At 63.5% G+C, this 57,671-nt stretch carries 51 protein-coding genes, 2 tRNA genes, 1 other RNA gene and 1 pseudogene (1 of these 55 cut by a window edge); 24 read left to right on the forward strand and 31 right to left on the reverse strand.

Annotation, left to right across the window (positions count from 1 at the left end):
- Positions 1-177, reverse strand: the 5' end (the start) of a protein-coding gene (locus QTH91_RS14295; protein ID WP_286660778.1) for a ZIP family metal transporter. 729 nt of this gene lie to the left of the window's left edge; 177 of the gene's 906 nt are visible here — the first part of the coding sequence; its start codon is at positions 175-177; its stop codon lies beyond the left edge, outside the window.
- Positions 178-310: 133 nt separating this feature from the next.
- Here QTH91_RS14295 and moaA point away from each other — a divergent pair, with 133 nt between their 5' ends.
- Entirely contained in the window at positions 311-1,456 is a 1,146-nt protein-coding gene (gene moaA / locus QTH91_RS14300) for a GTP 3',8-cyclase MoaA (protein ID WP_286660779.1), read from the forward strand.
- Positions 1,453-2,721, forward strand: coding sequence for a molybdopterin molybdotransferase MoeA (gene moeA, locus QTH91_RS14305; RefSeq protein WP_286660780.1), 1,269 nt, complete (start codon positions 1,453-1,455; stop codon positions 2,719-2,721). Before moaA ends, moeA begins: the two co-directional genes overlap by 4 nt.
- A 14-nt stretch (positions 2,722-2,735) precedes the next feature.
- Here the strand turns inward: moeA and rnhA are convergent, their stop codons facing one another.
- The gene (gene rnhA, locus QTH91_RS14310; protein ID WP_390368836.1) at positions 2,736-3,170 is read right to left on the reverse strand and encodes a ribonuclease HI; all 435 of its coding nucleotides are present in this window, start codon (positions 3,168-3,170) and stop codon (positions 2,736-2,738) included.
- 11 nt (positions 3,171-3,181) lie between these two features.
- On the reverse strand, positions 3,182-3,976 hold the full coding sequence (locus tag QTH91_RS14315) for a class I SAM-dependent methyltransferase (protein WP_286660782.1): 795 nt from the start codon (positions 3,974-3,976) through the stop codon (positions 3,182-3,184).
- Between QTH91_RS14315 and gloB the strand changes: the two genes are divergently transcribed.
- Together gloB and QTH91_RS14325 are read left to right on the forward strand one after the other, a co-directional pair.
- Positions 3,975-4,760 (forward strand): hydroxyacylglutathione hydrolase, encoded by a 786-nt coding sequence (gene gloB / locus QTH91_RS14320; protein WP_286660783.1) that lies wholly within the window; start codon positions 3,975-3,977, stop codon positions 4,758-4,760. The genes QTH91_RS14315 and gloB overlap by 2 nt on opposite strands.
- Complete coding sequence (locus tag QTH91_RS14325) at positions 4,757-6,223, forward strand: transglycosylase SLT domain-containing protein (RefSeq protein ID WP_286660784.1); 1,467 nt, start codon at positions 4,757-4,759, stop codon at positions 6,221-6,223. The genes gloB and QTH91_RS14325 overlap by 4 nt, the downstream gene beginning before the upstream one ends.
- A gap of 41 nt (positions 6,224-6,264) precedes the next feature.
- On the opposite strand, the gene QTH91_RS14330 is transcribed toward QTH91_RS14325, so the two are convergent.
- The 7 genes from QTH91_RS14330 to dnaX all read right to left on the reverse strand — a co-directional run bounded on the left by QTH91_RS14330 (position 6,265) and on the right by dnaX (position 12,697).
- A complete protein-coding gene (locus QTH91_RS14330; protein WP_390368808.1) occupies positions 6,265-7,095 on the reverse strand; it encodes an ABC transporter permease in 831 nt (276 codons plus the stop codon).
- A gap of 1 nt (position 7,096) precedes the next feature.
- Entirely contained in the window at positions 7,097-7,912 is an 816-nt protein-coding gene (locus QTH91_RS14335; protein ID WP_286660785.1) for an ABC transporter ATP-binding protein, read from the reverse strand.
- 83 nt (positions 7,913-7,995) lie between these two features.
- Entirely contained in the window at positions 7,996-9,030 is a 1,035-nt protein-coding gene (locus QTH91_RS14340; RefSeq protein WP_286660786.1) for an ABC transporter substrate-binding protein, read from the reverse strand.
- A gap of 177 nt (positions 9,031-9,207) precedes the next feature.
- Complete coding sequence (locus QTH91_RS14345) at positions 9,208-9,600, reverse strand: MAPEG family protein (RefSeq protein ID WP_286660787.1); 393 nt, start codon at positions 9,598-9,600, stop codon at positions 9,208-9,210.
- Between the two features lie 28 nt (positions 9,601-9,628).
- Positions 9,629-10,219, reverse strand: coding sequence for a recombination mediator RecR (recR, locus tag QTH91_RS14350; protein ID WP_286660788.1), 591 nt, complete (start codon positions 10,217-10,219; stop codon positions 9,629-9,631).
- A gap of 40 nt (positions 10,220-10,259) precedes the next feature.
- Positions 10,260-10,592: a YbaB/EbfC family nucleoid-associated protein gene (locus QTH91_RS14355; RefSeq protein ID WP_286660789.1), complete on the reverse strand. Its 333-nt coding sequence runs from the start codon at positions 10,590-10,592 to the stop codon at positions 10,260-10,262.
- A 62-nt stretch (positions 10,593-10,654) separates the two neighbouring features.
- Positions 10,655-12,697: a DNA polymerase III subunit gamma/tau gene (gene dnaX, locus QTH91_RS14360; protein ID WP_286660790.1), complete on the reverse strand. Its 2,043-nt coding sequence runs from the start codon at positions 12,695-12,697 to the stop codon at positions 10,655-10,657.
- Positions 12,698-12,778: 81 nt separating this feature from the next.
- Here dnaX and ffs point away from each other — a divergent pair.
- An RNA gene (gene ffs, locus QTH91_RS14365) (signal recognition particle sRNA small type) lies at positions 12,779-12,875 on the forward strand.
- Positions 12,876-12,908: 33 nt separating this feature from the next.
- On the opposite strand, the pseudogene QTH91_RS14370 reads toward ffs, so the two are convergent.
- Positions 12,909-14,150: pseudogene (locus tag QTH91_RS14370) on the reverse strand (TIGR03862 family flavoprotein); the annotation flags it as partial.
- Positions 14,151-14,330: 180 nt separating this feature from the next.
- Here QTH91_RS14370 and trxA point away from each other — a divergent pair.
- Positions 14,331-14,663 carry a thioredoxin TrxA gene (trxA, locus tag QTH91_RS14375; RefSeq protein ID WP_286660791.1) on the forward strand — a complete coding sequence of 111 codons (333 nt, stop codon included), beginning with the start codon at positions 14,331-14,333 and terminating at the stop codon, positions 14,661-14,663.
- A 198-nt stretch (positions 14,664-14,861) separates the two neighbouring features.
- Entirely contained in the window at positions 14,862-16,127 is a 1,266-nt protein-coding gene (rho, locus tag QTH91_RS14380; protein ID WP_286660792.1) for a transcription termination factor Rho, read from the forward strand.
- 114 nt (positions 16,128-16,241) lie between these two features.
- On the opposite strand, the gene QTH91_RS14385 is transcribed toward rho, so the two are convergent.
- Positions 16,242-17,324 carry an oxidoreductase gene (locus tag QTH91_RS14385; RefSeq protein ID WP_286660793.1) on the reverse strand — a complete coding sequence of 361 codons (1,083 nt, stop codon included), beginning with the start codon at positions 17,322-17,324 and terminating at the stop codon, positions 16,242-16,244.
- Positions 17,325-17,469: 145 nt separating this feature from the next.
- On the opposite strand from QTH91_RS14385, the gene QTH91_RS14390 reads away from it, so the two are divergent.
- From QTH91_RS14390 to QTH91_RS14400, 3 genes are all read left to right on the forward strand, one after another.
- Entirely contained in the window at positions 17,470-17,724 is a 255-nt protein-coding gene (locus tag QTH91_RS14390) for a type B 50S ribosomal protein L31 (protein ID WP_286660794.1), read from the forward strand.
- Positions 17,725-17,800: 76 nt separating this feature from the next.
- A complete protein-coding gene (locus tag QTH91_RS14395; RefSeq protein WP_286660795.1) occupies positions 17,801-19,570 on the forward strand; it encodes a glycosyltransferase family protein in 1,770 nt (589 codons plus the stop codon).
- Positions 19,567-20,958, forward strand: a complete 1,392-nt coding sequence (locus QTH91_RS14400; protein WP_286660796.1) for an MATE family efflux transporter — start codon at positions 19,567-19,569, stop codon at positions 20,956-20,958. Before QTH91_RS14395 ends, QTH91_RS14400 begins: the two co-directional genes overlap by 4 nt.
- On the opposite strand, the gene phoR is transcribed toward QTH91_RS14400, so the two are convergent.
- The 7 genes from phoR to pstS form a co-directional block, all read right to left on the reverse strand.
- On the reverse strand, positions 20,955-22,295 hold the full coding sequence (phoR, locus tag QTH91_RS14405; protein ID WP_286660797.1) for a phosphate regulon sensor histidine kinase PhoR: 1,341 nt from the start codon (positions 22,293-22,295) through the stop codon (positions 20,955-20,957). The genes QTH91_RS14400 and phoR overlap by 4 nt on opposite strands.
- Positions 22,296-22,413: 118 nt before the next feature.
- On the reverse strand, positions 22,414-23,106 hold the full coding sequence (gene phoB / locus QTH91_RS14410) for a phosphate regulon transcriptional regulator PhoB (RefSeq protein ID WP_286660798.1): 693 nt from the start codon (positions 23,104-23,106) through the stop codon (positions 22,414-22,416).
- The gene (gene phoU / locus QTH91_RS14415; protein WP_286660799.1) at positions 23,103-23,804 is read right to left on the reverse strand and encodes a phosphate signaling complex protein PhoU; all 702 of its coding nucleotides are present in this window, start codon (positions 23,802-23,804) and stop codon (positions 23,103-23,105) included. Before phoU ends, phoB begins: the two co-directional genes overlap by 4 nt.
- A 28-nt stretch (positions 23,805-23,832) precedes the next feature.
- Entirely contained in the window at positions 23,833-24,612 is a 780-nt protein-coding gene (gene pstB / locus QTH91_RS14420) for a phosphate ABC transporter ATP-binding protein PstB (RefSeq protein ID WP_286660800.1), read from the reverse strand.
- An 11-nt stretch (positions 24,613-24,623) separates the two neighbouring features.
- On the reverse strand, positions 24,624-25,517 hold the full coding sequence (gene pstA / locus QTH91_RS14425; RefSeq protein ID WP_286660801.1) for a phosphate ABC transporter permease PstA: 894 nt from the start codon (positions 25,515-25,517) through the stop codon (positions 24,624-24,626).
- Positions 25,514-26,548, reverse strand: coding sequence for a phosphate ABC transporter permease PstC (pstC, locus tag QTH91_RS14430; RefSeq protein WP_390368820.1), 1,035 nt, complete (start codon positions 26,546-26,548; stop codon positions 25,514-25,516). Before pstC ends, pstA begins: the two co-directional genes overlap by 4 nt.
- A 75-nt stretch (positions 26,549-26,623) precedes the next feature.
- On the reverse strand, positions 26,624-27,658 hold the full coding sequence (pstS, locus tag QTH91_RS14435; RefSeq protein WP_390368822.1) for a phosphate ABC transporter substrate-binding protein PstS: 1,035 nt from the start codon (positions 27,656-27,658) through the stop codon (positions 26,624-26,626).
- A gap of 213 nt (positions 27,659-27,871) precedes the next feature.
- Here pstS and ppx point away from each other — a divergent pair, with 213 nt between their 5' ends.
- On the forward strand, positions 27,872-29,392 hold the full coding sequence (gene ppx, locus QTH91_RS14440) for an exopolyphosphatase (protein ID WP_286660802.1): 1,521 nt from the start codon (positions 27,872-27,874) through the stop codon (positions 29,390-29,392).
- A 1-nt stretch (position 29,393) separates the two neighbouring features.
- Here ppx and QTH91_RS14445 read toward each other — a convergent pair whose 3' ends face one another.
- The 3 genes from QTH91_RS14445 to QTH91_RS14455 form a co-directional block, all read right to left on the reverse strand.
- Positions 29,394-29,855, reverse strand: a complete 462-nt coding sequence (locus QTH91_RS14445) for a SixA phosphatase family protein (RefSeq protein WP_286660803.1) — start codon at positions 29,853-29,855, stop codon at positions 29,394-29,396.
- 25 nt (positions 29,856-29,880) lie between these two features.
- Positions 29,881-32,019, reverse strand: a complete 2,139-nt coding sequence (ppk1, locus tag QTH91_RS14450; RefSeq protein ID WP_286660804.1) for a polyphosphate kinase 1 — start codon at positions 32,017-32,019, stop codon at positions 29,881-29,883.
- Positions 32,020-32,139: 120 nt separating this feature from the next.
- Positions 32,140-33,003 carry a GNAT family N-acetyltransferase gene (locus QTH91_RS14455; protein WP_286660805.1) on the reverse strand — a complete coding sequence of 288 codons (864 nt, stop codon included), beginning with the start codon at positions 33,001-33,003 and terminating at the stop codon, positions 32,140-32,142.
- Positions 33,004-33,190: 187 nt separating this feature from the next.
- On the opposite strand from QTH91_RS14455, the gene QTH91_RS14460 reads away from it, so the two are divergent.
- Positions 33,191-33,895, forward strand: coding sequence for a glutathione S-transferase family protein (locus QTH91_RS14460; protein WP_286660806.1), 705 nt, complete (start codon positions 33,191-33,193; stop codon positions 33,893-33,895).
- A 34-nt stretch (positions 33,896-33,929) separates the two neighbouring features.
- Positions 33,930-34,006: transfer RNA gene (locus tag QTH91_RS14465), tRNA-Pro, on the forward strand.
- Positions 34,007-34,084: 78 nt separating this feature from the next.
- Here the strand turns inward: QTH91_RS14465 and QTH91_RS14470 are convergent.
- Both QTH91_RS14470 and QTH91_RS14475 read right to left on the reverse strand, forming a co-directional pair.
- Positions 34,085-35,887, reverse strand: a complete 1,803-nt coding sequence (locus QTH91_RS14470) for a DUF6798 domain-containing protein (protein WP_286660807.1) — start codon at positions 35,885-35,887, stop codon at positions 34,085-34,087.
- 127 nt (positions 35,888-36,014) lie between these two features.
- Entirely contained in the window at positions 36,015-36,467 is a 453-nt protein-coding gene (locus QTH91_RS14475) for a DUF1810 domain-containing protein (RefSeq protein ID WP_286660808.1), read from the reverse strand.
- Between the two features lie 74 nt (positions 36,468-36,541).
- Between QTH91_RS14475 and QTH91_RS14480 the strand changes: the two genes are divergently transcribed.
- The 9 genes from QTH91_RS14480 to QTH91_RS14520 all read left to right on the forward strand — a co-directional run bounded on the left by QTH91_RS14480 (position 36,542) and on the right by QTH91_RS14520 (position 44,983).
- Positions 36,542-36,618: transfer RNA gene (locus tag QTH91_RS14480), tRNA-Arg, on the forward strand.
- A 145-nt stretch (positions 36,619-36,763) separates the two neighbouring features.
- A complete protein-coding gene (locus tag QTH91_RS14485) occupies positions 36,764-37,933 on the forward strand; it encodes a tyrosine-type recombinase/integrase (RefSeq protein ID WP_286660809.1) in 1,170 nt (389 codons plus the stop codon).
- Positions 37,934-38,075: 142 nt separating this feature from the next.
- The gene (locus QTH91_RS14490) at positions 38,076-39,479 is read left to right on the forward strand and encodes a hypothetical protein (RefSeq protein WP_286660810.1); all 1,404 of its coding nucleotides are present in this window, start codon (positions 38,076-38,078) and stop codon (positions 39,477-39,479) included.
- Positions 39,480-39,524: 45 nt separating this feature from the next.
- Positions 39,525-39,854 (forward strand): hypothetical protein, encoded by a 330-nt coding sequence (locus tag QTH91_RS14495; RefSeq protein WP_286660811.1) that lies wholly within the window; start codon positions 39,525-39,527, stop codon positions 39,852-39,854.
- Between the two features lie 189 nt (positions 39,855-40,043).
- Complete coding sequence (locus QTH91_RS14500) at positions 40,044-40,268, forward strand: hypothetical protein (protein WP_286660812.1); 225 nt, start codon at positions 40,044-40,046, stop codon at positions 40,266-40,268.
- A gap of 548 nt (positions 40,269-40,816) precedes the next feature.
- Positions 40,817-41,392 carry an HNH endonuclease gene (locus tag QTH91_RS14505; RefSeq protein WP_286660813.1) on the forward strand — a complete coding sequence of 192 codons (576 nt, stop codon included), beginning with the start codon at positions 40,817-40,819 and terminating at the stop codon, positions 41,390-41,392.
- A gap of 495 nt (positions 41,393-41,887) precedes the next feature.
- A complete protein-coding gene (locus tag QTH91_RS14510; RefSeq protein WP_286660814.1) occupies positions 41,888-43,924 on the forward strand; it encodes a DnaJ domain-containing protein in 2,037 nt (678 codons plus the stop codon).
- Between the two features lie 158 nt (positions 43,925-44,082).
- On the forward strand, positions 44,083-44,544 hold the full coding sequence (locus QTH91_RS14515; RefSeq protein WP_286660815.1) for a hypothetical protein: 462 nt from the start codon (positions 44,083-44,085) through the stop codon (positions 44,542-44,544).
- Positions 44,531-44,983, forward strand: coding sequence for a hypothetical protein (locus QTH91_RS14520; protein ID WP_286660816.1), 453 nt, complete (start codon positions 44,531-44,533; stop codon positions 44,981-44,983). Before QTH91_RS14515 ends, QTH91_RS14520 begins: the two co-directional genes overlap by 14 nt.
- A gap of 331 nt (positions 44,984-45,314) precedes the next feature.
- Here the strand turns inward: QTH91_RS14520 and QTH91_RS14525 are convergent, their stop codons facing one another.
- Positions 45,315-47,276, reverse strand: a complete 1,962-nt coding sequence (locus tag QTH91_RS14525; protein WP_286660817.1) for a hypothetical protein — start codon at positions 47,274-47,276, stop codon at positions 45,315-45,317.
- A 47-nt stretch (positions 47,277-47,323) separates the two neighbouring features.
- Complete coding sequence (locus QTH91_RS14530; RefSeq protein WP_286660818.1) at positions 47,324-47,845, reverse strand: hypothetical protein; 522 nt, start codon at positions 47,843-47,845, stop codon at positions 47,324-47,326.
- Positions 47,846-48,219: 374 nt separating this feature from the next.
- Here QTH91_RS14530 and QTH91_RS14535 point away from each other — a divergent pair, with 374 nt between their 5' ends.
- Both QTH91_RS14535 and QTH91_RS14540 read left to right on the forward strand, forming a co-directional pair.
- Complete coding sequence (locus QTH91_RS14535; RefSeq protein ID WP_286660819.1) at positions 48,220-48,894, forward strand: hypothetical protein; 675 nt, start codon at positions 48,220-48,222, stop codon at positions 48,892-48,894.
- A gap of 485 nt (positions 48,895-49,379) precedes the next feature.
- On the forward strand, positions 49,380-50,216 hold the full coding sequence (locus QTH91_RS14540; protein WP_286660820.1) for a hypothetical protein: 837 nt from the start codon (positions 49,380-49,382) through the stop codon (positions 50,214-50,216).
- Between the two features lie 6 nt (positions 50,217-50,222).
- Here QTH91_RS14540 and QTH91_RS14545 read toward each other — a convergent pair whose 3' ends face one another.
- The 5 genes from QTH91_RS14545 to QTH91_RS14565 form a co-directional block, all read right to left on the reverse strand.
- A complete protein-coding gene (locus tag QTH91_RS14545; protein ID WP_286660821.1) occupies positions 50,223-51,254 on the reverse strand; it encodes a hypothetical protein in 1,032 nt (343 codons plus the stop codon).
- 549 nt (positions 51,255-51,803) lie between these two features.
- Positions 51,804-53,702: a S8/S53 family peptidase gene (locus QTH91_RS14550; protein ID WP_286660822.1), complete on the reverse strand. Its 1,899-nt coding sequence runs from the start codon at positions 53,700-53,702 to the stop codon at positions 51,804-51,806.
- Entirely contained in the window at positions 53,699-54,589 is an 891-nt protein-coding gene (locus tag QTH91_RS14555; protein ID WP_286660823.1) for a phosphatase PAP2 family protein, read from the reverse strand. Before QTH91_RS14555 ends, QTH91_RS14550 begins: the two co-directional genes overlap by 4 nt.
- A 296-nt stretch (positions 54,590-54,885) precedes the next feature.
- Entirely contained in the window at positions 54,886-56,673 is a 1,788-nt protein-coding gene (locus QTH91_RS14560; RefSeq protein WP_286660824.1) for an adenylate/guanylate cyclase domain-containing protein, read from the reverse strand.
- A gap of 398 nt (positions 56,674-57,071) precedes the next feature.
- Positions 57,072-57,428, reverse strand: coding sequence for a DUF995 domain-containing protein (locus QTH91_RS14565; protein WP_286660825.1), 357 nt, complete (start codon positions 57,426-57,428; stop codon positions 57,072-57,074).
- Between the last annotated feature and the right edge of the window lie 243 nt (positions 57,429-57,671).

Here is a 57,671-nt window from a genome sequence, read left to right on the forward strand (position 1 = left end):
AAGGGCCGCGATGCTGCCGCCGGCCAATGCCTGGCCCGCCACGGGCGAGCTTTGCAGCGCCTGCCAGCCGCTCGTGAGCAGCACCAGCAAGCCAGCGCCGACGATGAACAGGCCGGCCAACCTCTGGGCGGCCCTGAGTGGATTCGCGTTTCTGGTCTGGGCGGTGGCGTATTTCATGACTCAATGATAATTATTCTCATTTGCCTGATGGGTTGATCCTTTCAATCCGGCCGATAGCCCTGACGCGTTCTGGATTCATTGACCGCGGTCACCCGCCCGATCGTTCTCATTGGGGTAAATTGCCTCACCGATGACCGAAGTCCGCATTCCGTTGAGCGCCCTGGGGCGGCCCCTGCGCCTCGATGCCGCCGCACCGCCTCTGGCGCCCGAAGGCACCGCCCTGCTCGACCGACTGGGCCGCCCGCTGACGGACCTGCGCATCAGCGTCACCGACCGATGCAACTTCCGCTGCAGCTACTGCATGCCCAAGGAAGTCTTCGACAAGGACTACCCCTACCTGCCTCATGGCGCGCTGCTGAGCTTCGAGGAGATCACACGCCTGGCCCGCCTCTTCGTCGCCCAGGGCGTCCACAAGATCCGCCTGACGGGCGGCGAGCCCCTGCTGCGCAAGAACATCGAACGCCTGATCGAGCAACTGGCCGTGCTGCGCACGCCGGACGGTCAGGCGCTGGACCTCACGCTCACCACCAACGGCTCCCTGTTGGCGCGCAAGGCGCAATCGCTGCGCGACGCCGGCCTGCAGCGCGTGACCGTCAGCCTCGATGGACTGGACGACACGGTGTTCCGGCGCATGAACGATGTCGACTTTCCCGTCGCCCAGGTGCTCGAGGGACTGGAGGCGGCGCGCAGCGTCGGGCTTGGCCCGATCAAGGTCAACATGGTCGTCAAGCGCGGCACGAACGAAGGCGAGATCCTGCCGATGGCACGTCGGTTTCGCGGAAGTGGCGTCGTGCTGCGATTCATCGAATACATGGACGTTGGCGCCACGAACGGCTGGCGCATGGATGAAGTGGTGCCTTCTGCCGAGGTGGTGCAACGCCTGTCCGAAGAGTTTCCGCTGGTGCCGCTTCACGCCACCGCACCGGGCGAGACCGCCCAACGCTGGGGCTATGCAGGCCCGGACGGCCGGCACGACCCCGCCCTGGGTGAAGTGGGCGTCATCAGCAGCGTGACGCAGGCCTTCTGCAGCGACTGCACACGAGCACGGCTGTCGACCGAGGGCCGTCTGTATCTGTGCCTGTTCGCCAGCCAAGGCCATGACCTGAAGCCGCTCCTGCGCGAACGCCAGGCCAGCGATGCACAGATCGCCTCGGCCATCGCCGCCATCTGGCAAGGTCGCGCCGATCGCTATTCGGAACTGCGCGGCCTGCGAGCACCCGACGAAGCGCCGGCCTCGGGCGCTCGCCGGGTCGAAATGAGCTACATCGGCGGATGAGCGTGCCCGTCGCGCTCCGCGTTGACGAGGCGCAGGCCCTCCTGGCGCAACTCGCCACGCGCAGCGCCATCACCGCGCATGAAGAGGTGCCACTGCACGCCGCATTGCAGCGCGTTCTGGCCCACGACCTCGTCTCGCCTTTTTCCGTGCCTCCACACGACAACTCGGCGATGGACGGCTACGCCTTCTCGGGTACCGCACTGCAGGGCCCGGATGCCGAAGTCCGTCTGCAGGTCGTGGGCACCGCCCTCGCTGGCACCGCGTGGCACCAGCCCGTGCGCGACGGCCAGGCCGTTCGCATCATGACCGGCGCCAAGATGCCGCCAGGCCTGGACACCGTCGTGGCGCTGGAGCAATGCCGCATCGACGGCGACGCGGTGCGATTCGACGCGCGCGTCTTGCGCCCGGGCGACAACCGGAGGCTTGCCGGCGAAGACCTTCGCCAGGGCGAGCCCGCGCTGCGCCGTGGCGACCGGCTCGGACCGGCAGCCCTGGGCCTGGCCGGAAGCCTGGGAAGCGCCCGCCTGGCTGTGTTCCGCCGGCTGCGTGTGGCCTACTTCTCGACCGGCGACGAACTGCTCAGCCTGGGCGACGCGCCCCGCGAAGGCGCCATCTACGACAGCAACCGCCACACGGTCTGCGCGCTGCTGCGCGGCCTGGGCTGCGAGGTGATCGACCTGGGGCTGGTGCGTGACGATCCAGCTAGCCTGGAGGCCACGCTGCAGCAAGCGGCCGACCAGGCCGACGCCATCATCACCAGCGGTGGCGTCAGCGTCGGCGATGCGGACCATACGCGTGCCGTCATGCAGCGCCTGGGCGAGATGGCGTTCTGGCGCATCGCCATGCGACCGGGCCGGCCGATGGCGGTCGGATCGATCGCTCACGGCGACCCCGGCCGCGCCCCGGCGGCGCTGTTCGGTCTGCCAGGAAATCCGGTTGCGACGATGGTGAGCTTTCTGGCTTTCGTCCGCCCCGCGCTGCTGCGCATGATGGGCGGCAATGAAGCCGCCGCTGCCGCGCCGCCCTTGCTGCGCGCGCGAAGCGCATCTGCCATTGCCAAGAAGCCCGGTCGCACCGAATACCAGCGCGCATGGGTGCAGCCGAGGCCGGGCGACTTGCCCAATGCGCGCCTGGCCGGCAATCAGGGCTCGGGCGTGCTCAGTTCGATGGTGAAGGCCAACGGCCTCGTCGTGCTGCACCACGACCAGGGTGACGTGGCCGCCGGCGATGAAGTGGATGTGATGATGTTCGAGGGCGTGCTCTAGGCCGTCGCTTCGACTCAGAGCCGGCCCAGCGCCTTCTGCACACCCTTGTTGGCCAGCATGTCGGCGCGCTCGTTGCCCACATCACCGGAATGGCCCTTGACCCAGTGCCATTCGATCTCGTGCCCCCCGCCTTGCACCAGCGCGTCGAGCCGCTGCCAAAGCTCCACGTTCTTCACCGGCGAACCGGTCGACGTGCGCCAGCCCTTGGCCTTCCAGCCGCGGATCCACTCGGTGATGCCCTGGCGCACGTACTGGCTGTCCAGGTAGAGCGCCACCTTGCACGGGCGTTTGAGCGCCCCCAGTCCCTCGATGACGGCGGTCAGTTCCATGCGGTTGTTGGTCGTTCCCAGTTCGCCGCCGAACAGTTCTTTCTCGCTGGCGCCGGCCTTGAGCCACACGCCCCAGCCGCCCGGGCCCGGATTGCCCTTGCAGGCGCCGTCGGTATACATCGTCACTTCGGTCAACGGATGATCTCTTTCGTCTTTTTTCTGTGATGCGTCGAGCCGTGGTGAACGCGTCCGGCAATGGGCACCGGCGCAGCGGCAATGGATGGCTTGCGCTTCCAGTTGGCCTGCAGCATCGTCATGCCACGTACGCGCTTGACGGCCACCACGAAGTACACGGCGCCGAAAATGGGCCACCAGCGCTCGCCGGCGCCATCCAGCCACCGGTAGCGATCGAGCCACGCCTGGCTTTGCACGGCGGGCCGGTAGACGCCGAAGCGTCCGGATTCCACCTCGAAACTCAGCAGCCTCAACCAGTCGCGCATGCGCCAGTAACCGATGAAGTCGCCTGCCTCGGGCAGGAACAACTCGCCGAAGCCCAGGCTCCGGTAGAGCCGCGCGCGCCGCTGGCGCCAGCCCCACAGGCTGGTCGGGTTGAGTCCGCAGATCACCACCTTGCCCTCGGGCACCAGCACCCGCTCCACTTCGCGCAACGTGGCGTGAGGGTCCGGGTTGAGTTCGAGCGCGTGCGGCAGCACCACCAGGTCGAGGCTGTTGGCCTCGAAAGGCAGTGCGGCAAAATCGGTCATCAACGCCGGCTGGCGCTGCGCCGGCAGGTGGTCGGCGGCCAGCCAGCGGTGGGGCATGCGGTTGCCGCGCAGCGCATCGATCTGGGGTAAACCCAGTTGCACAGCGTGGTAGCCGAACACATCGGCCACGGCCTGGTCGAACTGCGCCTGTTCCCATTCGAGCAGATACCTGCCCGGCGGGGTTTCCAGCCATTCCTCCAAACCTATAATTTCGCTGCTCATGACCCTCGTTCCGCTGCCCGCCTTTGCCGACAACTACATCTGGATGCTCCAGATCGAGTCCGGCGCGATTGTGGTGGACCCAGGTGACGCCAAGCCCGTGTTGAATGCCTTGGCGCAAAGCCATGTCAATCTGGCCGCGATTCTAGTCACCCACCATCATGCCGATCATGTCGGCGGCGTCGACGAACTGCGGCAAGCCACCGGCGCCGCCGTGTTCGGCCCGGCCGGTGAAGTCATTCCCGAACCCTGCACGCCGCTTTCCGAGGGCGACGTGGCCGAGGTTCTGGGCCTTCCTTTCTCGGTGATCGATGTGCCCGGCCACACGGCCGGCCATATCGCCTACTTTCTCCCCGCGAAAGCGTCGCCCGACGGCGTGCCGCTGCTCTTTTGCGGCGATACGCTTTTTTCGGGCGGCTGCGGCCGCCTGTTCGAAGGATCGCCGCGGCAGATGCTGCACTCGCTCGACGCCCTGGCGGCCCTGCCGGCCGATACGCGAGTGTGCTGCGCCCATGAGTACACGCTGTCGAACCTGCGATTCGCGCGAGCGGTGGAACCTTCCAACGACGCGCTCGCTCAATACATGACCTCGTGCGAAGCGCGACGCGCCGCTGGGGAGCCCACGCTGCCCTCGCGCATCGACACCGAGCGTTCCATCAATCCCTTTCTCCGCAGCCGTGAAGCATCGGTTCGCCGCGCCGTGAGCACCCATGCAGGGCTCGCGGCAAAGGCGGACGACGCCGATGTCTTTGCGGCTTTGCGCCAATGGAAAAACGACTTTCGATGAAGCTCCTGTGGGCCTGGCTGCTGGCCACCCTCTTCCTCGCCGGCTGCGCCTCGCAGGCGCCCCTGTTCCCCGACGGACCGCTCAAACCCATCTCGCAGACCGACATCGGCGCGGGCAAGGCGCACGGCGTCAAGTCCATGACGCCGCCTGTCGACATGTGGGACCGCATCCGCCGCGGCTTTGCCATGCCCGACCTGGACAACGACCTGGTGCACGACCGCGAGCAGTGGTACGCCACCCGGCCCGACTACATCCAGCGCATGACGGAGCGCTCCAACAAGTACATCTTCTTCATCGTGGAAGAACTGGAGCGGCGCAACATGCCCACGGAGTTGGCGCTGCTGCCCTACATCGAGAGCGCCTTCAACCCTCAGGCGGTATCGAGCGCCCGTGCGATGGGCATGTGGCAGTTCATGCCGGCCACCGGCAGCGACTACGACCTCAAGCAGAACATCTTCCGCGACGACCGGCGCGACGTCATCGCGTCGACCCGCGCCGCCCTCGACTACCTGCAGCGCCTGTATGACATGTTCGGCGACTGGCAGCTTGCCTTGGCGGCCTACAACTGGGGCGAAGGCAGCGTGGGCCGCGCCATCAAGAAGAACCAGAGCGCCGGACTGGGCACGACCTACAGCGACCTGAACATGCCGGCCGAGACGCGCATGTACGTGCCCAAGCTGCAGGCGGTGAAGAACATCGTGGCCAATCCGTCAAAGTTCGGCGTCGACCTTCCCTACATCTCGAACCACCCCTACTTCACCACCGTGGAACTCACGCGTGACCTGGACGTGGACCTCGCCGCCAAGCTGGCCGACGTTCGCATCGAGGACTTTCGCGCGCTGAATCCGGCGGCCCACAAGCCGGTGCTGCTGGCCGCCGGGACGCCGAACATCCTTCTGCCGTGGGACAACGGCGTCATCTTCGAGCGCAACTTCAAGGCCCTCACCGAGGGCCAGTACGCAAGTTGGACGGCCTGGACGGTCCCCGAGACCATGACCGCGGCCAATGCCGCGCAGCGTGCGGGCATGAGCGAGACCGACCTTCGCGCGGTCAACAACATTCCGCCGCGGATGATGATCAAGGCCGGCTCCACCCTCATCGTGCCGCGTTCCGCCCGCGTGAAGGAAGACGTGGCCGCCGTCGTGGCCGACTCGGGACAGTTGAGCTTCCAACCCGAGGTCGTCACACGGCGCACCTCGGTGCGCACGCGGGGCAACGAAAGCGTGACCTCGGTGGCGCGCCGCTACAAGCTCAGCCCGTCCAGTGTGGCGGAGTGGAACGACGTGCCGACCAATCACGTCTTCAAGCGCGGCTTCAACGTGGTGGTGTACCTGCCGGTGCGTGAATCGAGTTCGCAGAGGGTCGGCTCAGGTGCCCGCAGCACGCCCACCAGCAAGCGCAGCGTCGCTGCGTCGCACAGCAAGTCGAAATCGAGCGGTTCGTCCAGCAAGCGCAAGCGCTGAACTGCGGCAGTGCGGCCACGCCGGCCGCGTTCGCGGGTGGCCTACAGTTTTTCCGTCTCGCCGGCCCTGGGCTGCCAAGTCATGAGGCGCCGTTCGATCATGCCGACCACGGCATCGAGCACCAGCGCAAATGCCGTCAGCACGAGGATGCCGGCAAAGACGGTGTTCACGTCGAACGTGCCTTCTGCCTGCAGGATCAGATAGCCCACGCCCCGCGCTGACCCCAGATACTCGCCTACCACGGCGCCGACGAAAGCCAGGCCCACCGAGGTGTGAAGGCTCGAAAACACCCAACTCGTTGCGCTGGGCAGGTAGACGGTGCGCAACAGCTGCCTCTGGTTCGCGCCGAGCATCTTGGCATTGGCCAGCACGACGGGGCTGACCTCGCGCACGCCTTGATAGACGTTGAAGAAGACGATGAAGAACACCAGCGTCACGGCCAGTGCCACCTTGCTCCAGATGCCCAGGCCGAACCACAGGCCGAAGATGGGCGCCAGGATCACGCGCGGCATGGAATTGGCGGCCTTGATGTAGGGATCGAGAATCAGGCTGGCGACCGGCGACAAGGCCAGCCACAGGCCGAACGCCATGCCAAGTACGGTACCCAGTCCGAAGGCCAGCAGCGTCTCGAGCAGGGTCACGCCAAGGTGAACATAGATGTCGGCATTGCCCGCGAGGCCTTCGGCGAAGAGCGCGTTCGGCCCGAAGCCAAACGGCATGAACCAACTCCAGATGCGCCCGAAAACCTGGACGGGTTGCCCGAAGAAAAAGGCCACGTTCGAATTGCGCGAAGCCAGGTGCCACGCCAAGAGCAGCACGATGAGCAGCGCGAGTTGCCAGTAGCGGGCATTGCGTTCGTTGGGCTTGATCATCTCAGGCAGCCTTCTGCAACTGCTGGGCGTAGCCCTTGAGCACTTCGTCGCGCAACACGCCCCAGATCTGCGCATGGAGTTCCACGAAGCGCGGCTGCGTGCGTACCTCGGCCACGTCGCGCGGACGAGGCAGGTCGATCACGAACTCTCCGATGGGCCTGGTCGCCGGCCCCGCCGACAGCACCACCACCCTGTCGCTCATGGCGATGGCTTCGTCGAGGTCGTGCGTGATGAACAGCACCGCCTTGCGCTTGGCGGCCCACAGATCGAGCACCTCGTTCTCCATTAGTTGCCGCGTCTGGATATCCAGTGCACTGAAGGGCTCGTCCATCAGGATGATGTCGGGATCGAGTGCCAGCACCTGGGCCAGCGCCGTACGCTTGCGCATGCCACCCGAAAGCTGGTGCGGATAGCGGTCGCCGAAGCCGCCCAGGCCCACCCGCTGCAGCCATTGGTTGGCCTGCTCCAAAGCCTGGGCCTTGGGCATACCGCGGTACTGCAAACCGACCGCCACGTTGTCCACCGCACGGCGCCAGGGCATGAGCGCCTCGGTCTGGAACATGTAGCCCGCCCGGGTGTTGATGCCTTGCAGCGGCTGGCCGAATACCTTCACGGACCCGGCCGAAGGCGCCAGGAGCCCCGCTCCCACGTTCAGCAGCGTGGACTTGCCGCAACCGGTCGGCCCGACGACCGAGACGAACTCACCGGCAGACACACGCAGGGTGGTGTCAGCGACGGCGGTGTATCGCTGGGAATGGTCATCCTTCGACCGGAAGGTGCACTGGATGTCGATCAGTTCGAGCGCGTATTCGGACATTCGGTAAGAGACTGCGACAGAACGGGGAAAGAAAACGCCCGGCACGATCGGCCGGGCGTGTCCGATGGCGCCAAGGCCGAGCTTCAGGCCTTGAAGCGTTCCTTGGCGCGCTGGGCGAATTCGTTGGTGTAGGTGCGCGAGAGGTCGATCTTGTCGGCCTTGACGTCGGCGCTGAAGCTCGACAGCGCGTTCAGCGCGGTCTTGGGGCCCGAAGTGGGAATCAGCCCGTCGGTGGCGATCGCCTCGCGGATCTTGTCGAACGACGCCAGGTAGAGCGCGCGATCGCCAAGCAGATACGTTTCGGGCACCGTCTTGATGATGTCGCCGGGTCCGGCCGTCTGCAGCCACTTGAGGCCGTGCACGATGGCATTGGCCAGCGCCTGGCAGGTGTTCGGGTTCTTGTCGACGAAGTCCTGCGTGGTGTACAGGCATGCAGCCGGCATCACGCCGCCGAAGACCTCTTGCGTGCCCTTGAGCGTGCGCGTGTCGCTGATGATCTTCACGTCGCCCTTTTGCTCGAGCATCGTCATGACCGGATCGGTGTTGCTGATGGCATCCACCTGGCCCGAGCGCAGCGCCGTCAGCGCACCGGCGGCCACGCCCACGCCGACGTAGCTCACTTCGTTGGCCTTGACGCCACCGCGCGAGAGCACCAGGTTGGCCACCATGTTGGTGGAAGAACCGGGCGCCGACACGCCGATCTTCTTGCCCCGCAGGTCGGACAGGTCCTTGTAGCTGGGCAGGTTCTTGGTCGACACACCCATCGCGATCTGGGGCGCACGCCCTTGCAGAACGATCGAGCGCAGAAACTGGTTCTTGGCCTGCAGGTTGATCGTGTGCTCGTAGGCGCCCGAACACACATCAGCCGATCCGCCGATCAGTGCCTGCAACGCGCGCGAGCCACCTGCGAAGTCCGATATCTCGACCTCGAGTCCCTCGGCCTTGAAGTAGCCCAGTTGCTCGGTGATGGTCAACGGCAGATAGTAGAACGCCGCCTTGCCACCCACGGAGATCGACACCTTGGTCTTCTCCGGCTTGGCCTGAGCGTAGACGAGGGGTGCACCCACCCAGGCCGCCGCCACTGCGGTCGCTGAGAGAAGAGTACGGCGAGTCAACATGATGGTCCCGTGGTCGTGTAGTGAAGAGCTTTGCGAGGCAGCTTAGGTGCCACCTTGCGCCGCAGCATCGGGAACATCCCCCAGCGGGTTTCCACGTAAGCACGAAGGCCACGTGGCCGACCCTGGAGGTCAGCAGTCTTGATGAGGATGGGGCGCCTTCCGAGGCGCCTGCGCCACCTATTTGCCGATGAAGAAGATGGCGGCGTTGGCCAGCATCGCCAGTCCCCAGACCAGGCTTCTTACCGTTGCAGCCCCGGCGCCATAGATCGCAACGTACACCACACGCAGCGCCACATAGGCCATCGCATACAGGTCGAGCGTCGACTGCGAATAGCCGAGTTGGTGGGCAATGATGACGGCGGCCATGAACATCGGCAGCGTCTCGAAGCCATTGGCCGCTGCGGCCATCAGCCTCGAACGCCAGCCCGACTGCCGCGTCGACCATTCCCGCGGCGCCTGGTTGTCCCTCGGGCCGTAGCTGCCTGCCTTGGCGACGAAGGTCGTGAGATAGGGCAGCACGCCCGCGACGATGACGCACCAGTAGGCCGTGGTCAGCGATTGAATGTTCATGGGCTCTTTGGAGGTCTTGGAGTTGACGTCAGCGGCGGTCGACCAGGGCATGCGCGATGGTGCCCAGGTCCACGTATTCGAGCTCGCTGCCTGCGGGCACGCCGCGCGCCAGTCGGGTCACCGTCAGGCCGCGTTGACGCAGCGCTTCGCCGATGACGTGCGCCGTCGCCTCGCCCTCGGCGGTGAAATTGGTGGCGAGGATGACTTCGCTCACCTGCCCGTCCAGCGCGCGCTCGAAGAGCCGCGACACCCCGAGTTCACGTGGGCCGATCCCATCGAGCGGGCTCAGCTTGCCCATGAGCACGAAGTAGTAGCCGCGAAACGCGCCGGTGCGCTCCAGCGCCGCCTGGTCGGCCGGCGTCTCGACCACGCAAAGCTTGGTCGCGTCGCGCCGCGCGTCCAGGCAAAGACCGCAGACCGGCGCCTCGGTGAAGGTGTTGCAGCGCTCGCAATGACGCACCGTCGATGTGGCCTGCTCCAGAGCCCGCGAGAGCAGCTTGGCACCGTCGCGGTCGTGCTGGAGAAGGTGGTACGCCATGCGAGACGCGGACTTGACGCCCACGCCAGGCAGGCGTCGCAACGCCTCGACCAGTCCGTCGAGCGAATTCGAATCTGACATGCGATGGGCGGTGACTGCGTGTGGCCGGCGAGTGCCGCGATCAGAAAGGCAGCTTCATCCCCGGGGGCAGGCCCGGCATGCCGGCGGTGAGCTTGCCCATCTTCTGCTCGCTCGTCTCTTCGGCCTTGCGCACGGCTGCGTTGAACGCGGCGGCCACCAGGTCTTCGAGCATGTCCTTGTCGTCGGCCAGCAGGCTCGGATCGATCGATACGCGCTTGACGTCGTGCTTGCAGGTCATCACCACCTTGACGAGGCCGGCGCCCGACTCGCCCTCGACTTCGATGGTCGCCAGTTCTTCCTGGGCCTTCTTGATGTTGTCCTGCATGGCCTGGGCCTGCTTCATGAGGCCGGCGAGTTGTCCTTTGTTGAACATGTGTGGTCCTGAGATGGATGGGTTGAGTGAAAAGCAGAGATCGGCGGTAACGGCGCGTGCGGCTACAGCGGCCGGAGGCTGCCAGGCACGATGCGGGCGTCGAACTCGCGCATCATGCGTTGGACCAGCGGGTCGTTGCGGATCGCGTCCTCGGCGGCGCGTTGGCGAGCCTCGGCAGCGGCCTTGTTGCGCCGCGCCGGACTGTCGCTGACGGCGCCCACCTCGATCGCGATTTTCACCGAATGACCGATGGCGGCGAGCGCCGCGTGCAGCTTGTCCCGACTGCCAGCCTGGCCGAGCGATTCGCGCTCGACGCGCAGCAGCCACTGATCGTCGTCGCGGCCGACCAGTTGCGACTGCAGCGCCAGTTCTCGCGCCAGGGCGGTGATGCGCTCTTCCGCCACCAGGCGGGTGACCGTGGCAAACCAGAAATCGCCCTCTTCCGTCGGCACGACCTGCGTGGGCGGCTGCTCGTCCCCGGACGGACGAGGCAGATCGCGCGCACCCGCGGCGCCCTGCACACGCAGCGGAACCGCATGCACGGGGTGCTGAGCCGGCCTTGCCGCAGGGCCTCCGGGCGATCTCGGCGCGGAACGCGGATCGGGCCGCTCGACCACGGGCAATTGCTGGCCCGGCGGAAGCGCCTGGTCCTCCCAGGGAGGAACCTCGTCCTGCATCAGCACGACACCGTCGTCTTCCGGCGGTGCGAATTCCCGCTCGGCCAGCGAGGTTTCAGCGGATCGGGCGCTGGTTTCGGCTGGCCGCATTGTCCGAGCGGCGGATTCGACGGAGCGCTCGGGCTCGCGGCCCGGTACGCCATGATCGACCGGGCTGGCCGGCGGCTCGACAACGGGCGGCGGCGATTCGGGCGGTGCCACGACGTTCGGCGCCATCTGACCCCGCGCCTGCGGCGGCATCGCGACTGGCGCCGCCGCCGGCGCGGACGGCGCCACGGGACTATTCAGAGTTTTTTTTTCAGCCAGTCGCTGCGCTTGCGACGCCGAGCGGAACGCCAGTGGCCGCAGCAGCACCATGGTCATGGCCGCGTATTCGTCGGGGGCCAGGCCGAGTTCCCCACGCCCGTGGATGCACAGGCTGTAGAGAAGCTGCGTGTCTTCCGGTGCCATGGCCTCGGCCAGGCGGGCGGTTTCGAGCGCATCGGGATCGTCGGAATCCTGCAGGCCGGCCCGCTCGGGCACCGCCTGCAGCACGGCCATGGCCTGCAGCACCGAAATCATTTCCTCCAGCGTCGAGCCGGCGGACAGGCCGTCGCGACGCAGCCCTTCCGATATCTCGACCACGGTGCGGCCATCGCCTTGCGCCAACGCATCGAGCAAACGGAACACATGGCCGCGATCGACGCTGCCCAGCATCTGGCGCACGCCGGTTTCCGTCAGCTCGCCATTGCAGTAGGCGATGGCCTGATCGGTGAGAGACAGGGCATCGCGCATCGAGCCGCGCGCCGCCCGCGCCAGCAGGCGCAGCGAAGCCGGCTCGGCGGGAACCGTCTCGTTGGCCAGCACGCGCGTCAGGTGTTCGAGCACCGTCTCGGGCGCCATGGGCCGCAAGTTGAACTGCAGGCAGCGCGAAAGGACCGTGACGGGCACCTTCTGCGGATCGGTCGTGGCGAGGACGAACTTCAGGTATTCGGGCGGCTCTTCCAGCGTCTTGAGCATCGCGTTGAACGCGGTGTTCGTGAGCATGTGAACTTCGTCGATCATGAAGACCTTGAAGCGCCCCTGCACTGGCTTGTAGACGGCCTGTTCCAGCAGTCCCTGCACCTCTTCGACGCCACGGTTGGACGCGGCGTCGAGCTCCACGTAGTCCACGAATCGTCCCGAATCGATGTCCAGGCAGGCCTGGCACACGCCGCATGGCGTGGCGGTGATGCCGCCGTTGCCGTCCGGCCCCTGGCAGTTGAGCGACTTGGCAAGAATGCGCGACACGGTCGTCTTGCCCACGCCGCGCGTGCCGGTGAACATGTAGGCATGGTGCAGTCGCTGCGTGCCCAGGGCATTGGCGAGCGCCTGCACCACGTGCTCCTGGCCGACCATCTCGCTGAAGGTTCGGGGACGGTATTTGCGGGCGAGCACAAGGTAAGACATCGGAGCGCATTCTAGAGAGAAGCGTCAGGGCATCTCGCTCGCGATCAGAACAGCACCCCGTCGTCGCCTACAATCGAGCGTGACGGGCCTCCCCGCATGGTGAAGTGGCCAACCGGGTCAGGTGGGGAACCAAGCAGCCCTAACTGCGTAGTCAGTGCCGGGGGTAAGGCTCGTCACCCTTTTCTTGATTGCTCGCCTCACGCTGGGCCGCCCAAGCCAGCGTACCGCGAGCGGCCACCACGCCGCTCGCCATGCTGGCGGTGAGCAGATAGCCGCCGGTCGGCGCTTCCCAATCGAGCATTTCCCCCGCACAGAAAACGCCAGGGTCGATGCGCGCCATCAGGCCATCATCCAAGGCCTCGAGTCGAACGCCGCCCGCACTGCTGATGGCTTCGTCGATCGGACGCGGCGCCACGAGTCGCAAGGGCAGCGATTTGATGGTTGCGGCAAGCTTTTCGGCATCGTGCATGCCTTCCTTGTCCAACACCTCGTGCAAAACGGCGCGCTTGATGCCGTCCAGCCCCAGCCTGGACTGCAGATGGCTGCCGATCGAGCGCGACCCGCGCGGATGCAGCACCTGCTCGCGCACCTGCTGCACGCTTCTGTCGGGCAGCAGGTCAACACGCACCTCGGCGCTGCCATGAGTCGCGATCTCGTCGCGCAGCAGCGCGCTCGCAGCGTAGATCAGGCTGCCCTCGATGCCTGTGGCCGTGGCGACGAACTCACCCTTGCGGCGCGAAAAGACGTTGCCCCGCGAATCGCTGGCCTCGATGGCCACCGACTTGAAGGGTTGCCCGGCAAAGCGTTCGGCAAAAAGTGGCGTCCAGTGCACGTCGAACCCGCAATTGGCGGGTTGCAAAAGGGCAGTCTCGACGCCCCTGGCTTGCAGCCACGGCACCCATGCGCCGTCTGAACCGAGCCTGGCCCAGCTCGCACCGCCCAGGGCCAGGATGACGGCATCGGCCTGCACTTTCACCGGGCCGGCGGGTGTGGAAAAGCACAACGCCCTCGCCTCGCTGCCGGCCGCGCGATCCATTTCCCCGGTCCAGCGATGGCGCATGTGGAACTGCACCCCTGCAGAACGAAGCCTGTGCATCCATGCGCGAAGGAGCGGCGCGGCTTTCATGTCGATGGGAAAGACGCGCCCCGAAGTTCCAACGAAGGTCTGGATGCCAAGGCCGTGCGCCCAGTCGCGCAACTGCTCGGGCGTCAGCACCTCGAGCCAGTCCGCCACCTGCTTGCTTCGCGCTCCGAAGCGTTCGACGAAACGCGGCATCGGCTCCGAATGCGTGAGGTTGAGCCCCCCTCGCCCGGCCAGCAGGAACTTTCGCCCGACCGAGGCCATGGCATCGTAGACGTGGACGGTGGCGCCGGCCTCGGCCAGCGTCTGGGCAGCCATCAGGCCGGCCGGGCCGCCGCCGATGACGGCGACCTGGAAAGTAGAAGAACTCACGGGAAATCGATGCGCTCGGCGCCCCGCCCGGACCGGCGGCGAGGCGCCACAAGTCCTTGGCTATCTCGGCGATAGCCAGCCGGCAAGGCACGTCGGCACTTGGTTTCTGTCACAATGACCTGCACTGTATCGCGGCTCATTCACACCCCGCCGCGAAGCACAGCGCAAGAGGAAAAAACCATGGCCAGTGACCTGATCAAGAACATCTCCGATTCTTCCTTCGAAGCCGACGTCCTAAAGTCCGACAAGCCCGTGCTGGTCGACTACTGGGCCGAATGGTGCGGCCCCTGCAAGATGATCGCCCCGATCCTCGACGAGGTCTCCACCTCGTACGAAGGCAAGCTGCAGGTCGCCAAGCTCAACGTCGACGAGAACCGCGACATTCCGGCCAAGTTCGGCATCCGCGGCATCCCCACGCTCATGCTCTTCAAGAACGGCCAGCTGGCCGCGACCAAGGTGGGCGCCATGAGCAAGGCGCAGCTCACCGCATTCATCGATCAGCAACTGGCTTGAGCACCAATGATGCCGGCGCGCAACGCGCCGGCATCGCGTGCACGACATCCGTTGCCACGCATGCTTTTTTTGCTGTCATAATCAGCCCAGATCGCCGGCCCGCCCGGTTCGAATTCATCGGTTTGAGAGGCTCCTCTCGCCTCTTGCTCAAACCTCCCCCCGTTTATCGTCAGACTGCCCCATGCAAGGGGTCACTCCATGCACTTAAACGAACTCAAGGCACTTCACGTGTCTGAAGTCCTCAAGCAGGCCGAGTCTCTGGAGATCGAAAACGTCGGCCGCATGCGCAAGCAAGAGCTGATGTTCGCCATCATCAAGAAGCGCGCAAAAGCCGGCGAACAGGTGTTTGCCGACGGCGTGCTCGAAATCCTGCCCGACGGCTTCGGTTTCCTGCGTAGCCCCGACACCAGCTTCACCGCCAGCACGGACGACATCTACATCAGCCCCAGCCAAGTGCGCCGGTTCAACCTGCACACGGGCGACATGATCGAAGGCGAAGTCCGCATCCCCAAGGATGGCGAACGCTACTTCGCGCTGACCAAGCTCGACTCGGTCAACGGCGGCCCGCCGGAGCAGAACAAGCACAAGGTGATGTTCGAGAACCTGACGCCGCTGTTCCCGAAGCAGCAGATGCGTCTGGAGCGCGACAACTTCAAGGGCGACGAGAACATCACGGGCCGGATCATCGACATCATCGCCCCCATCGGCAAGGGGCAGCGCGCCCTGCTGGTGGCACCGCCCAAGAGCGGCAAGACGGTGATGATGCAGCACATCGCACACGCCATCAGCGCCAACTATCCCGAGGTGCACATGATGGTGCTGCTGGTGGACGAGCGGCCTGAAGAAGTGACCGAGATGCAGCGCACCGTCAAGGGCGAGGTCATCGCCTCCACCTTCGACGAGCCCGCAGCCCGCCACGTGCACGTCGCCGAAATGGTGATCGAGCGCGCCAAACGCCTGGTCGAACTCAAAAAGGACGTGGTGATCCTCTTGGACTCCATCACGCGTCTGGCCCGCGCCTACAACAACGTCGTGCCATCGTCGGGCAAGGTGCTCACCGGCGGCGTCGACGCCAACGCGCTGCAGCGCCCCAAGCGATTCCTGGGCGCGGCCCGCAATGTCGAGGAAGGCGGCTCGCTCACGATCATCGGCACCGCACTGATCGACACCGGAAGCCGAATGGACGAAGTGATCTTCGAGGAGTTCAAGGGCACCGGAAACTCCGAAATCCACCTCGACCGCCGCCTCTACGAAAAGCGTGTCTTCCCTTCGATCCAGCTCAACCGCAGCGGCACCCGGCGCGAAGAGTTGCTGCTGCCGCCCGAGATCCTGCAAAAGACCCGCATTCTTCGTCAGCTCATGTACAACATGGACGAAATCGAATCGATGGAGCTCATGCTCAAGAACATGAAGGCGACGAAGAACAACATGGAGTTCTTCGACATGATGCGCCGCGGGGGCTGAGGCTCGCCTCCTTCAGCGGTCATCCGACTTCATGCAAGCGCCCGCCTCCAGGGTTTCCTGGGCGGGCGCTTTGCATTGGTGCGGCGCCTCACGCTGACGCGCGGGCCATTGCATTCAGGATGTGGGCAGCGCCCTGCCTTCGATCGCACTGCGCCGCCCCAGGTCGAGAAGCTCCATGAGCTGCACCGCCTCATCGGCACTGACCGGCGGCGCCCCGCGGCCCAGAATGGCATCGCGCATCATGGCGTAGTAGCGCGAGTAGTCGCCGGCGAGGTTGGGCACTTCGACCGTCGATGTGCCGGCGGCGGCATCCGGCGCGACGAGGTGCCCCGCAAGCGGGTCGATCCCCCAGCCTTCGCTGCCCGGAAGCGCGCCGGCGCGCAAGGCGTCTTCCTGCGGATCGACGCCTTCCTTGACATAGCTGCCATGCGTTCCGTGCAACAGGTAGCGCGGCGCCGGATGGGCTGCCAGCGTGGTCGCGTGCAGCACGACGCGCAAAGGCGAGTGCGCACCCCGCTCGTAGCGGAGCACCGCGTGAAAATAATCCTCGACTTCAGCGCTGTCGCGCAGGATCGCGCTGTCCAACTGCAGCGTGTCTGGCACGCCGAACAGTTGCAGCGCCTGATCGAGCAGGTGCGCGCCCAGGTCGACCCAGAGGCCAGCGCCCGGCACGTTCTGCTCCCGCCAGCGAATGCGTACCTCCGAGCGGTATCGGTCGAAGTGCGACTCGAAGTAGACCGGGCGGCCCACTCGCCTTTGGGCCAGCAGTTCGCGCAACGTGAGGAAATCGGCGTCGAAGCGTCGGTTCTGATAAACGCTGACGATCTTGCCCGACCGCTCTGCGAGCGCCACCAATTGCCTGGCCTCGCCTGCATCCAGCGTGAAGGGCTTGTCGACAACCACGTGCCGGCCCGCCTCCAGGGCTGCGCGGGCGATTGGAAAGTGGGCAGCGTTGGGCGTGGCGACCACCACCAGTTGCACTTCCGGGTGAGCGGCGAGCGCCGCGCCCAAGTCCGGGCTTACGGGGACGTCCGGCCAGTCGGCCGCCACCTTGTCGGGCTGGCTGCTGACCACCACAGCCAGGCGCAGCCCCGGCACACAGGCCAGGACCCGCGCGTGAAAGACCTGGCCGGCAAACCCATACCCCACCAGGGCCACCGCGACGTTTTCTGCCTGAGCGGCATCTTGGATCGACATATTTACCCCCTACCCGCAAGTATGCGATAATCGAGGGCTTGTTCGCGAAAAGTGCAGCCGCAGGGCAAAGTCCAAACATCCTTCGATGATTGGCCGCCCAACTTCCGCAGCGCGTTGTGGCTCTCGCATCGACCCAGGAAAGACCATGAAAGAAGGCATCCACCCCAATTACCGCGAAGTTCTGTTCGTCGACCTGTCGAACGGCTTCAAGTTCGTTACCCGTTCCTGCGTGAACACCAAGGAAATGGGTAAGACCGACGACGGCCGCGAGTTGCCGCTCTACAAGCTCGACACCTCGAGCGAGTCACACCCCTTCTACACCGGCACGCAGAAGTCGGTGGACAACATGGGCGGTCGCGTCGAGAAGTTCCGCAACCGCTTCGGCAAGGTCGCCCGCTAAGGCGCCAGGCTTTCAGACAAGGGCAGCCCGGGTTTCCGCGCTGCCCTTTTTCATTTCGGGACACCGTTCGGAACCAGTGAACCAACCGACCCCCGCCATCGTCGCTCAGGAAGCCGTACGCCGCCTGCCGCGGCTTGCCCTGATCCTGCTGTGCGCCGCCTATCTCCTGCCGGGCCTGGTGGGTCGCGGTCCCTGGAAAGCGGCGGACATCACCGCATTCGGGTACATGCTCGAGTTGGCGCGTGGACCTGGCGGCATCGCGCAATGGCTGGATCCGCAGATGATGGGCTTGCGGCCCGACACCCTGGCCCTCATTCCCTACTGGGTCGGGGCCTGGGCCATCCAGATCGCACCACCCTGGATCACGGCCGATCTGGCGGTCCGCATCGTCTTCGCGCTCTTTCTTTGGGGAGCCTTCACCGGCACGTGGTACGCGGTGTACTACTGGGCGCGCACCCCTCAGGCGCAGCCCGTGGCCTTTGCCTTCGGTGGGGAGGCCCGGCCCAAGGACTACGCCCGAGCCATCGCCGACGGCGGCCTGATGGCCATGATCGCCAGCCTTGGCCTGGCACAACTCGGCCACGAAACCACGCCGGCGCTGGCCCAGCTGTTCTTCTTGGCCTGCACCTTCTACGGCATGGCCGCCCTGCCCTATGGGCGGGTATCGGCCAAGGTCGCCCTGGTCGTGGGCATGGTCGGCATGGCGCTCAGCGGCGCACCGACGGTCACGGTGGTCCTGGGCGCAGGCTGCACGCTCATCGCCGCGGCGGAATGGCTTCGGGTCCGGTCCCGGCAAGTCGACGACGAGCCCGGGACGAGCTTCGACACCACCTACGGTGACGAGCCGCCCGCGCAATACACGCTGCCCGCCATCGGGTTGATCGCGCTCGCCACCATGGCAGCCGGTGCGCTCGCTTATGCGCTCGATCTCTTCCAGTGGCGCATCGCCTTGCCTGGCAGCACGGTGGGCGACACCGTGGTCGACGATCTGGAGTCGCTCGCCCGCTTGCTGATCTGGTTCACCTGGCCGGCATGGCCGCTGGGTCTGTGGACGCTGTGGCGCTGGCGTCGCCAGCTGCGGGCGCGCCATGTCGCCATGCCGCTTTGGTTCGCGCTGGTTCCGCTGGCCGCGACCTGCACCACGGACTTTGCGCAGCGGTCCCTGCTGTTGGGCCTGCCTGCCATGGCCACGCTGGCCGCTTTTGCACTGCCCACCTTCCGCCGAAGCGCGGCCGCGCTGATCGACTGGTTCACGCTGCTCTTCTTCAGCGGCTTTGCCATCGGGATCTGGGTCATCTACATCTCGATGCAGACGGGTTTCCCGGCCAAACCGGCCGCCAACGTGGCCAAGCTTGCGCCCGGGTTCGTGCCGGAGTATTCGACCGTGGCGCTGGTCTCTGCCATCGCGGCGACCATCGCTTGGGCCTGGCTGGTGCGCTGGCGCACCGGCCGCCACCCCAAGGCTCTGTGGAAGACACTCGTCCTGCCCGCCGGTGGCACCGCCCTGTGCTGGACGCTGGTCATGACGTTGTGGCTGCCCCCGCTGGACTACGCGCGCAGCTACGTCCCGCAGGTCGACGCCGTGAAGAAACTGGTCGGCACGACGGAATGCATTGCCGAACTGGGGCTCGAACGCACGCACATCGCGGCCATGCGCTATCACGGCGACTACCAGCTCCAGCACCTGAAGGCCGACACCAAATGCCGGTGGCTGCTCGTCAATCCGGAGGTCATCGGCGGCTTGCACGACATCATCGACCTGCACCAGTGGCGGCTGATCCGAACGTTACGGCGTCCGACCGCGCGCACCGACGACTTGCTGCTCTACCAGCGCCTCACGCCGTGATTCGTGTCAGAGGTGCCGCCGGCGAAAGCGGCTACATCGCCCGACACGCCGGCACCGTTCTCGTCGGCCAGCTGGCAGTGATGGCCTTCAGCGTCATCGACACCATCGTCGCGGGCCGCTTCGATGAAAGCGCGCTGGCTGCCCTGTCGGTGGCCTCGGCCATCTTCATCAGTGTCTACGTCGCCCTGATGGGAGTCTTGCAGGCGCTGCTGCCCATCTGGGCCGAGCTGCATGGCGCCGGCAAGCCGCAGGAGATCGGCAGGTCGGTGCGTCAATCGCTCTACCTGTGCGCCATTGCGACCGTACTGGGCATGGCGCTGCTGCTGAATCCCGGCCTATTGCTGCAGTGGACCGGCGTGCCCGATGCCATGCGGCACCAGGTTGAGGGCTACCTGGCCGTGCTGGCTCTCGCGCTGCCGGCCACCCTGCTCTATCGCCTCTTTTCCACGCTGTGCCAGAGTCTGGGTCGGCCGCGCGTCGTCACCGTCCTGCAAGTGCTGGCACTGCCGCTCAAGCTGGTGTTGTCGATCTGGTTCGCCTTCGGTGGCGCCGGTCTTCCCGCCATGGGGCTCATCGGCTGCGGCTGGGCGTCGCTGGTGGTCAACTGGGCGCTGCTCGCCGGCGCAATCTGGCTGCTGCGGCACGAGGCCGGTTTCCTCGCGCTCAATATCTGGCAACGCATGGAAGGGCCGGACTGGCACCAGCTTGCGAAGTTTGCGCACCTGGGCGTGCCGGCCGGCATCGCCGTGCTGGTCGAAATCACTTCGTTCACGCTGATGGCCCTGTTCATCGCGCGCCTGGGCACGGCAGCGGCGGGCGCGCACCAGATCGCCGCCAACCTGACGGCCGTGTGCTACATGGTGCCCCTGTCGCTGGCCATCGCCACCAGCGCTCGGGTGAGCTGGTGGCTGGGCGGTGGCGATCCGCAAGCGGCGCGCCGCGCCTGCCGTACCGGCTTCCTCATGACGCTGGGCGCAGCTGCGGTCGCGGCACTGTGCCTGTTCCTGTTTCGCACGCAGCTTCCACGCGTGTACTCGGACAACGCCGAGGTCACCGCGCTGGCCGCCGTCCTGATCGGAGCGACGGCTGCGTTTCATTTCGCGGATGCGATCCAGGCCCTGTGCGTGTTCGTGCTGCGCAGCTACCGCGTCACGCTGTCGCCGCTGCTCATCTATTGCACGATGTTGTGGGGCGTCGGCCTCGCCGGCGGCTATGGCCTGGCTTATCGTGGGCTGGGGGCTTGGCCAGCCATGCAGTCCCCGCTGGCGTTCTGGCTCATGGGCGCGTCGGCGCTCGGGCTGGCGGCCATCATGCTCGCCTGGCTGCTTCGCCGCGCAGTGCGCCAATCCGTCCGCCTTTCGACGGCCTCCCGATCAGCCAGCGCCTAGGCGCGCAGCCCAACCACGGGAAGCGCGCGCACACGCGATTTCGGCAGGATCAGCGCGAATCGCGATCCCTTGCCCAGGGTGCTTTCCACCCTCAGTTCGCCGCCATGCCGTTGGGCAATGTGCTTCACGATGGCCAGGCCCAGCCCCGTGCCGCCCGTCTCGCGCGAGCGGCTGCGGTCGACGCGGTAGAAGCGCTCGGTCAACCTCGGGATGTGCTCGGCAGCAATGCCGGGACCCGAATCGCGGACCGAGAACTCGCCGCGACCATCCGCAAGGATGCGCCAGATGACGGACACCTCGCCCTGCGCCGGCGTGTAGCGCACCGCGTTGGTCACCAGGTTGGACATGGCGCTTTGCAGTTCCACGGGCGCACCGGAAAGTTCGCTGTCGGCTTCCTGCGAGAAAGTCAGGCGATGACCCTGCGCATGCAGCTGGCGCGAAAGCCCTCTGGCCTCTTCTTCGCAATGCGCCAGCAACGCCCGGGCAGACGTCCACTGGTTGCCCGGTGGTGGCGCATTGCCCTCCAGGCGCGACAGCGTCAGCAAGTCGTTCACCAGCGTCTGCATCCGCTGCGCTTGCTGGGACATCAGGCGCAGGTAGCGCGCCCGCTCCTCGGCGTCGAGCGGCAGGTTCTGCAGCGTCTCGACGAAGCCCATCAACACGGTCAGCGGCGTGCGGATCTCGTGCGAGACGTTGGCAACGAAGTCGCGCCGCATCGTCTCCGCCTGCTCGAGCGCCGTGATGTCGCGGGTCAGCAGCATCCGCCGGTTGCCCGCATAAGGATGGATCTGCACCGACAAGCGCACCGGATTGTCCACGCGGCCCTGTCGCATCGCCGGTGCATCAATGACGACGTCGCGGCTGTAGTTCCAGGATGCCAGGTACGCCACGAAGGCCGGGTCGCGCACCAGGTTCGACAGGTGCGCGAGCACGTCACGCTCGGGATCCACGCCCAGTTGCTGGGCGGCCGTCTGGTTGCACCATTCGATGCGCCCCTGTTCGTCGATGAGCACGACGCCATTGGGAGACGCCTGGATCGCGGCCAGGAACTCCTGCAGACGGTCTTGGGCATCGCGGATCTTCAGGTCGCGCTCTCGCAGCAGCTTGCGGATGCGCTCAGCCATCTCTCCCCAAACACCGCTGCCTCGCGACGGCAGGGCCGAGGGGTTCCTGCGCAGGGCACTCAGCAGCCGCGTGGCGACCAGCGCGTCGAGCATCAGCCACAGCAGGGCACCGGTCCACGCGCCGAACCAGATCGCCCGTACGCCGAACAGGCCGAACCCGATGCCGGCGCCGAGCAAGGAGACGATGAGAAAGGTGCTGATGCGAAAAGGCATTGCGCGGATTATCCGCATCGATGTCGGCGTCCACGGGCGCCACGGGATCGGATGCGCTGCCAGCGCAGCGCGCTAAAGGATTGGCGAGGCGCAGCTTGGCGCCCTCGATGCGCAGGGCTCAGACCGTGGCCTGCGCCGTCAGCCGATAGCCTGCGCCGCGCACCGTCTCGAGCATGGCCGCCGCCGATCCCAGGGATTCGCGCAGCCGCTTGACGTGCACGTCGACCGTGCGTTCCTCGATGTAGACGTGGTCGCCCCACACCTTGTCGAGCAGTTGCGAACGGCTGTGCACCCGCTCGGCGTGCCGCATCAGGTATGAAAGCAGCTTGAACTCGGTGGGGCCGACCTTGAGCGGCGCGCCCTGCCAGGTGACGCGATGGGTGGCCGAATCGAGCACCAACTCGCCCAACTCCACGCGCTCCATCGTCGTCTCGGGCGCGCGGCGGCGCAGGACGGCGCGAATGCGCGCCAGCATTTCCTGCGTCGAGAAAGGCTTGGTGATGTAGTCATCGGCGCCGGCATCCAGGCCTGCGACCTTGTCCGGCTCGTCACCACGGGCGGTGAGCATGACGATCGGCACGGCCTTGGTGCGGCTGTCCTTGCGCCACTGCCGTGCCAGCGTCAGACCGCTCTGGCCGGGCAGCATCCAGTCCAGCAGGATCAGGTCAGGGACGGCGGTGTCGATCTCGCGCTGCGCCGATTCGCCATCTTCCGACCACAGCGGATCGAACCCGTTGTGGCGCAGGTTGACCGCGATCAGTTCAGCGATGGAGGATTCGTCCTCGACGATCAATACGCGTGGCTTCTTCATTGCACTGCCGATTCGACTTCCGAGACCGAAGTGTGCCGCACATCGGCGCCCTTGACGATGTAGATGATGAATTCGGCAATGTTCTTGGCGTGATCGCCGATGCGCTCGATGGCCTTGGCCAGGAACAGCAGATCCAGGCTGGCCGAGATGGTGCGCGGGTCTTCCATCATGTAGGTCACCAGCTTGCGCACGAAGCCGTCGAACTCGTTGTCGATCAGGTCGTCGTCTTTCAGGATCGAGACGGCCGCCTGCACGTCGAGCCGGGCAAACGCGTCCAGCGCCTTGCGCAGAAGGCTCGCCGCCAGATCGGCCGCCACGCGCAGCTCGTTGGAGGGCAACTGGCGTGCCGAGCCGCTCTGGATGATCGACTTGACCATTCGCGCCATCTTGTTGGCCTCGTCGCCGACGCGTTCGAGGTTGGCGGTGGTCTTGGAGATGGCGATCAACAGCCGCAGATCGCGCGCGGTCGGCTGGCGGCGGGCGATGATCGACGACAGCTCGCGGTCGATCTCGATCTCGAGCATGTTCACCTGCTGCTCGACCTCGATGACGCGGTCGGCCGTCTCGGCGTCGAACTGAGCCAGTGAATAGATGGCCTGGTGGATCTGCGACTCCACCATGCCGCCGAGCTCCATGACGCGCGACGAGACGGTGTTGAGTTCGCTGTCGAACTGGCTGGACAGGTGCTTATCGGACATATGTGTACCTTCGCGTTCTGGTTGCCGATCAGCCGAAGCGACCGGTGATGTAGTCCTCGGTCTCCTTGCGCTTGGGCTTGAAGAACATCTGCTCGGTGTCTCCGAACTCGATCAGGTCACCGAGGTACATGTAGGCCGTGTAGTCGCTGCAGCGGGCGGCTTGCTGCATGTTGTGCGTAACGATGACGACCGTGTATTCGCTCTTCAGCTCCGCAATCAGTTCCTCGATCTTTGCCGTCGAGATCGGGTCCAGCGCCGAGCAGGGTTCGTCGAGCAGCAACACCTCCGGCTTGATGGCAATGCCGCGCGCGATGCACAGGCGTTGCTGCTGTCCGCCCGACAGGCCCGAGCCGCTTTGCTGCAGCTTGTCGCGCACTTCGGTCCACAACGCCGCCTTGCGCAGCGCCCACTCGACGCGGTCGTCCATGTCCGACTGACTCAGGTCTTCGAACAGGCGCACGCCGAACGCGATGTTGTCGTAGATCGACATCGGGAAAGGCGTGGGCTTCTGGAAGACCATGCCCACCTTGGCGCGGATCAGGGCGACGTCCTGCTTGGAGGTCAGCAGGTTCTCGCCATCGAGTTCGATCGTTCCTTCGGCGCGCTGCTCGGGGTAAAGCTCGAACATGCGGTTGAAGGTACGCAACAGGGTCGACTTGCCGCAGCCCGAGGGGCCGATGAAGGCGGTGACCTTGTTCTCGGGAATCTCGAGGTTGATGCCCTTGAGGGCGTGGTACTTGCCGTAGTAGAAGTTGAGGTCACGCACCGAGATCTTGGCGCGCTCCTGGATGGCAGCAGTAGCAGTCATGTTGTTGTGAATCAGTTCTTGGCGCGCGTCAGCACCCGCGCAATGATGTTCAGGGCGAGCACGGCGATGGTGATCAGGAACACGCCGGCCCAGGCCAGGTGTTGCCAGTTCTCGTACGGGCTCATTGCAAACTTGAAGATGGTCACCGGCAGGCTCGCCATCGGCTGCGTCACGTCGGCCGTCCAGAACTGGTTGTTCAGGGCCGTGAACAGCAGCGGAGCCGTCTCGCCGGCAATGCGGGCGACCGCCAGCAGCACGCCGGTCACCACACCCGCACGCGCCGCGCGCAGCGTGATCGACGTGATCACCTTCCACTTGGGCGTGCCCAGCGCATAGGCCGCTTCACGCAGGCCCGGCGGCACGAGTTGCAGCATGTTCTCCGTGGTACGAATGACCACCGGAATCACGATCAGCGCCAGCGACACCGCACCCGCGATGGCCGAGAAGCTCTTGAACTTGGCCACGATGATCGCGTAGACGAATAGCCCGATGACGATCGACGGGGCCGACAGCAGGATGTCGTTGACGAAGCGCGTGATCTTCGAAAGCAGGCCAGATGGGTTGTATTCGGCCAGATAGATGCCGGCCAGGATGCCGATCGGCGTACCGACGAAAGTCGCCATCAGGACCATGACCAGCGAGCCGAAGATGGCGTTGGCGATGCCGCCCACCTCGTTCGGCGGTGGCGTCATCTCGGTAAAGGCGGCCAGCGACAGCCCACTGGCACCCAGGCGCAGGGTCTCCCAGAGGATCCAGATCAGCCAGAACACGCCGAAGGCCATGGCGGCCAGCGACAGCGTCAGTGCAATGGTGTTGACGCGCTTGCGCGACGCAAACTTCACTTGGCGCCGTTCGGCCAGATCGCGCGCGGCCAACAGCTTGGTTGCGGTACCGGGGGTGCTCATGACTTGGTCCCTTCGCTCTTCTTCATGCGCATCAGAAGCAGCTTGGACAGGCTCAGCACCACGAAAGTGATGAAGAACAGCACCAGCCCCAGATACATCAGCGCGGCCTGGTGAAGGCCAGCGCCCGCTTCGGCAAATTCATTGGCCAGTGCCGACGTGATGCTGTTGGCGGCCTGGAACAGCGACAGCGAATCCAGCTGGTTCATGTTGCCGATCACGAAGGTGACGGCCATGGTCTCGCCCAGAGCGCGTCCCAGCCCGAGCATGATGCCGCCGATGACGCCAGCCTTGGTATAGGGCAGCACCACCTTCGAGACCACCTCCCAGGTTGTGGAGCCCAGGCCGTAGGCCGACTCCTTGAGCAAGGCCGGCGTGACCTCGAACACGTCGCGCATCACCGAGGCGATGAACGGGATGATCATGATCGCCAGGATGATCCCGGCCGAAAGAATGCCGATGCCCACCGGCGGGCCCGCCACCAAGGCGCCCAGGTATGGCACACCGTCGAGCAGCTTCTGCAGCGGCTGCTGCACCCATGTCGAAAGGATGGGCCCGAACACCAGCAGGCCCCACATGCCGTAGACGATCGACGGAACGGCCGCCAGCAACTCGATGGCCGTGCCCAGCGGGCGCTTGAGCCACGAGGGCGAGAGTTCAGTCAGGAACAAGGCGATGCCGAAGCTCACCGGCACGGCGATCACCAGCGCGATGAGCGAAGTGGCCAGCGTGCCGTAGATCATCACCAGGCCACCGTACTCGTCCTGCACCGGATCCCACACCGTGCTGGTGAGAAAGCCCAGGCCGTACTTCTGGATGGCCGGCCAGGCACCGACGATCAGCGAGATGAGGATGCCAACCAGCAGGGCCAGCGTCAGCCAGGCAGCGCCGCGCGCGGCCCAGGCGAACAGGCGATCGGCCAGCGACCCCGAACGCGAGCGCTTGGCCGGTGGCGGGTTGGCGGATGTGGCACGGGCACGGTCGACGCCAAGGTCGATCGTGCCCGCGGGCGTTGTGGGAAAGGTGGATGACACGGTGGACTCCAAGGACGACGGCGCGCGCCCAGGTGACTTGGCCACCTTGTCCACGCGCGCCACCGTTGACAGCGATTACTTGAAGGAGACGGACTTGCCGGCGGTGTCCTTGACGCCGACCCATTCCTCGGTAATGGCGGTCTTCACCGATGCGGGCATCGGCACGTAGTCCAGATCGCCGGCGGTCTGGTCACCGTTCTTGTAGGCCCAGTCGAAGAACTTCATCACGGCAGCGGCTTGTTGCGGCTTGTCCTGAGCGGTGTGCATCAGGATGAAGGTGGCGCCGGTGATGGGCCATGCATCCTTGCCGGGCTGGTTGGTCAGGACTTGGTAGAACGTGTCTTGCCACTTGGCGCCGGCAGCGGCCGCCTTGAAGGCCGTGTCGTCGGGCGAGACGAAGTTGCCCTCGGCATTCTTCATCTGGGCGTAGACCATCTTGTTTTGCTTGACGTAGGCGTACTCCACGTAGCCGATCGAGTTGGGCAGGCGGCCCACGAAGGCGGCCACGCCCTCGTTGCCCTTGCCGCCGGCACCGGTGGGCCAGTTGACGGCCGTACCGTCGCCAACCTTTTCCTTCCACTCGGCGTTCACCTTGCTCAGGTAGTTGGTGAACAGGAAGGTCGTGCCCGAACCGTCGGCGCGGCGCACGGGAGCGATGGCCGCGTCCGGCAGATTGAGCGAACCATTGAGCGCCTTGATCGACGGGTCGTTCCACTTGGTGATCTTGCCCAGGTAGATGTCGCCCAGCACCTTGCCGTCGAGCTTGAGTTCGCCCGGCTTGATGCCCTGGATGTTGACCACGGGGATCACTCCGCCGATGACGGTGGGGAACTGCAGCAGGCCCTTGGCCTTGAGGTCCTCGTCCTTGAGCGGCATGTCGGACGCGCCGAAGTCCACCGTCTTGGCATCGATCTGCTTGATGCCCGCACCCGATCCCACCGACTGGTAGTTGATCTTCACGCCGGTGGCCTTGTTGTAGTCGGCGGCCCACTTGGCATACAGGGGCGCCGGGAAGCTGGCGCCTGCGCCGGTCACGTCCTGCGCGAAAGCAGGGGCTGCCATGGTCATTGCAAAAAGGCCGGCGGCTGCGAAGGTCGAAAGTTTGTTCATTACTGGCTTTCCTGAAAAGGTCGGTCATGTGCCCGCGTTTGCGGGTTGGGGCGGACTTTAGGCAGGCCTCGTGACACCTTTATGACAACCGCTGCACAGAGGGAAACGGGCGTGTTTGCTGACCTTCTGTTTCATGACGTGTCACACGACTGTCATGTGTCCTGGCGCTTGCAGCCGCTAACATGCTCACCACACTTTCGGAACGATTTCTCCATGCAAGACGGCACCCGCCTGGCCGCGATCGACCTGGGCTCCAACAGTTTTCGCCTTGAAATAGGCCGGGTGGATCACGGACAGATCCAGCGCGCCGAATACCTCAAGGAAACGGTCCGCCTGGGCAACGGCCTGGACAGCCAGCGCAACCTGACTCAGGAAGCGATGCAGCGCGGCTGGGACGCCCTCGCCCGATTCGGCGAGCGCTTGTCCGGATTCAAGGGCTCACAGGTCAGGGCTGTCGCAACCCAGACACTGCGGGAGGCCCGCAACCGCGACGAATTCCTGCTTCGTGCACGCACGGCGCTGGGCTTCGGGATTGACGTCATCCCGGGCCGGGAAGAAGCCCGCCTGATCTACCAGGGCGTGGCCCACATGCTGCCGCACGACGATCTGTCGGACCGCGAGCGCCGCCTGGTGGTCGATATCGGCGGACGATCCACCGAAATGATCCTGGGCCAGGCACTGGAAGCCCACCAGACCGAGTCGTACCGCGTTGGCAGCGTGGCCTGGTCGATGAAGCACTTTCCCGAGGGCCAGTTCTCCGCCACGGCCTTCCGCAAGGCCGAAGTGGCGGCCAAGGCGGTGCTCGACGAGGCTGTGAGTAGCTACGCCAACGACCGCTGGGACGTGGCCTACGGCTCGTCCGGCACCATCGGCGCTGTCGCCGACATCCTGCAGGCCAGCGCGGGCGCTGCCCCGGGGCTGGTCACGCGCGAGGGCCTCGATTGGCTGATGGATCGCCTGATCCGAGCCGGCAGCGCCGACAAGATCCGCCTCGAAGGCCTGCGCGAAGATCGCAAGCCCGTGATCGGCGGTGGCCTGGCAGTGCTGCGCGCGGTGTTCGACCTGCTCGATGTGTCAGAAATGCGGGTGGCGCAGGGCGCGCTGCGCCACGGCGTCCTGTACGAGCTGCTCACCCGGGACGACAACCTGGCCGACATGCGCACGGCCACCGTCGCGCGGCTGGCAGCCCGCTTCGGCACCGACGCGGCCCAGGCCCAGCGGGTGTCCGACGCAGCCAGCGAGATCTTCGTGCAGCTGATGCCGGCGGCGCGCGACGCCAGCACCCTCACCCGGCCGGGCCGGTCGCTGCGCAAGCTGCGCTGGGCGGCCCAATTGCACGAGGTCGGCATCCAGATTTCGCACAGCGACTATCACAAGCATGGAGCCTACATCCTGGGCAACACCGACGCAGCCGGCTTCGACGTGAGCGAAATGAACGTGCTGAGCCAGTTGGTCCTGGGTCACCACGGCAAGCTGCGCAAGGTGGAACCATCGCTGGAAGATGCGACCTTCGCGGCGCAACTGATGGCGCTGCGCCTGGCGGTCGTGCTCTGCCATGCGCGCCGGGCGCCGGAATCGGGCGCGCTGCGGGTCTCCAATGGCAGCGAGCGCGAGTTCCGCGTCACGGTCAAGGGCGACTGGGCGGAGCGGTATCCGCAATCCGCCCACCTGCTGCGCGAGGAAGCGCTGTCCTGGCAGCGCATCGGCTGGCGCATGCGACTGTCGGGCTGCTGAGTCAGATCAGCTCGGGCGCCTGGACCGTCTGCACGATGGTCTGGGTGTCGCCGTCGCGCTCGCGCGTGCGCAGCCACCACAACGATCCCTTGCGTACCGCGCAACTGTCCTGGCGCAGACCCAGCAGCAACGAGATCGCCTGGCCGAGCGAGGGCTGGTGCCCCACCAGCAGCACCACCGACTTGCCGTTCGGCCAGCCCGCGGCGGCCAACAGCGCATCGGGCGTGGTGTCGGGTGCCAGCTCCGTGCGCAGCTTGTACTTGCGCCCCAGCGCGAGCACGGTCTGCTCGCAGCGCTGCGCCGGACTGCAGAGGATTCGCGCGCCCTCTGGCAATTGGCGGTCGAGCCAGCTGGCCATCCGCTTGGCCTGCTTCTCGCCCCGCGGGGTGAGCACGCGCGCCATGTCGTCGCAGCCTTCGGTCCAGTCTTCAGCTTCGGCATGGCGCCAGAAAATCAGGTCCATGGTCTCCCTTTCTCGAAGTGCGCCGTCATCGCCGCGCCGGGGCCTTGAGGCTGCGTGAGGCATAGCGCCCCATGAGCGCGCTCTGGGCACCGTGGGCTTCGATGGTGCGTGACGCACCGGCCTCGTCCGAATGCGTGTCCTGCATCACGCGGCGGTACACGCCGTCGGCGCCCAGCTCCCAGGCGTCGCGGCCGTCGTGCAGGTAGGCCACCAAGCATTCATCGATGATCCGCTGGCGCAGATTGGGGTCGGTGACCGGCCAGGCCAGTTCCACCCGGCGCAGCATGTTGCGGTTCATCCAGTCCGCGCTCGACAGGTAGAGCGCTTCATCCTCGCCCTGGCGGAAGTAGAAGACGCGCGAATGCTCCAGGAAGCGGCCGATGACCGAGCGCACGCGGATGTTGTCGGTGTAGCCGGGCACTTGCGGCGGCAGCATGCAGGCGCCTCGCACGATCAGGTCGATGCGCGCGCCCTTGCTGCCGGCCTTCACCAGCGCTTCGATCAGCGCCTCGTCGGTCAGCGCATTCATCTTGGCCACGATTCGAGCTGGCTCGCCGCGTTGGGCCGCCGCGCCCAAAGCGTCGATGCGCGCGACGATGTTGCGCTGCAGATCGAAGGGTGCCACCCACATGCGATGCAATTTGGGCAGCCTGGCCTGGCTGGCCAGATGCACGAACACCGCCTCCATGTCCGCTGTCAGCTGCGGGTCGGCGGTCAGGTGGCTCAGGTCGGTGTATAGCCGCGCGGTCTTGGGGTTGTAGTTGCCGGTGGAAAGGTGGCCGTAGCGCACCAGCCGCCGCCCCTCGCGCCGCGTGACGAGCAGCATCTTGGCGTGCGTCTTCAGGCCCACCACCCCGTAGAGCACCTGCGCACCGATCGACTCCAGCCGCTCGGCCCAGTTGATATTGGCCTCTTCGTCGAACCGGGCCTTGAGCTCCACCACCACGGTCACTTCCTTGCCGCGGCGCACCGCCTCGCGCAAAAGGTCCATCAGCTCCGACTCGGGGCCGGTGCGGTAGATGGTCTGCTTGATGGCCAGCACGTGCGGGTCCAGCACGGCCTCGCGCAGGAAGGCGAGCACGCCGTCGAAGCTTTCGAAGGGCTGGTGGATCATCACGTCGCCGCGCCGCAAGCGCTCGAAGAAGCTCTGGCCGCTGGACAGCGTGACCGGATACGACGCCACATAGGGCGGAAACAGCAGCTTCGGCTCGTCCAACAGGTCGATCATCTGCGTCAGGCGCGCCAGGTTCACGGGGCCATGCACGCGAAACAGCGATTCGGGCGGAAGGTCGAACTGGGTGAGCAGAAAGCTCGAAAGCGATTCAGCGCAACTGGCCGACACCTCCAGGCGCACCGCCCGACCGAAGTGCCGAAACTCGAGGCCCTGGCGCAGCGCGGTGCGCAGGTTCTTCACGTCCTCCTCGTCCACCGCCAGATCGGAATGGCGCGTGACGCGGAACTGCGAGAACTCGCCCACCTGCCGCCCCGGGAACATGCTGTGCAGGTTGGCCCGCACGATGCTCGACAGCGCCACGAACAGCGTCTTGCCGCCGGAGACCTTGGCCGGCATGCGGACGATGCGCGGCACCACGCGCGGCAGCTTGACGATGGCGATCGGGTTGTCGCGCCCGAAGGCATCCACGCCGCTGAGACGAACGATGAAGTTGAGCGACTTGTTCGCCACCTGCGGGAACGGGTGCGCCGGATCGAGCCCGACGGGAATGAGCAGCGGGCGCACTTCGCGCTCGAAATAGTCCTGCACCCAGGCACGCTGCGCGGCGTTGCGATCGCTGTGCGAGATGATCTGGATGCCCTGCCTGGCGAAGGTGGGCATCAGGTCATCGTTGTAGAGCTTGTACTGGCGCGCCACCAGCGTGTGCGCCGCCTGCGACAGCTGCTGGAAGGATTCGACGCTGTAGTCGCCCTTGAGGTCGCCGGCGCCGTGGGCCAGCAGGTGCGGCGCGGCACGCACTTCGAAGAACTCGTCCAGATTGGACGAGACGATGCAAAGGTAGCGCAGCCGCTCGACCAGCGGCACGTCCGCGCGCAGGGCCCAGTCGAGCACTCGCTCGTTGAAGGCCAGGATGCTGTGGTCCCGGTCCAGCAGCATGGCACCCGGCTCGGCCGCGGCGGTCTGTGCAGGATCGGTGGAATTGGCGGGCATGAACACTGTTCTAACAGGCGCGGCAACGCGCCGTTGTTGATTTCAGAATCATGACAGTGTCCAAGTCGAATGTGACATTTCCGTGAATCGTTCCATTTTTCCCTTTGGAATCAGGGCACTCTAGCGATCCGGTCCCAGAAAGCGGCGCCGGTAGCGTGACGGCAGGTCATTCAGGCGCAACATGAGCGGCAGGTCGGCCGTGTTGAAGTCCGGATCCCAGGCTGGCGCTCCGAGCACGCGTGCGCCCAGGCGCAGGTAGGCCCGGATCAGCGCCGGCGCCTCGACCTTCAGCGAAGCGTCCACCCCATCCATCGGCAACGAGAGACGAGGCTGGACCTGATAGCGCACCGGCGCCATGTGGGCCGCTGCTGCCTCGCGCCAGATGCTTGCAGCAGCATGGCCGTGCGGCAAGCCCGGGTGGTGCATCGGGATGCTGGCGCAGCCGATCATGAGGTCCAGCTTGTTGCGGTGCATGAAGCCCGCGAGCGCGCCCCACAGCGCCATGATCACGCCGCCCTGCCGGTGTGCCGGATGCACACAGCTTCTGCCCAGTTCCGCCATCTGGCCGCGCAGATCGCGCAGGCGCGTCAGGTCGAACTCGGTGTCGCTGTAGGTGCTGCCGACCCGGCGCGCCTGGACGGGCGTCAGCACGCGGTAGGTCCCGATGACCTCGCCGGTCGCTTCGTCGCTGACCAGCAGGTGCTCGCAGTAATCGTCGAACAAGTCGATGTCGTGACCAGCCAGCGGCGTCGCGAGGCGTGCGCCCATTTCGTCGGCAAAGACCGAATGACGAAGTCGCTGGGCGGCGCGCACTTCGTCTTGGTGCCTGGCCCAGCGCACGTCGAGCGCGGGCGCCGGCGGCGAGGCGGGATCGACCGGTGTCGGCAGCACGATCTGCTGGGCCGGTACGGCGGCGGGAGGGTGCGGCGCGGTGCGCAGCAGGTTGTCGGGCAGGGGCCAGGTCGCGTCGGGCAAAGCTCTCATGTCGCGGTAGTCTCGTGCGCGCCCATGAAGACGGCGTTTCGCTGCCGTGACATCGGCATGACTTCGGCTGCAGGCATGAAAGCCCCTGCACGCACGCGTCCGCGGCCCGTGCGGCGCCGGCCGCAGCACGAATTCGAGTCTGTGGCTATGCTGCCCGCTCTTTGTGTCTTCCATGAAAGATCGCTTCATGTCAGAGCCGACCATCGACGTCTATTCCTGGCCCACCCCCAACGGCCACAAGGTCCACATCATGTTGGAAGAGTGCGGCCTGCCCTACCGAGCCCATCCCATCAACATCGGCAAGGGCGAGCAGTTCGAGCCGGACTTCCTGGCGATCAGCCCGAACAACAAGATCCCGGCCATCACCGACCCACAGGGCCCGGACGGCCGCCCCATCTCGCTGTTCGAATCCGGCGCGATCCTGGTCTACCTGGCCGGCAAGACCGGCAAGTTCCTGCCCCCGGGCGACCGGGAGCGCTACAACGTCCTGCAATGGCTCATGTTCCAGATGGGCGGCGTGGGGCCGATGCTGGGACAGGCCCACCACTTCCGGCTCTATGCGCCGGAGAAAGTGCCCTATGCCATCGACCGCTACACCAACGAGGCCAAGCGCCTCTACGGCGTCATCGACAAGCAGTTGGGCAAGAGCCGCTTCGTTGCCGGGCCCGAATACTCCATCGCCGACATCGCCATCTTCCCCTGGCTGCGCAACTGGAAAGGCCAGGGCATCGAGCTGGACGACTTTCCCAAACTCAAGCGCTGGTTCGAAGGGATTGAGGCTCGCCCTGCCGTTCAGCGCGGCGTGAAGGTGCTGGCGGATCTGCGCAAGCCCCTGACCGACGACAAGGCGCGCGACATTCTTTTTGGCAAGACCCAGTTCGAACGCCGTTGATCAGACTAAAGTCAGGTTAGAATAGAAGGCTTGTCGGAGCGTAGCGCAGCCTGGTAGCGCATCTGCTTTGGGAGCAGAGGGTCGCGAGTTCGAATCCCGCCGCTCCGACCAAGGAAACATGAATGGGGACAGTAGCTTAGGCTGCTGTCCCCTTTTCATTTTGGGCGCTGGGTCATGCGCCCGCCCGCTTCAGGGCGCGGAAACACGGTACATCCTGTACCGATCATCCTGGTAGACGACCGGCAATTCCGGCTGCACCGCCGCCCCGATCTCGGTGATGGCATGCGTTACGCCGTACTTTGCGGCAAGCAGGGCAAAGCGCGCCGCGTCGGCCTTGCCGTAGTCGGCCACCGCCTGCTCGATCCAATCGTTCCTGTGATTTCGGAAGTCCTCCGGAATGCTGAAGTCGAGCGGATGGCCGATGGCGTCTTCGATGCGTTGGCGCCACTCCTCGAAGTACGACAGGCTGAACGTCGTCTCGCCGCCATCCTTGAGCGTGCCGAGGATTCGCCTCCCCGCTGCCCACCGGAAGTTGAGCAGCGGTGCGTGTCCGATGTAGTAGTACGGTGGGATGGCGACGACGGCATCCGCAGGGAGGTTGGCTCGCGCCCATTGGGTGATGCGGCTTTCGTAGTACGACTCGTACGTCGATGCGATGGGCACGTGCCGATACAGGTGCCCGCCGATCGCAGCGACCAGCACCACACCGACGACCCAGCGAAGCGAAGGCTCTGCCTCTTGCCTCGTCGCCCGCTGCGCCCGTGGCCTGAAGATCTCGAGCACCAACACCAGCGCCAGGACCCAGAACGACACCGTGGATGCCATCGAATAACCGCCCGGGTACGTCAGCACTTGGTCGAGACTCAGCGCGGTGACCGCAACGATCGCGCGGACTTTGCCGGCGCTGCCCTGGTTCCAGGCTGCCGCGGCCCAGGGGGCCAACGCTGCCGCGGCCACATAGGGCAGGAAACGCAAGGTCTCCTGCAAGTGAAGTTGCAAGGCCGCGGGAAAGCCTAAAAGCTCCACGCCCACATAGCCGGCAGCGCAGGCCGCCACGATGCCGCAAAGGCAGGCCAGGACCACACGATCACGCTTCGTCCATTGGCTGACGGCGATCGCCACCAAAGGCGGAAGCAGAGCAATCCAGTAGCTGCGGGGCCACAGCGACGGGAAGTGGTGGAACCACAGCAACAGGCGCTGAGCGTCCTGCCAGTCCTTGGGCGGATGCGCAGGCACGCCTGCGGCACCCCCGGTGGTTGCCATGAGGACGAGCAGCGGCGCTGCCCCGAGCAGGAACCACAAGGGCTCCCTGAGCGCATCGACAAGCCGCCTCGGGCCGAATGCCGCAGCGAACCACACGAGGATCGCGCCGTGCGCAGCCGTGGTCGGGTGGATGTTGAATGTCAGTCCCGTCAACAGGAACGCTGCGCGGAAGCGCCCCTGGGCGGCCAGCGCAAGGGCGAACAGAAGTGGGCCGAGCGACAGGCTGCGATTGAGCAACATGACATCGAAGCTCGCCAGGCCCGCGCTCGAGAACCTGGCGAAGAGAACCATGCACGCCGCGAGCACGCCGGCCAGGCTGGCGACCTGCCGAGGTGACAGCGCACGCGCCAGAGCCGCCACGCCCGAGAACATCAAGGCCGCGGAGGCGGCCTGCAGCGCAAGGTAGATCCACTCCAGCGGTGCCAGGTGCATCAAGGCCGCGATGGCGGGCCAGAGAAATGTGGGGTGGAACTGCGCGCGGTCGACCAGCGGGTCGCCGGCAAGAAATTCCGGGTGGAGCGCGCGTTCGATGAAGGCGAAGTGGATGGCGTGATCCGCACCACCGAAGTAATAACCGTTGACTGCAAACGAAGCGGCAACGAACAGGCACGTGAGCAGCAACTGGTGGGCCAGAGGTCGCCCAGGCGCCGCGATGCCCATGCCCAAAGGCGGCCGAAGATCGGCCCGGTCCAGCGACCTGTCGTTTTCATTGACGACCGAAGAAAACACGAGAGGGCGACCAGCAAGCATCCACAAGCTCCTGCAAGAAAAGCGCCGGCCACGCCGCGCCGCTCGCCATGCTAGTGGGAGCGCCGCGATTGCCCCTCCCCACCGTTGCGGATCCGCACCACCAGCCTCAGGCCTGGGCGGCCAGCCATTGCTGCGTCAGCGGGTCGGCTTGGCCGTCGAAGTAGCGCGCCAATCCCTGCGCGAAAAGCGGCTCGTCTGGCGCAACGGCGCCAAAGAGCGTCATGCACGAACGGAACTTCAGGTCGTCGGGTGAATGGAAGATCTGATGCGCGCTGCGCCCCTGGACGCCCAGCACCAGGCTCGTGCAATGACGCAGTCGCTCGCCCAGCTTGGGATGCGCCAGATAAGCCGCTGCCTCGGCCTGCGACCGGATGCCGAAGTGAATCGCCGTCGTGCTGCGGCCGAGCGCCGCCAGTTGCGGGAAGACGAACCACATCCAGTGGCTGCGCTTGTCGCCCGCCGCCAGTTCGGTGCAAACCTGCTCGTACACCGGCGCCTGGGCGTCGATAAAGCGCTGCAGATCGAATGGGTCGTCGCGGGTGGGGAGCTTGTCAGGCATGTCGGGCCTCCGAATCGGCCCATCATGCCCCGTGGCAAAATCCCCACCCGGCAGCGCCGCTTTGCGGCGCCTGTCTGCCCGTAGCTCAGTTGGATAGAGCACCTGCCTTCTAAGCAGGTTGTCGCAGGTTCGATCCCTGCCGGGCAGGCCAATAGAATCAAGCACTTAGGCAATAGCACTTACTAACAAAAGTGCCAAAATCAGCCTCAAACGGCTTCGCTACCACAGAAAATCGGTAGGTCTACCACACCCACCGCTCGCCAGTTTGGCTATGCTCCTGCTCCCCAGGAGATCCCATGAACGTCAAACCAATGGGCAAGCGCTTTCAGTTGCGTGTGGTCAACAAGCTGCTACCCAAGCCCTACTACGACACCTTCGATACTGAGGCAGAAGCCCGCGCCTACGGTGAGCAACTTGAGCGCCTGCTCAAGAACGGCATCGTCCCCCGAGAATTGGCCGCAGCTGCTCCCAAAGCAGCGAACCCCACCGTCCTTGAAGTGATCAATGCCTTCGAGGGAGCAGGCCACAGCAATTCGATGGACAAGCAGTTGCTGGACGCCACGACCGGTGACATCCTTGGTCTAAAGGTGAACGACCTCACAGCCCCCTGGGTCGATCAGTTCATCCACAAGCTCAAGTTCGTCAACAACAATGCGCCAGGCACCATTCGCAAGAAGGTCGGCCTGTATGGCCGAATCCTGGACTGGCACCATCGCCAAACGACCGACATCGACAAGCAGCCACCAGCCAACCCATTTCGCGGCCTCAAGCGCGGCTACAGCGTCTACACCAGAGACGACACAAAGAAGCTCGCCGCCCTGCCCATCAAGCCAGGAGAGAAAGCCAAAAGAGCCAAGAAGGATGTCCAGCGCGATCGCCGCATGCTGCCCGCCGAGTACGAGCGTGTGAAGCTCTCCCTGCAAGGCAAAAAGTTCGAAGGTCAGCCCTGGCACCGAGCCGCGGATCCCGAGCTCGAGATGTTTGTGGAACTGATCCTGGACACCGGCATGCGCCAGCGCGAGGCCTACCGGGTCCATACGGACCACTTGCACCTGGATCGCGGCTTCATGCAGGTTATGGGCTCCAAGGGCAGGCACGGGGAAGTCAAACCGCGGACCGTGCCCCTCAAACCGAGCCTAGTCGAACTGCTGCGCACCTACACCGAGAGCAAGACAGGCCTGCTCTTTCACTGGTGGGACGGCACGCCAGAGGGCCTGGACTCTGCCACCGACGCTCTTGGCCAAGTGTTCCGACGCTTGTTCACTTACGCCAAGGTGCCTGATTTCAAGGAGCACGACCTTCGCCATGAGGCCTGCTGTCGTTGGTTCGAACTTCGCAAGCCAGACGGGAGCTGGATGTTCAGCGACGTCGAGATCTGCAGGATCATGGGTTGGAGCGACTACTCCATGGTGCTTAGATATGCGTCCATTCGAGGCGAAGACCTAGCGTCCAGACTGCATGCGTGAGATCGGCTGCGCAAGACTTGCGCTGCCGACAGAGGCCAATCATCAGCCGCAGACCACTGTTGGCTGATCCGGCCTGCCCCACTTCCTCTTCGACCTGTTGTAGTACATAGTTCACAATTCGTTTCGAATACAGGAGGTGGGAATGGGGTCTGGTCTCTACGTCGGCAGGGACGCCGCCGGTGCTCAACTGCGCAGAGTGCTGCAGGGGCAACTTCATCACGACGGTCGCAAGCTTGTAATTCAAAGTATTGAAGGACCTGGCGGCATCGGGAAGACGGCACTCTTCGACCATGTCGCGAGTCAACTGGATCTTCGAAGCCGCAGATTCTTGACCATGCGGATTGCAGGCAGCGACGACGCCTCACAGACCACGTTTCGGGCCGTGCGTTACCTGATTGATTCGGGCAAGACGGCAAGTCCAACCCGCAAGCCACTTCGCGTCCTCTTCCCACAGGTGGGCGAGGTGGAGGCAGCGTATGCCCATATTCGTCGGCAGATCGTCACGGAGTTGCCTCAGGACGGGGACGTATCTCCGGACGTTCTGATGAGCATCCTCGACTCAGCAGTCTCTGTGGGAAAGCCACTCAACGATCTCTTCCCGGCGACCAAGGGAATGCTCGACGTTTCAGCGGTCGAGAAGAAGATTGAGGAGAACCGCGAAACCATATCCCGACTTCTGGGCAGCAGCGTCACGCTCGCGAGGGAGGCGGTCAGTTGGTGGAACAAGCTGGGGGTCGGCGGTGCGGCGGCACTCAGGAATTCAGTACGAGAAAACGCCCTTGTTCCCCTAGCAGCCGCTTTCGTGAAAGACATGACAGCCGCATTGGCAGGGTATGCGGCCGAAGATGCGTTCAAACCAAGCCCGTCTAAGCTCCTGGGCGTAGACCGACTGCTACTCATTGTTGATGACTACGAAACCACTCAAGGGATCCTGGGTGACTTCCTCGTGGCACATCTTCTCCCTGCCCTACAGGCGGCGCCATTTGAAACCACGGTTGTGATCCTTGGTCGAGATCAGCTACAAGCGACTCATGTGAGCTGGGCTCAACATTTGGGAGGCAGCCTCGCATCGCCACTCCGATTGGATCCCCTCGCCCGCCCCGAGATGGAGGAACTGCTCAAGCATTTCAGTGTGACAGAACAGTCAGAGCTGGATCGCGCATGGGCAGACACATTGGGCTACCCATTCAATGTCCACCTGTGGCTTGAGGAGGTTGGCGAGGGAGGCCGCACTGCACTCATGCTCAAGCGATTCCATGACCGCACGACTCGCTGGATGACCGAAGAACAGACAAGGTGGCTTTATCACACCCTGTTCATGACTGAAGTCGACAAACGCACACTTGCGCAATCCCTTGGCGATGCTGAAGAAGCCGCCAGAGCCAATGCGTGGTTTCAAAGAGAAGGATCAGTTCGGGACCCCCATGCGCCAGTGTTTCGTGTCCGGGAATATCTCCGGTCGAGATTGGCGGACTACCTTCGTGTTACCGATCCCGAACAGTACGAATCGCTGTTGAGACTCAGCACAAACACCTCAACTGCTTGAAGTCTGGACATTGCGCGACTTCGACACACCTGCAAGCGACCAACAATGATCGACAACAATTCGATGCCATTGCCTTCGCCAACCGACCCGCCTCAGTTCTCCCCCCTCAGCCACCTATTTCATCTTTGGTGGCTATTTGTCTTCTGGATTGTTCATCCCTTTCGACTGCCGCCATTGCTTGACGAAGCGAACTATGCAGCGTTGGCGGGCTTCCCCGCAACGCTCGGAGCAATTGCGGGTCTTGTCTACGTGTTGCGAAGGTATCTCAAGCTTGCGAGGCGGCTCACGTTCAGTCGCCTGTTCTACTGTTTGGCCTGGATGATTGTGACCGCGATGACAGTCATGGCATGGTCGAAGCTCACCAGATATTTGTAGGCCTGGGGACGCGAGAGATCAGTCACGAGCTACTCAGATCGGGATCATCTGAAAAGCCTCGGGCAATCAGTACAAAGTAGTCAAGCCTCGAATCGTCGACACAAGCGCACGGATCGCTTGGAAATTTTTTACCGTCACAGAGTAGCGCTGACCGCAACGGATCCGCCGTCTGTGGCGAGGCAAGCGGACATGCTTTCATCCGATGACGCTGCCCTCCGGGCAGTTGGTGAAGACCAAGAACAAGTGATGAAGACCAGGAAACTCACCATCCTATCGATGGGTTTCCCGGCAGCTGTTCCCACACGCGTCGACTCTGGCGCTTTGACATCCAATTGGTTTGACCCCAGTCCCGCATTCATTGCCGCACGCGCCATCCGCAACATCGGCTTCAAGTTGAAAGCCATCACGATCTAGCTCGTGCACAAATCGTCGGCACCCGGGAGTAGTAGTCCGATCTCGTGACGATTGCCTCGCGGCAGGTGCGTCGGCGCGCTTGACGCCCGAGATCAGGTTCTGGAGCGCAAGCTGCATCTGTGCAATCGGACGCCGCGCAATTTTTCCTCACCGGTCGTCGTCAGACATTGACCGATGGCAGATACCCCATTCCCCAAATAACTCATCAATGAAAACAGAACCCAAGAACGAAACCAGTCCACAAGTGATGTCAACGCTTCGCCGAGCAGCGGCGGATGCGCTGACATTGCTCGTAGTCGCCCGTACCGCTACTGATCCCGAGGAAAGAAGCACGGCAGCGCGCCTGCACCCTTTTGCACGAGAGCGATTCCGACAACTTTTGGAGGCTTCCGGCGCACCGTATTCAACGAATGGGCTAGGAGATAGCCTTTGAAGTCATCTCAGGATTCGAGAACTATCTGATTGGCATCGACGGCAAGGTCATCAACTCGAAGACGGGAAACCAGATCACACCATGCCTCAATGAGAACGGATATCTCTACGTTGCTTTGTGGCAAGGAAACAAGGCCAACTCCAGAACTGTCCATCGGCTGGTAGCACAAACCTACATCTCCAATCCCGACAACAAGCCCGTCGTGAACCACATCGACGCCAACAGGGCAAACCCACACAGGGACAACCTCGAGTGGGTCACGCAAAGTGAGAACCTCAGGCACGCGTACCGGCTAGGCACGATGAGTGCGAAAAGAACGCTGAGCTACGCGCAACTGAATGAATGCCTTGCACGATTTCTCGCAGGTGAATCCATGACAAGGCTCTCTGGCGAGTTCAAACACGCCCTGGGCAGGCTATCCATCAACCTCCGCAATCTTGCAGTCGAAATGGGCGTGGTCGACCAGTTCACCAAAGAGCTGATTCGGCAAAAGAACTGGAGGAATAAAGAAGCCAATCGCGGCAAGCAAACCCCAGTACTTCAACTTGACCTAGATGGCCGCGTCGTCGCCGAACATTGCAGTCTGACGGCAGCCGCGGCGAGCCTTGGCAAGGACACGTCTGGCCCCATTAGCAATGTCCTCAGACGGAGGCAAAGATCGGCCTATGGGTTCTTGTGGAAGCTCGGGTAGCCTTCAATTGCTTCTCCCACAGGCCAGTTACCCTCGAAGGTGGATGCTGGCGCTGACTACCAGGGTTGGATGAAGCGCGAGCCATGAGACCACGAGCAAAATGACTGAATCAGTGGACACCTCGCGGGGGAAATTTCGGCGATCGGGGACGAGCCCTCTACGGGTCATGGCCAGTGCCGCCGAAGAAGCCTATCGAGCTCGCCTCAGCGACGAAGGGCTTGCCGCATTCCTCCGACATCATTCACTTCCCATCATCAAGCTTGAGGAGGTCCGTGCGCGGTTGACGGATGGCTGAGCGATCACGTGCATCCCCCAGCTGATTGCGTGAATTACTTCCCTTTTCACAATGGTTTTACTGGGAAACAATTGGCGATTCCACCAAAACAGCGCTGTGGCAAACGGGTCGAGAGAGCATTGAATGCTACCGCCGACAAGGACGATGCTTGGCCTAACAGGTCAACCCGATGCATCCACTGAAAGTGTGAATCTCCTATTGTGTCGACCTTCTACGATGTCCTGGGCGTGCCGCCCAATGCCACTGCCGCCGAGATCAAGGATGCCTATCGCCGCGGAGCCATGCGCTGGCATCCCGACCGGAACCCCGAAAACGTTGGAGTAGCCGAGCGTCGATTCAAGGAGATTGGTGCAGCCTACGCAGTGTTGTCCGATCCACAGAAGCGCGCCGAGTATGACGCTCAAATTCGACGAGGTAGCGCCGAGGACGCCGAGGATGCGGACTTCGACGCAAAGACAGCATCCCGAATGTTTCTTGAGGAGATGGTCGAACTGGCCAACAGCCTGTCCGAAGGTGGTCACAATCGAGATGTGCTTCTTGGCGCATTGCTCGGTCGCGGCCTCCCAGAAGCTCTCGCTCGAAGCATCGCTGACGAGGTCATCAAACGCCGTGCTCAGGCTCAGGCGGACGCAGCACGCCAAAGGCGGGAGCGGCAGGACCGAGAGCGAGCCGCTGAACGCGATCGCAAAGCGCGAGAAAAGCAAGCCGCAGCTGAAGCCAAACGCGAAGCCAAGAAGGGTGAAAGCGGCTCAGGAACTCCCTGGGGAATCATCGGACTTTTGGCCCTCGTCGCAGTCGTTGGCATCGCCAGCAATGGCGGAGAGACAAGCAGGAATGAGAAGGCAGCCATCTCTGTATCCCCGAGCGCTGCATTCCAGGCCTCACCCCCTCAGCCGCAATCCAGAAGCGCCGAGTTGCCGACATTCAAGACGCAATCTCAAGCCTTGGAGGTCAACGAGGGCGCCGTTCGATTTGCTGTCGCAGCAATGAAAGCCAATGTCCGCAGTGCCCCTGGCGCGAAGAACCCAGTGGTAACGGTGCTGTCCCGCGGCGATGTCCTTCTGAGGAGCGACCTTGGCTCGATGAATGGTTTCGTTCAGATTGAGATGGCCGACGGGCGCAGCGGGTGGATAGCCGAAGAGTTGCTGATTCATGCCGATGCCGCCAGCCACCTTGCTTTGAGCCCACCTCCAATCTACTTGGGCTCCTCCCCAGTCGCAGCATCTGTCATATCGAGAAATGACGTCTCTGCCTTCCTCCAGGCGTTCGCCGTTCAGACCGAGCTTCTGTCAACTGCAAACGGCATCTCTGAGCGACTCAAGGAGATTGCGCCCTTGGTCGCTACGGCCAGTGTTCAGCGAGATATCGATGCCTATCGTTGGTGGTCGATGCAGGCGCGTTGGCTAGCGGACAGTGGCGAACCCCCTCAGGCGGTGCTACGCGCGGCGTCCGCTGCAGTAAGGGCAGATCCATTGAACGTTGATGGACTGGTCGCGCTTGGGCTTGCGATGGTTCGAAACGGCGAAAAGGACTATGCGCTCGACAGCACGGTTCGTGTCCTCACGGTACTTGCCCCAGAGACAACCAATACTTGGGTGATATTTGCGGCATGGGCAGCTCAGCGTCAGCAAACCAAGCTAGCAACTGCGGCGCTGGATCTGGCGAGGCGCTATTCACGAAACGCCAAAGTCACCGAAGCGTTCATTGAGCGGTTTGGTGAAGAGTCAAACAATCCCGGCATAGCGGCTGTGTTCAAGCCGTCTGCAAATGACGCCGATTCATCGCGGTCAACGCCTCGGAATCCGGGTGAACAGGCGGGACTATCAGCTGCCCCTGGGATCACGAACACCAATATCTCGTTCGCCACGGGAACCAACCAAGCCATCGCACCGCGAGCAAGAATCATCGCCATCGCTCACCAACGTGCGGGGGCTCTCAAGAAGGCAACAGGCAATTCCGTCCAATGCCCAGCCATGAGCCGCTACGTGGACGGCTATGAAAGCAAGCTGACTCAACTATTCAACAACTTGGGGTACTCGATCCCCAACAATGACCCAGCGTCGAGCGACGGGGCAAAGTTCGTGGCAAATCTTTGCAATGGGTACTACTACTCGGCGTCTGGGATGATCCAACAAGGCAAGATCGATCTCACAGTTGCCGAGGCCGCTCGACTGGCGTTGACACCAAGCATGAGTTCGTTTCTGGACAACCCCGATCTTGCGAGGCTTGTCAAATAGATCAACTCCTTTTTTCCCCAAGAGAACGAGATCAGATCGAGTCTCGTCCCGTTACGACTGAGGGCTTCAAAATGACCTTGTCGGCGGCCCAGATTGGGCGGTGTGGCGAACTGATGGTGCAGTATCAGTTGTTGGCGCGGGGCATTGAGTCTTCGCCGATGAGCACAGACACGGGGATTGACCTGGTGGCGTATTCGCCAGTGTCTAGAGTCCCGTTGACGATTCAGGTGAAGACCAACTTGGCGCCGAGGCCGGCCGGAGGCACTGGGCCAGGGGCCCTCAACTGGACGGTTGACCACCACTCTCCTGCCCAGATCATCGCTCTCGTGGATATGTCGGAAGGTGGGCAGATCTGGCTTTTTACACTTGACGAGTTTCGACGCGAGGCGCAGCAAGACCGCGCTCCTGATGGCAGCAAGTACAAGCGTAATCGATCTCTGCATATGTATGTCGTGGCGACAGATCACGTCCGCTCCGATGGCAAGAGGCGCTATAAGAGCGAGTTTGCGCACTTCGCATTGGAGAAGCGGGTTGCCGAGCTCTTTCATCTTCCGGCTTCCCCCGTGCCGCCGACGGAACTAAGCTCTGATCTCTCGAGGAACGATGATGAGCGAATCTGAATCAGTGGAGGACTGGAGGCCGTGGGCGCTTTCCCTTATTGTTTCGGGCGGCCGTCAGAGCACGCTTGAACTCGAGTTGCGCGCTGTACACGGTTTTCGGGCCAGCGAAGCTGAGATTTCGTTTGTGACCCCTCAGAGGGACGAACTTGAATGGCCTGCCGCCAAGCCCATTTATGTCCGAGCGAAGGTGCCGCTGGACAAGGCCAATGACTTTTTGAAGAGAATGCTTGCTCTGCGGCTTGGACCTCGTCTCGGCCCACCTGGCGTCATGGACGGCACCACGTATGAGTTGGGTTTGACCTCAGGCCGGGACGGTTGGAAGGTCTCTTGGTGTCGGCAAGCTGCCTCGGTCGAATTGGCGGAGGTGCAGGCGATCGCGCATGAGCTTATCGAGCTCGCGGAGAGCAAGGGCTGCCGGTTCGAGCGACAAATGCTCTAAGTCCGCTATTGGCCGAACCGCGAACATTGCTTGGTTCCGCCGTCTATCTATAGGCGGGGGCCTTGCAGTTGTTGTCCTCAGTGAACGTAGCAACCGCCCGCTCGACACCCCAGATCTTCTTCCTGCGCGCTTCGGGTGCTTGAGGAAGTACCAATTCCGCTCCGTAAAGTAGGCATCGATTGCCTCCTGGGCAGCTTCTTTCACCTGGTAGTGGCCGTCCGCAAACCGTCCAGAAATCCCCGCCAGCGGTCACGCTCCTCGCATCAGCAGATCAAGAATGACCTCTGCTTCTCGCTTGGAATGACGTCGTGCCCGTCGGCGCTTCAACAGCCTAGCTGAAGAGGAAGGCTGTGAGCGCAGTTGCTCCGACGGCGGTGGCGGCAGTAGAGATGCTCTTAGTCACGGCTTCAGGAAACTTCCGCTCGCCGCGCAGCATCTGCAGAAGTTCGGCCATCGACGCGACTCCAAGGGAGGCTAGCCCTACGTCACTCGCGCGATGGAAAATGGTGTGGTTATGGAGCGCATCCAGACTCGTGGTCGTGCGGGCATGCAGCTCCTCGTTGGAAACGCCGGTACTGTGTACAGCGGAGTTGTGCATCGAGGCAGCCACCTCATCCGTGGACGCCACGTTGATGTGCGGATAGCGCTGCAAGTGCTCCCGGACCTCGGCAGACGTGGCCACCGCCTTCAGTTGCACTTCACGGATGACCTGGCCAGTGTCGGAATCGCAGATCTGCACATCGGCACCAGCGTGATTGGTGACACCGAACACACGCGCGAACGAGTCCTCATGCAGGTTGTTGTATTGCTCGACGTACCAGAGCTCATGGTAGATGCCCTTGACGTTCGAGGCGACACCGCGCAGTTGCTCGGGCGATAGCGACCGAAGATAGTCGCCAATTTCTGCCGCGGAGGCGTTGGCCAAGCTTATCGTGCTGCGCCGAATAGCTTGCAAAACGAGCCTGCTTTGCATCGAGTCGTCTAACGGTTCGCCAGTGAGCAATGCGGCAAATACGCCCCCAATGACCGAGTGCGCATGACCTTGCATCAGCAAATGCTTGTCTTCGCGAGTATCGGCCTCGGGGCACGCAGGATCGCCCGCTGGAGAGAGTCCCTTCGGCAGCGTCGCTGCCGCCGCAGCCCTTTCGGCGTGCCACGCTCGGCCGTCTGGTGAAGACGCCCAGTTCAAGTAGATGTCCCATCGCTCAATGACGGTCCTTTGCAGATCGGGAATGGCGTGGTGGCGCAGGGCCACTTGGCGAGTGGCGTCTAGCGGCGCGCACAACAACTCCAGATTTTCATCCAGTTCCCGGGCTAGCGACCTGAGGGCTTCCTGAAGTTGTTGCGCCTCTGTGGCACCGAAGTGCTCGGGATGCCGGCGATAGGCGTCGGCTAGCGTGCCAAGCATCCAGCACGACTGAACCAGCCGTAGATCGATCTCCGACAACGTTTCGAGCTCGCGCCGTTCCGAAGCAAGCAGCCTGACAGTCCCATAGCCAACAATTACAGCTAGTCCGCCCGTCAGCAACGCGCCTGCGGCCATCCCTCCGCCAACGAGGGAACCGACCCAAGCAAGCGTAGCATTGGTCGCGGCGGCACCTGAAAGCCCTGCGATCGCTGCGCCGGTACCGGCATTTCCGAAGGTGACCACCAGACCAAGCAAAGCGGCCGCACTGGTGGCCCCGGAGATCTTGGCTGTGACCACTCGTCCGAACTTGCGCCCGAGATCACTCGACGCCTCGGGACTGATCTGCAGAATGCAAGCAGCGACGTAGTTGAGCTCCGTCCGGGTGGACGTGAGGAGTTCCTTCGCATCATAGGTGGGCAGGCTCGGCATGACGACATCCATCACCAGATTGCGTGTCTTGCCATATGCCTGTTCAACAGAATCCAGCCCCTCCTTTACCAGAGGGCTCTCGGTAATGATGCTTACGGCTTTCTGAACTGGATCTAGAAAATTGTTCTGAAGGCCACCGCTGATACCGCTGCTTTGGGCCGCCTTTTGTACGCGGGTGGAGGTCTCGCTGAAAAGCTCTGCCGCTGCTTTGCCGGTAGTCGCCACCTTGTCGCTTACTCCAAGCTGCTGATCCGCCGCCGCGATGACCTCACCTATGCGCTGACCAGTGTCTGCTACGACAGCCGTGATCCCGCGGGTTCTATCCACTTCTTCGAGCCTGTCGACCACAGTCTGCCCTAGGGAGGTAACGGCTTGGGCCACGCTGGAAAAAATCCCTTGCACTCTCTTCTGGGCCGTTTGAAGTGAGGACAGTTCGGGCTCGGGTGGTTTGCTCATGGATCGGCTGCGGTGGAGGCCACGGGTGGAGGGTATTGCGCCAGCTTTCAAGTCGCCGCGCAAGACGCGACTGGCCTGGCTTCAGTTTGGGTGGGCACTAACACTGGTTGATCCAACGCATCTTTTCGCGAATGCCCATCGATACCCACCTTGGGCGCGGGCGCCAACGCTCCCGGCACCAGCAGGAACGACAGGCCGGTTAGTTCCCCCGACAAGGTGAACCAACTCAAGCGCCCCAGAGCCGGCGTGCGCCTTGCAACGACGTAGTCGACGCGACTAGCCAGGTGGTCCGACACGTTGCGGACGGCTCGAATGCGGTCCGGCTTGCTCGCAAGTGCTGGGGAGAAAACCTCACTCGGTTCCTTCGGCGGAACCAGTTGCATCAGCGTTCTCAGTCGATCAAGCGCATCAACGATCGCCCATGTGTCGAGATGGGCCGATGTGATGTATTCGGCTGACTGCTGCTTAGGAAGATCGGCTGCCGCCTCGGCAATGAGAGTCAGCGTGTGACGCAACCGCCGATCTGCAAAGCCAGCCAGGACGACCGTAGCAAGAAGGAGGAGTCTCATGATCTGGGCGTGGCCCGTTTGAACACGGCTCGAAGTGATCTTCCTGTAGTGGCCAGGATTCTGGACGAAGTCGCAATGAGCGCAGCGTGCAATCGTTTACAACATTAAGGTGCCTGCTGCCCTCAAGCTTGAGGAGGCGCGTCTCTGAATTGAGGCGCTTGAACCCTGCTCGAGCTAGGCACGTCATCAAGCCACATGACATAGGCAAAGGTCCAAGCACGGACCCGGTCAGGCAGTGCGCGCAACTTCGGTGAATAAAAGTCAAGCGGTAACCGAGCATCGCCTCCGGTGAGCGTTTACTTTAAATCGCGATACTGAGACTATGAACTCACCGAAGCGGCGCCCCGCCGCGAGCAACAACATGAGGAGAGTTCATGTCGGCATTCGATCGAGACCACATCGCGCTCGCATTCCAGAAGGCCTTGCGGGTTCCGAGGGATCAACTTTACGGTCGGCCTGATGATCAACAACTGCCGCGTTCGATTCCCGAATCAGCTCTGACGCCGTACCTCGGCTTCGTGGGGCCCGGGTATCGGCAAGGCGGAACCCTACTGGTCGCAGCAAACCCTGGCGGAGGCGGGGACTCACAGTCGAAGACACACCGGGACACTCGGCTAGAGAAGGCGCTCCTTGCGTTGCGCGATGCCCACCCGTCGCAAAGCGGCGGCCTTGCAGCGCTGCTCGAAAAGGTCGCATCCGCCTATATCGAACAGATCAAGGTCATTCCCCTGCAGCGCATCATCTACCCCGTACTGACGACCGCGAAAGTGGACCTCGCGGACATCGCGTTCCTTAACGTCTTTCCGTACCGAACTCGCGACAACGCACCGCCGCCGTCGCGCTTGGTTCGCGTAGCCTCCAATGAGATCTGCAAGCCCCTGGTCGACGCTCTCGCGCCATCGCGAATCTTCTTCCTAGGGTCGGGCATGGGCAAGGTGGCCGCAGAGGTAATACATGCCGGCGAAGTCTACGTGCTCAAGCGCACCCGGGGTGATTCGTACCTGCCACCAGAAACACTGAAGCTGCTAGACGGCCTTTCGTCGACATAGTGAGCCTGCACCTCGATAGATAGCGGCCACTTCTATGGAGCCTTCCCCGCGGCTTGTGCCGGACTGGGAATACTCGAACCAAGGCCCACGAACAACATCGCGATCTTTGCGGCTGTGGGCCTCATCGGGGTACTTTGAAGCGAAGCGGTCTTCTGGCCCGTCAAGAAAGGGCGACTGCAGAGGAGCGTACTGCAGACATTCGCTGCCCGACCTAGCACTTGCTTTCCACGACAGACCTCGGGGCAGGCCAGCTTCGCAGAACGCGCCTAGGCCATCCTTCCAAGCCCTAGAGAAGCAGTCGGGACGTGGGCACGAGGGGGCCCAATCCGACAAAGAAAGCTGACGGACTGCCCACTAGTTGCTAACCACAATTTGAGGCAGCGTCCGTCCGGGTCTCCGAACCGCCGGCCCGGGTCATGATGCGCAGGCACCAAGGGCTTCGTGCCCGTCCGGCCCGCGCCGACGAAACCAAAGCAACAGCCACCATGATCATCACTGCCCAACAGCTCGAGCGACTTGCCAGGGAGATGCTTCCCCTCGGACAGCTCCGATTCCGCCGGAATACCGACCCCAAGCGTCTATCCGCGGGGGTCGAGCTTGTGAACCTGCAGGGGCAGTGGGCCATGTCTATATACGGCAACGTCCACAATTCGGCCAACGATGTCGAGATAGCAATCGGACCGGCTCGCCTGACGCCAATGGCCGAGGTGCCTGTGTACCGGATCGAAGAATGGCTCGAAGCGACGCGCGACAAGTTCAAGCACGGCGAGCACAGGCGACACGGCACACGCTACACCGAAGGAGACCCTTTCCTGGTCGGTATGAAGTTGAGCGAGGCGCACCAGTTCCTGGCGCTGCTGATGAAGGAGATCCTGAAAGCCAATCCATGGCGGATCGAGGATTCGTCCGCGCCGGCTGATTCAGGCGATCGGAGTCCCGCAAACCCCTCCCCCTCCATTGCCCCCCGACGCGCAGCCATCGAGCACATGGTGCGCATGGCGCTGGTGGCTCGCGATCAGTCCGGCACTGAGCGGATCAGCATTGCCAAGGACAAGGAGGTTCGATTCGCCTCGGAAGGCGAACTGCAGGCTCACCTGGAGAAGTTGTGGGTTGCCAACACCTGCGCCATTTCAAAGGTGCCCCTGGATCTGAGCCGGTTTGACCCTGATCTCGCACCGTCCCTGGATCGAATCGACTCCAGCGGACACTACGAGCCGGGCAACCTACAAGTCGTCGCCCGGTTCATCAACCGATGGAAGAGCGACGACAATGATGGGAACTTTGCGCGCCTGCTGCGACTGGTGCGCCAGTCCAGCAGCTGACGTCGCCTAGAGCCGGCTGCCGTTGTATTCGGCCATCAGCCGCACCGCCCTCCCGCTAAGGTCCTGATCACGGGTCTTCGCAGACTGCCATAGACGCATGAGGTCGGCATAGATCGCGCCGGCCTTGCTCGTTGCCTGATCCAAGGCGGCTTGCGCTTCAGGCAGCTCGCCGCAAGCTTGGCGCAATCGCGCCGACTGCCGACCAACCTTGGGCGTCGAGCGGCAAAGGCTACGTGCATCGGCCATTCCTGATCTCAACACATCGCCCGCCCCACTGAAGGTCTTCTCAGCGGAAGTGACCTCAACCAATGCCTGAGAGGTGTCCAAGCCCTTCTTGCTGATGGCCGTCATGATCTCATAGCGCCTCGACACAGCTGCAAGACCAGGCTGGGACGTCTGCTCCATCTGCCTAACCAACCCCTGAAGCGCTTCCGTGTTCCGTTCCCATCGCTGCGGCATCTGATTGGCCAGGCGCTCAGCGATAGCTGGCTGATTCACCGAGAAGTCCGCGACGTTGGACAGCAGCATCGAAATGCTCGCAGCCGCTTTGCCAGCGTCCTGCTCATTCTTCCTGACGGCCGCCTCTTTGGCTGCGCTTTGTTGCTTTTGCGCGCTATCCAGAGTCAACCGGCCGACGAGTGAATCGTAGTCGCCCGCCGATCCTCGTTGCATGGCAGTGGTCAGAATGGCGGAAGAGACCCGTAGTGTGTTTCCGGACAAAGTGCCAGAAATCGCAACATCCCCCCCTTGTGCCGGGCCGCGCTCGATCTTGCCAATCAGCGATTCCACGTTGGCCGCCCCGGACACCGGGAAGTCGAGGCTTTGCACGTCGCCGCCGTTCGCGAGTGCCATACGTAAACGCCCAACAACCTTCCCCTCGCCCGCCGGGAGAATCTGCAGAATGGCGCCGCTACGCTCGCCCAGACTCACGAAGGTGCCGGAAAGCGCGTCCGCGTAAGACCACTGCGTCATGCACGCCAGGACCAAGAGCGTAAGGGCGCGAGCAGAAAGCGTCCGCGCAATGCCCAGTTTCAACACCCGATCTCCTCCTTGAAGTAGGTTCGGCGAGCAGTGTGCTCGCAGCGCCAGGAAGGGCCAAGGAACCACTTGGCGCAGAGACAATAGTTTCCGAGGGCTGTCGTGGTGCAACAACACAGCAACGGCGCACTCTCATCAGGCCCGCGACTAGGAATGTGGCAACAGTCGTCGCAACTTGAGAGTCATAGATTGGGGCGCGAAAAGCCTCTCATTTCGTGCGAGGATCTTGGCCCAGATCTCACTTGCAGCGTTTGCAGTCCTTCGCTTCGCCGCTCGCGCAGGACTGCAAGCCTCCGCTTTCCGGCCATTCCCGGCGGCCGATCCCACACGGAAATCGGCTGCATCCAGAAATGGAGTGGTTCGCCTCTTCCCGCCTGAAAAACCCGAGACGATTTGCCCGGAACTGGGATGCTGGGAGAAAGCGGGCGATGTCGGTCACGAGGCCAGCATGCCCGGATCCCGCTCGAGCCGCTGCAGCGCCTGGTTCGTTTCGACTCGCGGGCGGTCGACTCTCGACCAACCCCTTCTCGCTCACTTGTGCACGGCCGGTCACTCTTTCCGCAGCAGCCATGGCTGAGCGCCGAGGCATCCTGCGCCTACCCGCTCGGGACGCGGCGGCGATGGCGTGTATTCGACGGGCGGCGGACCCATCACAAGCATTCGTCCGAGTTGCGGCGCGGCGGTACTGGTGCCGACCAATACCGCAGTAGTGCCGGTGCGTGATCCCGTAGCACGGAGACCTGGTCGTGCCTGAGAGCGGTCCGTGAGGCATGCGAAATCGGGCTTGAGCGCCATGCCGCGTGTCGGACCAGCGCTGGAGTAGCGCGCAATCTCAAACTCACCAGAAACATAGCCGGCAGCTACGTAGGTCGAAGCACCAGTTGCCAACCCATTGAGCGTCCCCACGCGACGAATTGCGGAGTCGAGCGCCTCCTCTTCGCGCGAGGCAGGCGCAACGAAACGGCTTGCCTGAAGCGCTGCGTCGCATAGATAGCTTGCCTTAGCGCGTCGACGCGCGCCCATGTTGTGGTTTGCGCGAGCCACGTAGGCATGCACGCTCCCGTCTATGCCCGAAGGCGTCGGGGCAATCTCGAAATGCCAGCGACCATGCTGTCCCGGCATGCGCCCCGACGGGCCTGGCGCGTACGTTGGACGCACCACAACAAGAACCTTCACGCAATCACCGATCTTCTTGAGGCGTGCCCACCAGGACTTGTCAGGAGCCGCGTTCTTCCCAGGCTCAATTGCGACGGAAGCCTTACCTGGTGCGGTGATCCGCAATGCCGCGGCGCCCGGCAAGACGCCTTTGGGCCACCACAATTCGATGAAAGCTGGCAGCTCTCCGTCGGGCGGGACATGCCAATCGAAGCTTCCGCCATCCGCGTAGTCAACGCGTGCGTGCGATTGAGTCCCGTACGAGTTGCCGGCGGGCAAGCTGATAATGAGCTTCCGCGGTGGGTCTAAGTCCGCTTGCGCCTGCACGAGTTCTTCAATGCCGACCTCCAGTGCCGAGTTCCCATCGTGCGGGCCCGTCTGCGGACCCCAACTGATATTGGCCACCACCGTCCTCGTGTCGGAGCCAGCGCAGGCTAGTGCGTAATTCAGTCCGTCGAGAGCATGTCGCTTGAGCCAGATGCCCGAGGGATCCTCTACGCCCCCTCTCGGGAACTGCACGAAGACGATCTCCCACGGGTCAGCTCCACTCGGCCATGGCGCCTCGGTGTTGGTCAGCAGATCCATGACGTGGGCGCCATGCGTCGCTCGGCGACGCATTCCCGCAAGGCCTGCACCTTGATACGCCTGATCCTGTCTGCCATCGGCTGTGTCGAAGAGATCGTCCAGATCGCCCTTGGAATACTGTCCGCCATAGCCGAAATTCGCCTGCGGCGTGGGCCCCCTTCCAGCGATCAAAGGTGCGCCTCGGGCCTCAGGATCCTGGTTCCAGAGCCACAAAATGCGCGTTCCCATGCCGTCACGAAACCGGTCGTTGGCAAACGCACAGCCATCATCCAGTACAGCGGCAAGCACCGGTGAACGAGAGAGACGCGCCTTGACGTTCTCGGCCCCGAGTTTTCCCTCTGCCATCGGCATTGCCAGTTCGATCCTTGTTGCCAGACGACCCGCACGTCTCAGGAAATCTGGCAACTTCGCCGTCGGCACCGTGAGGGCCCAAACGCGTCGGATCTTCCCTACTCCGGCACTTCGTGATCCGCCGAGGTACACGCTAGGCACGTGGATAACCAGTGCATGGACAAGTTCGGCCGCGTCGCTCGCAGCTTGCTGAGTCTTCCATTCGATCAGCAGACCGACCGACGTGGTCGCGTCCTGATCGATCCGCGCATTCGGAACATCCACATAGTCTGTCTCGATCGCCCACTGCAGGTATAGGTCACATGCAAGCGGCAGGTCGCCGTCGAAATCGTGACCAGAAGAGACCGTAGCATTCATGGCAGGTCCCACTCAGCCCGGGCTAGCTCCTGCAGCTTAGTCAGGTACCTCGACGCCGGCCCTAGTGCCAACGGCGCTACGTCGACGTAACCCCCCTGTGGAAGCATCGGACCGTCGCCCAAGTAGTCGTTCTCGTCATCGTCGCCGCTGCCGGATGGTCCGAAACTGCGGAAGAAGCAGCCCTTGCCCGGAATTCCGCTCATCGACAAGAAGTATTCGCCGACAGTTTCTCCGAGCAGTTGCCCCGCCGGCGCGTCGATCGGGAAATGAACTCCAGCTACTACCCGGTTGATGCTAATGCGCCGCGCCTGACGCACGAGCTGAGTGCGTAGAGGATGCGAATCGGGAATTTTGAGCAAACCCATCAGCGCCACGACGGTCGCAAAGGCCTGTGCGGCATGCCCCATTGGATAGGTGCTGTGGCCTGGCGTAGTAATGATCGGCTGAACCTGAGGCGAGTAGTCCACAGGGCGGTAGGACGCGAACGCGTGCTTAAACATCAACTCCACTTCGATGGTTAGCTGGATCGCGACCAACAGCCACTCCATCGTCCATTTCTTGCGCGACACGTTTAAGCCGGTCACGGCCCCGACGAAAGCGAACTGATTGTCGATCTGAGCCAAGATCTCCGGGGCTCGTTCGTCGCGGAGCTCGGCCCAACTCTGGACATGCGTCAACTGCTTGGCGAAGAAGTCAGGTGTCGGACGATCCATCTTCATCAACACCGCATGCTTCAGTATCTGCAACGGTGCACTTGGTGTGGTTGAGATCTCCAGATGGTGGTAGTGGAGCCTGTAGCTGTCGCTGCCCAGGGGCTCATAGCTCAGGTGACGAGTGAGTTCGGTGACTGCCAACGTGCCTCGCACCCACGGATCCCAGCGGGTCATGGCTTTTGCGTTGTCTAAGTCCGGGATCCCAGAATCGGGAGGAACGCACTTAAGAAAGCCGCTATGCATGTCGCGCTCGAAGGTCCCCTCGCGGCTGGACCACAACGCGCCGACCACTAAGGGGCTAGCAAAACCGTCGGCCAACGTGCCAGAGCCGCCGGATCCCCCTGACCCACCTGACCCCCCCGAGCCGCCGGAGCCGCCGGAGCCTCCAAGCGTGGAACCACCGAGTGTCGAGCCGCCCATACCTGGCATGGTTGTTCTCCTTGGTAGAAAACGGGTCCGTTGCGCTGCGTTCAGGGGATTCCGGCCATGCGCATCGCTCTTGCAATCCTACGTCCGAATGGGAAAAGCGCAGCGACCGACTGCGCCTCATATACCGCTACGGTAAAGTCTGGTCGCAGCCGGCGAATCTCCTGTGCGATAGCCCGAGCTTGCGCCTCTTCACCCGTTTCCGCATACCCTGCGATGAGGATGCGCAAGGTCGACAGGTGCCGACGATTGCGCCGCCGCGCGACCTCACACCAGCGCACTGCCGCCGCTGGATTGCCAGCGCCAAACTCGCACGAGCCCATGAGCGATTCGTAGTAGTAGCGAAGTGGATCGATGGGCGACAACGCGAGCGCCCTTCGCCCGGCGTCGAGTGCGTCATTCGAACGGCCCTGGAAGGCACTGACAACGGCAAAAAAAAGCCACGCTAGTCCCTCATTCGGGTTGACGGCGCAGGCCTCGCGCAGTCGAGCGTCAGCCGTCTCCACATCCTTCTTAAGATGACAGTAAACGAAGCCCTCGATCGCGAGCGCCAAAGCGCTCGATGGCTCCAGATCCAACGCCCGGTGCGTATGCTCGAGCGCGAGTCCGGCCGACCGGGAACCATCAGTGCTGGCACCCTGAATGTTCCGCAACACATACCACTTGCCCAGCCAGGCTTGCGGTGCTGCGACGCGACGGTGGCGCTCGCTGAGTGATTCCAACAGATAGCGGCTTCGTTCGAAGTCATCGAAATGAGCACGGTGCATCATTGCAATGGCACCCAAAAACAGCTCATAACTGCTGAGCGACGGCAACGGCCGGTGGGTCGCCTGCAATGCGGCGGTCTGCAGCAAGCTCTGATGAATGCTCTCGGCCAAACCCTGCACCAGTTCGCACTCCGGCTCTAGCAGAGCCCGCCAGTGGCCGCGCGCCCGGCCGGACCACAAGATCGTGCCAGTCGCCGCATCGGACAGTTCGGCACCGACAAACACCTCCTTGCCATGAATGCCATAGTTGCCGGAGACGATGTAGCGCACATCAAGGCGTGCGCCGATCTCGGTGGCTGTCGCACCGCGACCGCTGAAGCAGGCACTTGACAGGCGAGAAACGACGCGTAGGGTCGGCGACAGTGACAAAGCATTTATGACGCCATCTGCCAGCAAGTCCCCAATGCCCCAAAACTCACGTGTTGGATTCAAGTTCGAAAAGGGGATCACCGCCACAGAGGCGAGCATTGCGGCACCGTAGCTGCTGGTCTGCGGCAAGCTCTCAGGGTGTCGACCCGGGCCGAGGCGGTAGGCGCGCACCGCCTGCTGCACGTGCTTCAGATGGCAATCACCGAGATCCTCAATCTCCGCGTCCAAGGTGTCATCGAGCAAATCGCGCACCTGTGTCGTGGCGATGGTCTCGCCCGGCGCGGCCAATGTGGCCACCCGAGCCGCCAGATTGACTCCAATGCCGTAGATGTCGTTGACGCCGTCGAAGACCATCGCAACGTGAATGCCGGCGCGAAGCCCCAGTCGCGTGCCATCGACCATTGGGGTGCACTTGATTGCCATCCATTCGTGCATAGCCGACGCCGCACGTACGGCGTTTTGCGCCAACTGGAACTCCACCATCAACCCGTCGCCCAAACTCTTAACTATGCGCCCTTGCAGGGGTGGCAGGATGTACTGGTTGACCTCGGCACAGAACGCTTGCCAGCGTTGCACGACGCCTAGCTCATCTGCCTCCATTGCTCGAACGGATTCGACCAAGTCGATCACTAGCACGACGGCGCTGCGGGTCTGCAGCAAGGCTTCCTGGGCCGGTGAGTCACGGGGATCGTCCAAGCGCACCTCCATGCCGATTCCGCGTCGATTGTGGCACCTTGCGCCAGCGCCGTACGCTGGCCGCCCCAAGTTTGCCGAGGCACAGATCTGGGCCAAGGTCGATGGCTCGAACGGGTCCGGCCATCCAAGGGCTACACCCCGGGAAGCCACTGTCTCAAGGGCGTGACAGTCATTAGCCTTCGAGGCCGAACTGCGTGGCGGCTAGGCGGTCTCCGGGGCATGCTCAAGGCCTCGTCCTCTTACCGGCGCACCATATCGAGTTCGGCCTTCAAGCCATGCACCCGATCAGAGCGCGGCCTGCGCCCTTACCAAGGTTGGCAGGCCATTTGAGGTGCTGTGCGGTGGCCGCCGGACCAAGCATGCGAACGCTCCACCCCCGCGACCAGAAATCGCCCGGCTTAGTTCGAGCTCACGAGCGTCCCACGAACACTCCCATCCGAATTGATCGCTGTGAGCACGCCTTCGCGCATGGCGAGCTTTACGCAAACCTCAGCCGGACGCTGCTTGTTCCATGCGGTACAAGATCCAACACCCGGCTGTACTCTCCACGTCCCGACGTCGTTGTAGGTCCCTGAGGCCGTCGCCTTGCCGTCGGTGTCGTGGCGGATTTCATAGTTTTTGCCATCCGCGAGCTTCCAGATCAATGTCTTGCCGGAAAACGCCTTGGTGACTTCAGCGTCTGTCAGGACTCTTTCTTGGGCCCATGCCGAAACCGTCAAGAGCACGGATGCCGGCGCCAAAACGAGTTTGATCATGACCGAATCTCCAAAGGTGCTATTCATGTCACGGCGTGCTCGACATCGCATCCGCAATTTGGTCCTTGACGATCGACGCATAGTCGAATATCGCCATGGATCACCCCCGTCGGGCTCGCGTGCGTTGCAGAAGGCTGCAAGCGCAGCATCAGCGCGTCTTGCAAACGCCCTTTCCAAGGCCGGCTGCAGGATAGGTCGGTAGGCGCCCAGTTTTCTTTACGCTTAGGTAGGTCGATCGGAGCG

This window comes from Variovorax dokdonensis (assembly GCF_030316895.1).
GTDB lineage: Bacteria > Pseudomonadota > Gammaproteobacteria > Burkholderiales > Burkholderiaceae_C > Variovorax > Variovorax dokdonensis.

Coding starts and splice junctions, on each gene's coding strand:
- QTH91_RS14565 (WP_286660825.1), bottom strand. CDS start 57,428: ATGATCAAACTCGTTTTGGCGCCGGCATCCGTGCTCTTGACGGTTTCG.
- QTH91_RS14540 (WP_286660820.1), top strand. CDS start 49,380: ATGATCATCACTGCCCAACAGCTCGAGCGACTTGCCAGGGAGATGCTT.
- QTH91_RS14455 (WP_286660805.1), bottom strand. CDS start 33,003: ATGAGAGCTTTGCCCGACGCGACCTGGCCCCTGCCCGACAACCTGCTG.
- QTH91_RS14520 (WP_286660816.1), top strand. CDS start 44,531: ATGAGCGAATCTGAATCAGTGGAGGACTGGAGGCCGTGGGCGCTTTCC.
- QTH91_RS14340 (WP_286660786.1), bottom strand. CDS start 9,030: ATGTTGACTCGCCGTACTCTTCTCTCAGCGACCGCAGTGGCGGCGGCC.
- pstB (WP_286660800.1), bottom strand. CDS start 24,612: ATGACTGCTACTGCTGCCATCCAGGAGCGCGCCAAGATCTCGGTGCGT.
- QTH91_RS14535 (WP_286660819.1), top strand. CDS start 48,220: ATGTCGGCATTCGATCGAGACCACATCGCGCTCGCATTCCAGAAGGCC.
- QTH91_RS14325 (WP_286660784.1), top strand. CDS start 4,757: ATGAAGCTCCTGTGGGCCTGGCTGCTGGCCACCCTCTTCCTCGCCGGC.
- phoR (WP_286660797.1), bottom strand. CDS start 22,295: ATGCCTTTTCGCATCAGCACCTTTCTCATCGTCTCCTTGCTCGGCGCC.
- trxA (WP_286660791.1), top strand. CDS start 14,331: ATGGCCAGTGACCTGATCAAGAACATCTCCGATTCTTCCTTCGAAGCC.
- QTH91_RS14485 (WP_286660809.1), top strand. CDS start 36,764: ATGAACGTCAAACCAATGGGCAAGCGCTTTCAGTTGCGTGTGGTCAAC.
- gloB (WP_286660783.1), top strand. CDS start 3,975: ATGACCCTCGTTCCGCTGCCCGCCTTTGCCGACAACTACATCTGGATG.
- QTH91_RS14555 (WP_286660823.1), bottom strand. CDS start 54,589: ATGACCCGCTGGGATCCGTGGGTGCGAGGCACGTTGGCAGTCACCGAA.
- ppk1 (WP_286660804.1), bottom strand. CDS start 32,019: ATGCCCGCCAATTCCACCGATCCTGCACAGACCGCCGCGGCCGAGCCG.
- QTH91_RS14500 (WP_286660812.1), top strand. CDS start 40,044: ATGCTTTCATCCGATGACGCTGCCCTCCGGGCAGTTGGTGAAGACCAA.
- QTH91_RS14550 (WP_286660822.1), bottom strand. CDS start 53,702: ATGAATGCTACGGTCTCTTCTGGTCACGATTTCGACGGCGACCTGCCG.
- recR (WP_286660788.1), bottom strand. CDS start 10,219: ATGTCAGATTCGAATTCGCTCGACGGACTGGTCGAGGCGTTGCGACGC.
- QTH91_RS14525 (WP_286660817.1), bottom strand. CDS start 47,276: ATGAGCAAACCACCCGAGCCCGAACTGTCCTCACTTCAAACGGCCCAG.
- QTH91_RS14330 (WP_390368808.1), bottom strand. CDS start 7,095: ATGATCAAGCCCAACGAACGCAATGCCCGCTACTGGCAACTCGCGCTG.
- pstS (WP_390368822.1), bottom strand. CDS start 27,658: ATGAACAAACTTTCGACCTTCGCAGCCGCCGGCCTTTTTGCAATGACC.
- moaA (WP_286660779.1), top strand. CDS start 311: ATGACCGAAGTCCGCATTCCGTTGAGCGCCCTGGGGCGGCCCCTGCGC.
- moeA (WP_286660780.1), top strand. CDS start 1,453: ATGAGCGTGCCCGTCGCGCTCCGCGTTGACGAGGCGCAGGCCCTCCTG.
- QTH91_RS14495 (WP_286660811.1), top strand. CDS start 39,525: ATGATCGACAACAATTCGATGCCATTGCCTTCGCCAACCGACCCGCCT.
- QTH91_RS14345 (WP_286660787.1), bottom strand. CDS start 9,600: ATGAACATTCAATCGCTGACCACGGCCTACTGGTGCGTCATCGTCGCG.
- QTH91_RS14490 (WP_286660810.1), top strand. CDS start 38,076: ATGGGGTCTGGTCTCTACGTCGGCAGGGACGCCGCCGGTGCTCAACTG.
- QTH91_RS14315 (WP_286660782.1), bottom strand. CDS start 3,976: ATGAGCAGCGAAATTATAGGTTTGGAGGAATGGCTGGAAACCCCGCCG.
- QTH91_RS14335 (WP_286660785.1), bottom strand. CDS start 7,912: ATGTCCGAATACGCGCTCGAACTGATCGACATCCAGTGCACCTTCCGG.
- QTH91_RS14460 (WP_286660806.1), top strand. CDS start 33,191: ATGTCAGAGCCGACCATCGACGTCTATTCCTGGCCCACCCCCAACGGC.
- rnhA (WP_390368836.1), bottom strand. CDS start 3,170: ATGTATACCGACGGCGCCTGCAAGGGCAATCCGGGCCCGGGCGGCTGG.
- QTH91_RS14445 (WP_286660803.1), bottom strand. CDS start 29,855: ATGGACCTGATTTTCTGGCGCCATGCCGAAGCTGAAGACTGGACCGAA.
- ppx (WP_286660802.1), top strand. CDS start 27,872: ATGCAAGACGGCACCCGCCTGGCCGCGATCGACCTGGGCTCCAACAGT.
- dnaX (WP_286660790.1), bottom strand. CDS start 12,697: ATGTCTTACCTTGTGCTCGCCCGCAAATACCGTCCCCGAACCTTCAGC.
- QTH91_RS14390 (WP_286660794.1), top strand. CDS start 17,470: ATGAAAGAAGGCATCCACCCCAATTACCGCGAAGTTCTGTTCGTCGAC.
- QTH91_RS14385 (WP_286660793.1), bottom strand. CDS start 17,324: ATGTCGATCCAAGATGCCGCTCAGGCAGAAAACGTCGCGGTGGCCCTG.
- QTH91_RS14530 (WP_286660818.1), bottom strand. CDS start 47,845: ATGAGACTCCTCCTTCTTGCTACGGTCGTCCTGGCTGGCTTTGCAGAT.
- QTH91_RS14355 (WP_286660789.1), bottom strand. CDS start 10,592: ATGTTCAACAAAGGACAACTCGCCGGCCTCATGAAGCAGGCCCAGGCC.
- phoU (WP_286660799.1), bottom strand. CDS start 23,804: ATGTCCGATAAGCACCTGTCCAGCCAGTTCGACAGCGAACTCAACACC.
- QTH91_RS14475 (WP_286660808.1), bottom strand. CDS start 36,467: ATGCCTGACAAGCTCCCCACCCGCGACGACCCATTCGATCTGCAGCGC.
- pstA (WP_286660801.1), bottom strand. CDS start 25,517: ATGAGCACCCCCGGTACCGCAACCAAGCTGTTGGCCGCGCGCGATCTG.
- phoB (WP_286660798.1), bottom strand. CDS start 23,106: ATGAAGAAGCCACGCGTATTGATCGTCGAGGACGAATCCTCCATCGCT.
- QTH91_RS14515 (WP_286660815.1), top strand. CDS start 44,083: ATGAGCACAGACACGGGGATTGACCTGGTGGCGTATTCGCCAGTGTCT.
- rho (WP_286660792.1), top strand. CDS start 14,862: ATGCACTTAAACGAACTCAAGGCACTTCACGTGTCTGAAGTCCTCAAG.